General features: G+C 62.1%; 39 protein-coding genes and 1 pseudogene. 24 read left to right on the forward strand and 16 right to left on the reverse strand.

Annotated features, from left to right (window positions below; all coding sequences use genetic code 11):
• Positions 1 to 250: 250 nt before the first annotated feature.
• Positions 251 to 1,927, forward strand: coding sequence for an MFS transporter (locus AC3WN7_RS24335; RefSeq protein ID WP_102675344.1), 1,677 nt, complete (start codon positions 251 to 253; stop codon positions 1,925 to 1,927).
• A gap of 112 nt (positions 1,928 to 2,039) precedes the next feature.
• Here the strand turns inward: AC3WN7_RS24335 and AC3WN7_RS24340 are convergent, their stop codons facing one another.
• From AC3WN7_RS24340 to AC3WN7_RS24355, 4 genes are read right to left on the reverse strand one after another with little or no spacing between them, the layout of a single operon-like run.
• Positions 2,040 to 3,353, reverse strand: coding sequence for a sensor histidine kinase (locus AC3WN7_RS24340; RefSeq protein WP_102675345.1), 1,314 nt, complete (start codon positions 3,351 to 3,353; stop codon positions 2,040 to 2,042).
• A complete protein-coding gene (locus tag AC3WN7_RS24345) occupies positions 3,350 to 4,018 on the reverse strand; it encodes a response regulator transcription factor (protein WP_095968066.1) in 669 nt (222 codons plus the stop codon). Before AC3WN7_RS24345 ends, AC3WN7_RS24340 begins: the two co-directional genes overlap by 4 nt.
• A gap of 3 nt (positions 4,019 to 4,021) precedes the next feature.
• Complete coding sequence (locus tag AC3WN7_RS24350; RefSeq protein WP_095968065.1) at positions 4,022 to 4,342, reverse strand: PepSY domain-containing protein; 321 nt, start codon at positions 4,340 to 4,342, stop codon at positions 4,022 to 4,024.
• Positions 4,342 to 4,650: a PepSY domain-containing protein gene (locus AC3WN7_RS24355; RefSeq protein ID WP_102675346.1), complete on the reverse strand. Its 309-nt coding sequence runs from the start codon at positions 4,648 to 4,650 to the stop codon at positions 4,342 to 4,344. The genes AC3WN7_RS24350 and AC3WN7_RS24355 overlap by 1 nt, the downstream gene beginning before the upstream one ends.
• Before the next feature lie 234 nt (positions 4,651 to 4,884).
• Here AC3WN7_RS24355 and AC3WN7_RS24360 point away from each other — a divergent pair, with 234 nt between their 5' ends.
• The 4 genes from AC3WN7_RS24360 (at position 4,885) to codA (ending at position 8,867) form a co-directional block, all read left to right on the forward strand.
• Positions 4,885 to 5,964: a patatin-like phospholipase family protein gene (locus AC3WN7_RS24360; RefSeq protein WP_102675347.1), complete on the forward strand. Its 1,080-nt coding sequence runs from the start codon at positions 4,885 to 4,887 to the stop codon at positions 5,962 to 5,964.
• A gap of 75 nt (positions 5,965 to 6,039) precedes the next feature.
• Positions 6,040 to 6,396 carry a 6-carboxytetrahydropterin synthase QueD gene (gene queD, locus AC3WN7_RS24365; protein WP_003223505.1) on the forward strand — a complete coding sequence of 119 codons (357 nt, stop codon included), beginning with the start codon at positions 6,040 to 6,042 and terminating at the stop codon, positions 6,394 to 6,396.
• A gap of 213 nt (positions 6,397 to 6,609) precedes the next feature.
• Positions 6,610 to 7,440 carry an alpha/beta fold hydrolase gene (locus AC3WN7_RS24370; protein ID WP_102675348.1) on the forward strand — a complete coding sequence of 277 codons (831 nt, stop codon included), beginning with the start codon at positions 6,610 to 6,612 and terminating at the stop codon, positions 7,438 to 7,440.
• A 182-nt stretch (positions 7,441 to 7,622) separates the two neighbouring features.
• The gene (gene codA / locus AC3WN7_RS24375) at positions 7,623 to 8,867 is read left to right on the forward strand and encodes a cytosine deaminase (RefSeq protein ID WP_095968061.1); all 1,245 of its coding nucleotides are present in this window, start codon (positions 7,623 to 7,625) and stop codon (positions 8,865 to 8,867) included.
• A 112-nt stretch (positions 8,868 to 8,979) separates the two neighbouring features.
• On the opposite strand, the gene AC3WN7_RS24380 is transcribed toward codA, so the two are convergent.
• Positions 8,980 to 9,972, reverse strand: a complete 993-nt coding sequence (locus tag AC3WN7_RS24380; RefSeq protein ID WP_102675349.1) for a diaminopimelate epimerase — start codon at positions 9,970 to 9,972, stop codon at positions 8,980 to 8,982.
• 164 nt (positions 9,973 to 10,136) lie between these two features.
• On the opposite strand from AC3WN7_RS24380, the gene AC3WN7_RS24385 reads away from it, so the two are divergent.
• Positions 10,137 to 11,288: an MFS transporter gene (locus AC3WN7_RS24385; protein ID WP_102675350.1), complete on the forward strand. Its 1,152-nt coding sequence runs from the start codon at positions 10,137 to 10,139 to the stop codon at positions 11,286 to 11,288.
• 111 nt (positions 11,289 to 11,399) lie between these two features.
• Here AC3WN7_RS24385 and AC3WN7_RS24390 read toward each other — a convergent pair whose 3' ends face one another.
• The 4 genes from AC3WN7_RS24390 to AC3WN7_RS24405 form a co-directional block, all read right to left on the reverse strand.
• Positions 11,400 to 13,823, reverse strand: a complete 2,424-nt coding sequence (locus AC3WN7_RS24390) for a TonB-dependent siderophore receptor (RefSeq protein ID WP_102675351.1) — start codon at positions 13,821 to 13,823, stop codon at positions 11,400 to 11,402.
• A 98-nt stretch (positions 13,824 to 13,921) separates the two neighbouring features.
• The gene (locus tag AC3WN7_RS24395) at positions 13,922 to 14,905 is read right to left on the reverse strand and encodes a FecR family protein (RefSeq protein WP_102675352.1); all 984 of its coding nucleotides are present in this window, start codon (positions 14,903 to 14,905) and stop codon (positions 13,922 to 13,924) included.
• 40 nt (positions 14,906 to 14,945) lie between these two features.
• Positions 14,946 to 15,446: a sigma-70 family RNA polymerase sigma factor gene (locus tag AC3WN7_RS24400; protein WP_102675353.1), complete on the reverse strand. Its 501-nt coding sequence runs from the start codon at positions 15,444 to 15,446 to the stop codon at positions 14,946 to 14,948.
• Positions 15,447 to 15,623: 177 nt separating this feature from the next.
• Positions 15,624 to 17,018 carry an MFS transporter gene (locus AC3WN7_RS24405; protein WP_095968056.1) on the reverse strand — a complete coding sequence of 465 codons (1,395 nt, stop codon included), beginning with the start codon at positions 17,016 to 17,018 and terminating at the stop codon, positions 15,624 to 15,626.
• A 720-nt stretch (positions 17,019 to 17,738) separates the two neighbouring features.
• Here AC3WN7_RS24405 and tynA point away from each other — a divergent pair.
• Positions 17,739 to 20,027, forward strand: coding sequence for a primary-amine oxidase (gene tynA / locus AC3WN7_RS24410; RefSeq protein WP_102675354.1), 2,289 nt, complete (start codon positions 17,739 to 17,741; stop codon positions 20,025 to 20,027).
• 168 nt (positions 20,028 to 20,195) lie between these two features.
• On the opposite strand, the gene AC3WN7_RS24415 is transcribed toward tynA, so the two are convergent.
• The 4 genes from AC3WN7_RS24415 to paaY form a co-directional block, all read right to left on the reverse strand.
• On the reverse strand, positions 20,196 to 20,543 hold the full coding sequence (locus AC3WN7_RS24415; RefSeq protein WP_102675355.1) for a DUF6124 family protein: 348 nt from the start codon (positions 20,541 to 20,543) through the stop codon (positions 20,196 to 20,198).
• A gap of 663 nt (positions 20,544 to 21,206) precedes the next feature.
• The gene (gene feaR, locus AC3WN7_RS24420; RefSeq protein ID WP_102675356.1) at positions 21,207 to 22,121 is read right to left on the reverse strand and encodes a transcriptional regulator FeaR; all 915 of its coding nucleotides are present in this window, start codon (positions 22,119 to 22,121) and stop codon (positions 21,207 to 21,209) included.
• A 101-nt stretch (positions 22,122 to 22,222) separates the two neighbouring features.
• Positions 22,223 to 23,146, reverse strand: coding sequence for a phenylacetic acid degradation operon negative regulatory protein PaaX (gene paaX / locus AC3WN7_RS24425; RefSeq protein WP_007972019.1), 924 nt, complete (start codon positions 23,144 to 23,146; stop codon positions 22,223 to 22,225).
• Positions 23,147 to 23,306: 160 nt separating this feature from the next.
• Positions 23,307 to 23,903, reverse strand: a complete 597-nt coding sequence (gene paaY / locus AC3WN7_RS24430; RefSeq protein ID WP_102675357.1) for a phenylacetic acid degradation protein PaaY — start codon at positions 23,901 to 23,903, stop codon at positions 23,307 to 23,309.
• A gap of 348 nt (positions 23,904 to 24,251) precedes the next feature.
• Here paaY and paaF point away from each other — a divergent pair, with 348 nt between their 5' ends.
• From paaF to paaZ, 15 genes and pseudogenes are all read left to right on the forward strand, one after another.
• Positions 24,252 to 25,025, forward strand: a complete 774-nt coding sequence (paaF, locus tag AC3WN7_RS24435; protein WP_095968052.1) for a 2,3-dehydroadipyl-CoA hydratase PaaF — start codon at positions 24,252 to 24,254, stop codon at positions 25,023 to 25,025.
• Positions 25,026 to 25,065: 40 nt separating this feature from the next.
• Positions 25,066 to 25,857 carry a 2-(1,2-epoxy-1,2-dihydrophenyl)acetyl-CoA isomerase PaaG gene (paaG, locus tag AC3WN7_RS24440; RefSeq protein ID WP_007972022.1) on the forward strand — a complete coding sequence of 264 codons (792 nt, stop codon included), beginning with the start codon at positions 25,066 to 25,068 and terminating at the stop codon, positions 25,855 to 25,857.
• Between the two features lie 3 nt (positions 25,858 to 25,860).
• A pseudogene (gene paaH / locus AC3WN7_RS24445) lies at positions 25,861 to 27,377 on the forward strand (3-hydroxyacyl-CoA dehydrogenase PaaH).
• On the forward strand, positions 27,370 to 27,819 hold the full coding sequence (paaI, locus tag AC3WN7_RS24450; RefSeq protein WP_007972024.1) for a hydroxyphenylacetyl-CoA thioesterase PaaI: 450 nt from the start codon (positions 27,370 to 27,372) through the stop codon (positions 27,817 to 27,819). The pseudogene paaH and the gene paaI overlap by 8 nt, the downstream one beginning before the upstream one ends.
• On the forward strand, positions 27,812 to 29,023 hold the full coding sequence (pcaF, locus tag AC3WN7_RS24455; RefSeq protein WP_095968050.1) for a 3-oxoadipyl-CoA thiolase: 1,212 nt from the start codon (positions 27,812 to 27,814) through the stop codon (positions 29,021 to 29,023). Before paaI ends, pcaF begins: the two co-directional genes overlap by 8 nt.
• Positions 29,024 to 29,122: 99 nt before the next feature.
• Positions 29,123 to 30,448: a phenylacetate--CoA ligase PaaK gene (gene paaK / locus AC3WN7_RS24460; RefSeq protein ID WP_095968049.1), complete on the forward strand. Its 1,326-nt coding sequence runs from the start codon at positions 29,123 to 29,125 to the stop codon at positions 30,446 to 30,448.
• A 1,312-nt stretch (positions 30,449 to 31,760) separates the two neighbouring features.
• On the forward strand, positions 31,761 to 32,750 hold the full coding sequence (paaA, locus tag AC3WN7_RS24465; RefSeq protein ID WP_102675359.1) for a 1,2-phenylacetyl-CoA epoxidase subunit PaaA: 990 nt from the start codon (positions 31,761 to 31,763) through the stop codon (positions 32,748 to 32,750).
• A gap of 139 nt (positions 32,751 to 32,889) precedes the next feature.
• Positions 32,890 to 33,171: a 1,2-phenylacetyl-CoA epoxidase subunit PaaB gene (gene paaB, locus AC3WN7_RS24470; RefSeq protein ID WP_007943393.1), complete on the forward strand. Its 282-nt coding sequence runs from the start codon at positions 32,890 to 32,892 to the stop codon at positions 33,169 to 33,171.
• 8 nt (positions 33,172 to 33,179) lie between these two features.
• Positions 33,180 to 33,941 (forward strand): 1,2-phenylacetyl-CoA epoxidase subunit PaaC, encoded by a 762-nt coding sequence (gene paaC, locus AC3WN7_RS24475; RefSeq protein WP_102675360.1) that lies wholly within the window; start codon positions 33,180 to 33,182, stop codon positions 33,939 to 33,941.
• On the forward strand, positions 33,928 to 34,461 hold the full coding sequence (gene paaD / locus AC3WN7_RS24480) for a 1,2-phenylacetyl-CoA epoxidase subunit PaaD (RefSeq protein ID WP_095968045.1): 534 nt from the start codon (positions 33,928 to 33,930) through the stop codon (positions 34,459 to 34,461). The genes paaC and paaD overlap by 14 nt, the downstream gene beginning before the upstream one ends.
• A 34-nt stretch (positions 34,462 to 34,495) precedes the next feature.
• The gene (paaE, locus tag AC3WN7_RS24485; protein WP_095968044.1) at positions 34,496 to 35,572 is read left to right on the forward strand and encodes a 1,2-phenylacetyl-CoA epoxidase subunit PaaE; all 1,077 of its coding nucleotides are present in this window, start codon (positions 34,496 to 34,498) and stop codon (positions 35,570 to 35,572) included.
• Between the two features lie 173 nt (positions 35,573 to 35,745).
• Entirely contained in the window at positions 35,746 to 36,054 is a 309-nt protein-coding gene (locus tag AC3WN7_RS24490; protein ID WP_095968043.1) for a DUF485 domain-containing protein, read from the forward strand.
• Positions 36,051 to 37,697, forward strand: coding sequence for a cation acetate symporter (locus AC3WN7_RS24495; protein WP_007978004.1), 1,647 nt, complete (start codon positions 36,051 to 36,053; stop codon positions 37,695 to 37,697). The genes AC3WN7_RS24490 and AC3WN7_RS24495 overlap by 4 nt, the downstream gene beginning before the upstream one ends.
• A 22-nt stretch (positions 37,698 to 37,719) precedes the next feature.
• Positions 37,720 to 38,973, forward strand: a complete 1,254-nt coding sequence (locus AC3WN7_RS24500) for an OprD family porin (RefSeq protein ID WP_102675361.1) — start codon at positions 37,720 to 37,722, stop codon at positions 38,971 to 38,973.
• 58 nt (positions 38,974 to 39,031) lie between these two features.
• Positions 39,032 to 41,089 (forward strand): phenylacetic acid degradation bifunctional protein PaaZ, encoded by a 2,058-nt coding sequence (gene paaZ, locus AC3WN7_RS24505; RefSeq protein ID WP_102675362.1) that lies wholly within the window; start codon positions 39,032 to 39,034, stop codon positions 41,087 to 41,089.
• A 137-nt stretch (positions 41,090 to 41,226) separates the two neighbouring features.
• On the opposite strand, the gene AC3WN7_RS24510 is transcribed toward paaZ, so the two are convergent.
• Genes AC3WN7_RS24510 through AC3WN7_RS24520 form a run of 3 tightly spaced genes read right to left on the reverse strand, consistent with a single transcriptional unit; the run spans position 41,227 to position 44,687 of the window.
• A complete protein-coding gene (locus AC3WN7_RS24510) occupies positions 41,227 to 42,135 on the reverse strand; it encodes a helix-turn-helix transcriptional regulator (protein WP_102675363.1) in 909 nt (302 codons plus the stop codon).
• On the reverse strand, positions 42,132 to 43,550 hold the full coding sequence (locus tag AC3WN7_RS24515) for an aminotransferase (RefSeq protein ID WP_102675364.1): 1,419 nt from the start codon (positions 43,548 to 43,550) through the stop codon (positions 42,132 to 42,134). Before AC3WN7_RS24515 ends, AC3WN7_RS24510 begins: the two co-directional genes overlap by 4 nt.
• A gap of 39 nt (positions 43,551 to 43,589) precedes the next feature.
• Entirely contained in the window at positions 43,590 to 44,687 is a 1,098-nt protein-coding gene (locus AC3WN7_RS24520) for a polyamine ABC transporter substrate-binding protein (protein ID WP_102675365.1), read from the reverse strand.
• Between the two features lie 214 nt (positions 44,688 to 44,901).
• Between AC3WN7_RS24520 and AC3WN7_RS24525 the strand changes: the two genes are divergently transcribed.
• Both AC3WN7_RS24525 and AC3WN7_RS24530 read left to right on the forward strand, forming a co-directional pair.
• On the forward strand, positions 44,902 to 45,684 hold the full coding sequence (locus tag AC3WN7_RS24525; RefSeq protein WP_102675366.1) for an enoyl-CoA hydratase-related protein: 783 nt from the start codon (positions 44,902 to 44,904) through the stop codon (positions 45,682 to 45,684).
• Positions 45,681 to 46,862 (forward strand): acetyl-CoA C-acyltransferase family protein, encoded by a 1,182-nt coding sequence (locus tag AC3WN7_RS24530; protein ID WP_095968036.1) that lies wholly within the window; start codon positions 45,681 to 45,683, stop codon positions 46,860 to 46,862. The genes AC3WN7_RS24525 and AC3WN7_RS24530 overlap by 4 nt, the downstream gene beginning before the upstream one ends.
• Positions 46,863 to 46,990: the final 128 nt, after the last annotated feature.

Genomic DNA, 46,990 nt, shown 5'->3' on the forward strand with positions numbered 1-46,990 from the left:
AAATTTACGTCGACTGACACACCGCCTTCGCGAGCAAGCCCGCTCCCACATTTTTTTGCGCGCGACTCAATCAAATGATGGCAAGTGGATATCTGCCGCAAGCCGATTATTCTTCATGGAACCTTGCAGCTTTTTCTGGCGTCAACTTGAATGCAAGCCACGTAATCCGATGACTTCAGCCCCAGGGCCTGGGTACGGCAAGTGTTGGTGGGAACTCCGGCCTACAACAAGAGCAAGACGGAGAAGACTCATGGCAGCAATCGACAATGCAACCGCGGGCAGCGCGCCCAACCACGGGCTCACCAAGGAGGAACGCAAGGTCATCTTCGCGTCGTCCCTGGGCACCGTGTTCGAATGGTATGACTTCTACCTGTACGGCTCCCTCGCGGCGATTATCGCCAAGCACTTCTTCGCCGGCGTCAACGAAACGACTTCCTTCATCTTCGCCCTGCTCGCCTTCGCCGCCGGCTTCGCCGTCCGGCCGTTCGGCGCCATTGTGTTCGGCCGCTTGGGCGACATGATCGGACGCAAGCACACCTTCCTCATCACCATCGTGATCATGGGTGTCTCGACAGCCGTGGTGGGCTTGCTGCCCGGCTACGCGACCATTGGCGTGGCCGCGCCGATCATCCTGATCAGCCTGCGTTTGCTGCAGGGCCTGGCGCTGGGCGGTGAGTATGGCGGCGCAGCGACCTATGTGGCCGAACATGCGCCCAAGGGCAAGCGCGGCTATTTCACCTCGTGGATTCAGACGACAGCCACCCTTGGCCTGTTTCTTTCACTGCTGGTGATCCTGGCCTGCCGTACCGCGCTGGGCACGGAAGCCTTCGAAGCCTGGGGCTGGCGGATTCCGTTCCTGCTTTCGATCCTGTTGTTGATTATCTCGGTGTACATCCGCCTGCAACTGAGCGAATCACCGGTGTTCATGAAAATGAAGGCTGAAGGCAAGTCCTCCAAGGCACCGCTGACCGAATCCTTCGCCCGTTGGGAAAACCTCAAGATCGTGATCATGGCCCTGCTCGGTGGCACCGCCGGCCAGGCCGTGGTCTGGTACACCGGGCAATTCTATGCGCTGTTTTTCCTGCTGCAGACGCTGAAGATCGACGCGCAGACCGCCAACCTGCTGATTGCCGGTTCGTTGCTGATCGGCACACCGTTCTTCGTGATATTCGGCAGCCTGTCCGACCGCATCGGCCGCAAGGGCATCATCATGGCCGGCTGCATCATCGCGGCACTGACCTACTTCCCGATCTTCCACGCGTTGACCCAATACGGTAACCCCGACGTGTTCGTTGCCCAAGAGAAGAACCCGGTCACGGTCATCGCCAATCCCGACCAGTGCTCGTTCCAGTTCGACCCGGTAGGCAAGGCCAAATTCACCAGCTCCTGTGACCTGGCCAAGACTGTGCTGGCCAAACGGGCTATCCCCTACAAGAACGTCAACGCCGAGCCGGGTGCCGTTGCGCAGGTGCGCATCGGCGAGAAAGTGATCGAGAGCTTCGAGGGCACCGGCATGTCGGCCGCTGACTTCAAGGCCAAAAACGATGCCTTTACCGCCAATCTCGCCACCGCCCTCAAGGACGCCGGCTACCCCGAGAAGGCCGACCCGGCCAAGACCAACTACCCGATGGTGCTGTTGCTCCTGACGATCCTGGTGATCTACGTGACCATGGTCTACGGGCCGATCGCCGCCTGGCTGGTGGAACTGTTCCCGGCGCGCATCCGCTACACCTCGATGTCGCTGCCCTATCACATCGGCAATGGCTGGTTCGGTGGCTTCCTGCCGACGGTGGCGTTCGCCATGGTGGCGGCCACGGGGGATATCTATTACGGGCTGTGGTATCCGATCGTCATCGCGGTGATGACGGCCGTGCTGGGTATTTTCTTCATGCCGGAAACCAAGGATCGGGAGATTCATCACACCTGACCCGGGGAGGTTCTATGTGGGAGCGGGCTTGCTCGCGAAGGCGGTGTATCAGTCAATGACATTATCGGCTGACACTCCGCCTTCGCGAGCAAGCCCGCTCCCACAATGGATCTCAGTGTTTGGGTAATTCGATGACGACCTTCAGCCCGCCCCACTCGCTTTCCAGCAACGACAGTTTCCCGCCCAAGCTGTCGACGATGTCGCGCACGATGCCTAGTCCCAGGCCATGCCCATGGGTCTGTTCATCCAGCCGCGTTCCCCGGCCGAACACCTGATCGCGACGCTCTTGGGGAATGCCCGGGCCGTCATCTTCCACACTGAGTTCAAACCCGTTCGCCAACTCGGCGACAGTCACGCGAACCTCGGCATCCGCCCATTTGCAGGCGTTATCCAGCAGGTTGCCCAACAGTTCCAGCAGGTCTTCACGATCCCAGGGCAATTGCAGGCCGGCCGGAGCGCGGTAGCTCAGCGCCAGGTGTTCGCCATGGATCATGTTCAGGGTTGCCAGCAACCCGGGGAGTTCGGCATCGCAATCAAACAGCGCGCCCGGCAGCGCATCACCGGATAGCCGCGCACGATTGAGTTCCCGATTGAGTCGTTGCTCGACCTGTTGCAGTTGTTCCTTGAGGGTCTTGCGCAGTTGCGGGTGCGCCTCAAGCTGCTCGCTCGAGGCCAGGCTCAACAGCACCGCCAGCGGTGTTTTCAACGCGTGGCCGAGGTTGCCCAGGGCATTGCGTGAGCGCTTGAGGCTGTCCTCGGTGTGGGCCAGCAAGTGGTTGATCTGCGCCACCAGTGGCTCCAGTTCCAGCGGTACCTGATCATCGAGTTGCGAGCGCTGGCCCTGTTGCAACTGCGCGATCTGCTCACAGGCCTGTTCCAGCGGACGCAAGGCGCGGCGCACGGTAATCCGTTGCAGCAACAGAATCAGCAGCAACCCGGTCAAACCCAGGCCCAACCCGAGCTGTTGCACACGCCGGAAGCTTTCGCGTATCGGCGTGTAATCCTCGGCGACGCTGATGGAGATCGGCAACCCCAGGCGTCGATAGTCCGTACGCAGCACCAGCAACTGTTGCCCTTCCGGCCCCAGTTGCAGATCGTCGTGCAGGCCGGGGTGATCGAGCGCCGGCAGCTCCTGATCCCATAACGAACGGGAACGCCAATGGCCATCGGTGAAATCGATGCGGAAATAATGACCGGAAAACGGCCGCTGATAGGCCGGCGACAGACGTCGTTCATCCAGTTGCAAGCCTTGCGGCCCACGCACCAGCGCCGCCAGCAGGCTCTCGCTGTCATTGCGCAACCCGGCTTCTAGGTAGCGCTGCAAACCCATTTCGAACAGCCACAGGCTGGTTTGCGCCAGCACCAGGCCAACGACCACCATCACGCTGATCAGGCCCAGGCTCAAGCGACGCTGGATCGATCTCACCGGGCTTGCCCGCCGAACAGGTAGCCCTGGCCACGTCGGGTTTCGATCACGCTTTTGCCGAGCTTGCGGCGCAAATGGTTGACATGGACCTCCAGCACATTGGAATCGCGCTCGGTTTCACCATCGTAGAGGTGTTCGGCGAGGTGGCTTTTGGAGAGGATCTGCTCGGGGTGCAGCATGAAATAACGCAACAGGCGAAACTCCGCGGCGGTCAGCTGAATGTCCGCACCGTCACGGACAACGCACTGGCGACCTTCGTCCAGGTGCAGCCCGGCGGCCTGGAGCGTCGGCTGGTTGAACTGGCCATGGGAGCGGCGCAGCAACGCCTGGATGCGCAGAAACAGCTCTTCGGGATGAAAGGGTTTGGTCAGGTAATCGTCGGCGCCGGCCTTGAGGCCTTCGATGCGTTCGGCCCAGGAATCCCGGGCCGTGAGGATCAGCACCGGCGTGGCCAGCCCCGCCGCGCGCCATTGCGCCAGCACCTCAAGCCCCGGCACGCCCGGCAAGCCGAGGTCGAGGATGATCAGGTCGTAAGGTTCAGTGCTGCCCTGATGCACCGCGTCGCGACCGTCGGCCAGCCAGTCCACCGCATAACCCTGGCGGTTGAGACCGGCCAGCAGTTCGTCGGCCAGGGGCACATGGTCTTCCACCAGAAGCAAACGCATGGATCAGTCTTCCTTGTCTTTGAGTAAACGGCCGGTGGTGGCATCGATGTCCAGTTCGCGGACCACGCCTTCAGGGGTCAGCAGCTCGACTTCATAAATGTAGACGTCGTGTTTTTCTTCGAGCTCGGCCTCCAGCAGTTTCGCGCCGGGGTAGCGCCCCATTGCCTGCTGCAGCAGTTGCTCCAGCGGCAGGATCACGCCCTGTTGACGCAGGTGCAGGGCTTCGTCCTGGTCCAGGTCGCGAGCCATCACTGCCGAGCAAAATGCCAGAAGCACCAGCGCCATCCGGCTGCCGGTGCATCGATTGGATAAAAACACCTTCATTACCAATCCTGATGATCCTTGAGAACCTGCCCGCTGACAGCGTCTAATTCCAGATCCCAGTCGATACCCTGGGGATCGCGCAGCTCTACCTTGTACAAGTACCTGCCGTAATGCTGCTCCAGCTCGGATTCATTGACGGTGGAGCCTGGATGCCTGGCCACTGCATTGGCATTGAGTGTCTCGAACGAGACAATGGTACCAGCGTCGCGCAATCTCAGCGCTTCATCCGGGCCCAGTTCCCGGGCGTGGGCGATGCTCGCGGTCATGCCGATGATGCACGCGGTGAACAGGGCTGTCGGGGTTTTCATGGGTGTCTCCGTATTGCTTCAGGTGCTGCCTGTGGACGACACCTTAACCGGATGAACTTAATTGAAACTGAATGGCCATCATTGCTGACACCCCAGTCCCTGTGGGAGCGGGCTTGCTCGCGAAGAGGCCGTGTCAGTCGCCATCCATGTTGCTGGCCACACCGCTTTCGCGAGCAAGCCCGCTCCCACAGGGGCTGCGTATAATCCTTCCGCTTGCCACACGTCGAGACTGCAATGACCGCCATTCACATCAAGTTCCCTTCCCTGACCCTCAAGGCCGGTCCGCGGGCTTTTGCGCGCATCCGTGAGTGCGGCTTGAATGCCGCCGAGGTCGGCACCCTGCCCGGTGCGGCGGGCGGTCCGAAGGCGCTGGGGATTCAAGGGCTGGACCTGGCGCTGTTCGGCGAGTGGCTGCCGGCGGCACCGCGGGAGCGCTCGCTGATTGGTGCATCGGTGGGTTCCTGGCGCTTCGCCAGCGCCTGCCTGCCGGACGCCGCCGAGGGCATCCGGCGTCTCGGGCAGCTGTACACCGAGCAAAACTTTGCCAAGGGCGTGACCATGGCGCAGATCAGCCAGAGCTCGCGGCGCATGCTCGATGACCTGCTCGACGGTCGTGATGCCTCGATCCTCGGCAACAGCGCTTACCGCCTGAACATCATGGTGGTCAAAAGCCACGGCCTGCTCGCCGACGACCATCGCGCTCGCCTGGGGCTGGGCCTGTCCTCGGTCATCGCCGACAACCTGCGCGGCCGGGCGCGGCTGGCCCGGCACTTCGAGCGCCTGATCATCCACGACCCGCGCCTGGCGCCGCCGGTTGACGCCTTGAACGACTTCCCGTCGCGCTTCGTCGCCCTCAATGCCGGCAATTTGCGCCAGGCCCTGCTGGCTTCGGGCTCGATCCCGATGGTCATGGAAGGCGTGCGCGACCTGCCGGGCGCCGGCACCGGCACCTTCCGCGACGGCGGTCTGCTGGACTATCACCTGGACCTGCCCTACAGCGGCAATGACATCGTGCTCTACCCGCATTTCACCGACCGGGTGATTCCCGGCTGGTTCGACAAGCCCCTGCCGTGGCGCCGCGCCTGCCCGGCCCGCTTGCAAAACGTGCTGCTGCTGGCACCGTCGAAGGAATACCTGGCGCGCCTGCCCTACGGCAAACTGCCGGACCGTAACGACTTCAAACGCTTCATGGGCGACGCCCCGAGCCGGCAGAAATACTGGCGCACCACCATGGACGAAAGCCGCCGCCTGGGCGATGAATTCCTCGAACTGGCCGCCAACGGTCGCCTCGGCGAGCGCTTGCTGACCCTTTAGTCAGGACAAACTGGTAAACTCGCCGCCTGCCCGAATCGCTGCGGCGAACGCCACCTGAACAGAGCTGAAAACACTGTGGAAATTTTCAAGGAATTTACTTTCGAATCCGCCCACCGCCTGCCCCACGTACCGGACGGCCACAAGTGCGGGCGCCTGCACGGTCACTCGTTCAAAGTGGCGATCCATTTGAGCGGCGATCTTGATCCGCACACCGGCTGGATCCGTGACTTCTCCGAGATCAAGGCGATCTTCAAGCCGCTGTACGAGCGTCTGGACCATAACTACCTGAACGACATTCCCGGCCTGGAAAACCCGACCAGCGAAGTGTTGGCCAAGTTTATCTGGAATGAGATGAAGCCGTTGCTGCCGGAACTCAGTGCGATTCGTATCCACGAAACCTGCACCAGCGGCTGCATCTATCGCGGCGAATAAAGACACCGCCCCCTTGTAGGAGCGAGCTTGCTCGCGATGGACGCCAGAGCACCGCGGGCTGCCAGATACCACGCGTAATCGTTGACGTTCTTCGCGAGCAAGCTCGCTCCTACAGGGGAACAGCGTTTTGTCAGAGAAATAAAGAACAGCCTTCATCGGCTGTTTTTTTATGCCTATGCTTTTTGCCTCTTCCCCCGCCAAGAGGACAAGCCCATGACTGACTGGCCACTGCCCCAGACCTATCGCTTCAAAGGGCACTCCGTGCGCTACGCCGTGCGCGGCGATGGCCCGCCACTGGTGTTCGTGCATGGCACACCCTTCTCCTCCTGTGTCTGGCACCGGATTGCCCCGCACTTCATCACCACGCACCGGGTGCACTATTTCGATCTGCTGGGCTACGGGCAATCCGAGAAAGTCGATGGCGACGTATCCCTGGGTGTGCAGAACGAATTGCTGACGCAGTTGCTGGAGCATTGGGGCCTGGATCGCCCCGACGTGGTGGCCCACGACTTCGGCGGCGCCACCGCCCTGCGCACGCATCTGCTCAACGGCAAGGATTACCGCAGCCTGACGCTGATCGATCCGGTGGCGCTGACGCCCTGGGGTTCGCCGTTCGTGCAGCATGTGCGCCAGCATGAAGCGGCGTTCAGCGGACTGCCCGACTACATCCAGCGGGCCATCGTGCCGACCTATATTCGCGGGGCCATCCAGCGCGAAATCCCCGACGCCGAACTCGCCCCCTACGTTCTGCCGTGGCTGGGGGAGCGGGGGCAAGCGGCGTTCTACCGGCAGATCGCGCAGATGGACGAGCGCTATACCCGTGAGGCCGAAGGTCTGTACCCGACGATTCGCTGCCCGGTGCAGATTCTCTGGGGTGAAGACGATCAGTGGATTCCCGTCGAACGCGGGTGGGCCTTGCAGCAGATGATTCCCGGTGCGCAGTTCCATCCGATACCCAACGCCGGTCATCTGGTTCAGGAAGATGCGCCCGAAGCCATAGTCGCCGCGCTGATGCGATTTTTGCCCCTGCAACAATCCTCCTGAGCAAACCCAATCCCCTGTGGGAGCGGGCTTGCTCGCGAAAGCGGCAGCACATCCAGCACCTATGTGGCAGACACACCGCCTTCGCGAGCAAGCCCGCTCCCACATTTGGAACTGGCGGGGATCGCCACCACCGAGCTAACGTAAAGGTATTGCCAATACGACTCGCTAAAAGGACTCGCCCGATGCACATCATCAACGCCCGTCTGCGCAACCAGGAAGGCCTGCATGAGTTGAACCTGGAAAACGGCCTGATCAGCAGCATCGCCCGCCAGATCGAGGCCCCGACCCTGGGCCCTGGCGACCTGGATGCCGGCGGCAACCTGGTGGTGCCGCCTTTTGTCGAGCCGCACATCCACCTCGACGCCACCCTGACCGCCGGCGAGCCGCGCTGGAACATGAGCGGTACGCTGTTCGAAGGCATCGAGTGCTGGGGCGAACGCAAGGCGACCATCACCCAGGAAGACACCAAGACCCGCGCCAAGAAAACCATCCAGGCCCTCGCCGCCCACGGCATCCAGCATGTACGCACCCACGTCGATGTCACCGACCCGCAACTGACCGCGCTCAAGGCGATGCTCGAAGTGCGCGAGGAAAGCCGGCACCTGGTCGACCTGCAAATCGTCGCCTTCCCTCAGGAAGGCATCGAGTCGTACCGCAATGGTCGCGAGTTGATGGAAGAGGCGATCCGCATGGGCGCGGACGTGGTCGGTGGCATTCCGCATTTCGAGTACACCCGCGACCAGGGTGTAAGCTCGGTGAAGTTCCTCATGGACCTGGCCGAACGCAGCGGTTGCCTGGTCGACGTGCATTGCGACGAAACCGACGACCCGCATTCGCGCTTTCTCGAAGTGCTCGCCGAAGAGGCCCGCAGCCGCGACATGGGTTCGCGGGTCACGGCCAGCCACACCACGGCCATGGGCTCCTACGACAACGCCTACTGCGCCAAACTGTTTCGCTTGCTCGGGCATTCGGGGATCAGCTTCGTCTCCTGCCCCACCGAAAGCATCCACCTGCAAGGTCGCTTCGACAGCTTCCCGAAACGCCGGGGCGTGACCCGGGTCAACGAGTTGCTCGAAGCGGGCATGAACGTGTGCTTCGGCCAGGACTCCATCGTCGATCCGTGGTACCCGCTGGGCAATGGCAACATTTTGCGGGTGCTCGAGGCCGGGCTGCACATCTGCCACATGCTCGGTTATCGCAACCTGCAAAGCGCGCTGGACCTGGTGACGGACAACAGCGCCAGGGCCATGAACCTCGGCGAGCGCTATGGCCTGGAGCGCGGGCGGCCGGCGAACCTGCTGATTCTGTCGGCGGAGAGTGATTACGAAGTGATCCGCAGCCAGGGGTTGCCGCTGTACTCGGTGCGCGAGGGCAAGGTGTTGATGAAGCGGACGATGCCGGTGGTGGAGTTCGCTGGGCTGAATTGAGTTTGGTGCTGACTGAACTGGCCTCTTCGCGGGCAAGCCCGCTCCCACAGTAGATTTGTGTCGTTCACAAAACCCTGTGGGAGCGGGCTTGCTCGCGAAGGCTATTTTGAAGTCAATCGATTAACCGAGCCGTACCAAACAGACTGACCCGACTCAACTCCCCCTGCTCCTCTTCCAGCAAGATCGGCGCCGTGCCACCCGGCATCGTCACCTTCACTTCCCCGGCGCTGACCCAACCCACGCGCCAGGCCGCACAGGCCACCGCACTGGCGCTGGTCCCCGAAGACGCTGTCGGCCCCTCGCCACGCTCGAACACCCGCGCGGCGATATGTCCTTCGGACAAGCGCATCGCCCATTGCAGATTGATCCCCGCCGGACAGGGTTTGCCTGCACCGACCGGCATGGCGTAGGCAATTCGCATCAACCCGTCACCCAGCGCCGGTTCTCGCATCTGCTCGTTGCTCGGCAAGTCATCGGCGTTTTCGACCAGCGTCACGCAATGCGGATTGCCGACCCGCGCGAACTGGCTGCGCGACCATGCGCCATTGAGGGCCGACAGCGGTTTGACGTGGCTGAGTTCGCGGCCATCCAACAGCGCCGTTTCAACGCCCTCGGCACTGACCGCCGACGGCCCGAAACCAGGCTGGCCAAGGTCGAGCCAGAAACCCTGCACGTCCTCGACTTCAGCGGCTTTCACCGAAGTCTGCCCCGGTGAAGGCGTGTCGGACTTGTCGTGGTGAACCCTGAGCAGACAGGCTTCGTCGCGGGATAAAAGCCCTTGGTCGCTCAACGCCTGGGAAAAAATCGTCAGCCCGTTGCCACTGCGTTCGGCCAGGGTACCGTCGGTGTTGACGATCAACAGGTCGAAGGGTGGCGAGGACTGGAACGGTCCGACCAGCAATCCGTCGCTGCGATGATCCTTGCTGCCGGCCGGTTGCGTGCCGGGTGCCCAGTTGCAGCAGGCTTCGATGGCCGCCACAGCCCATGCCTGACGAGTGTGTGCCGCGTGGCTGGCCTGATCGGGCAAGTCGATGCCCTGGTGGCGCAATTCTTCGGGCGCTACCACGATGTAAATATTGCCCCGTGCATCGTACCTCTGCGCCATGGCGCCCTCCGTGTGTCATTGGAATGGCTCAACATATCGCGAAAAACAGTGGCGCTGTGCAACGATGTCGCCCTGTTTGACCGTAAAACTTTCCGGGCACTGATCGAACCCTCCTCGATCGATCACTGTCCGTTGAGGACGTAACATTTTTGCCAGGGATTGATATGACCAGCCTCAACAGCCAGACCACCTTCGTTCCCGGCCGCCTGGAACAGATGTCCACGCGCATCGCCTTTTTCATCGCCGGGTTCGGCATCGCCGCGTGGGCGCCGCTGGTGCCCTATGCCAAGGCCCGGGCCGGGCTGGATGAAGGCACCCTGGGTCTGTTGCTGCTGTGTCTGGGGGTAGGTTCGATCCTGGCGATGCCGATGGCCGGGATCCTGGCCACGCGTTTCGGCTGCCGGCGGGTGACGACCGGTGGGACCTTGCTGATCTGTGCCGCCCTGCCGCTGCTGGCGACGGTGTCATCGATTCCGGCCTTGATCGCGGCGCTGTACATGTTCGGCGCGGGCCTCGGCACGGTGGATTCGACGGTCAACCTGCAAGCGGTGATCGTCGAGCGCGCCAGCGGCAAAAACATGATGTCGGGTTTCCATGGCCTGTTCAGCCTGGGCGGGATAGTCGGCGCGGCAGGCGTCAGCGGCTTGCTGGGCCTGGGAATTTCACCGCTGGGGGCCACGCTGGTGGTGATCGTGATGCTGCTGATCGCCTTGGCCAGGGCCGTGCCGCACCTGTTGCCCTACGGCAGTGAGAGCTCAGGGCCGGCGTTCGCGGTGCCCCATGGCATCGTCCTGTTTATCGGTGGCATGTGCTTCATCGTGTTCCTCGCCGAAGGCGCGGCGCTGGACTGGAGCGCGGTATTCCTGGCACAGGAACGTGGCATCGACACGGCGTACGCGGGCCTCGGCTATGCGGCGTTTGCCTTGACCATGACGGCCGGGCGTTTGACCGGCGACAAAATCGTGCGCCGGCTGGGCGCGACACGGGTAATTGTGTTCGGCGGGCTGACGGCTGCCGCGGGCTTGTTTCTAGCGACATTCGCCTCGAGTTGGGAGGCGGCGCTGGTGGGTTACACGCTGCTGGGCGCCGGTTGCTCGAACATCGTGCCGGTGCTGTACACCGCTGTAGGCAAGCAGACGGTCATGCCCGAGAGCATCGCCGTGCCGGCCATTACCACCCTGGGTTATGCGGGAATACTCGCAGGGCCTGCGTTGATCGGCTTTGTCGCCCATGGCGCCAGCTTGAGTTTTGCCTTCGGGTTGATGGCGGTGCTGCTGGTGGCAGTGGCCATTGGCGGGAGGGTGTTGAAAGTCTGAAAAGCCTCGCGAGCAGGCTCGCTCCCACAGGATTTGTGTCGTACACATAATTTGTGAACGATGCGGTCATTGTGGGAGCGAGCTTGCTCGCGATGAATTCACCTCGGTCTATCAGAACCCAACACTGGCCTGCACAAAGAACGTACGCGGCGCGCCGACGTACATGCCCGAGTTGTTGTCGCTGGAGCGGGTGAAGTACTGCTTGTCGAAGATGTTTTTCACCCCGGCACCCAGTTTCAGGTTCGACACCTGCGGGCCGAAGTCATAGCCGCTACGCACGTTCCAGGTCACGTAACCCGGAATATCACCGAACTGACCGTCGGCGGAGCCTTCGGTGATGTAGTTGCCGTTGAAACTGCCATCGGCGTTCACACCGGTGCCCGGCGAGCGCTGTTTCGACTGGGCGAACGCATCAAGGTTCCAGGTCCAGCGGTTGATGTCGTAACGCAGGCCGGCGGTGGCCACCTGACGGGAGTAGAACGGCAGGTCACGGCCCTTGAAACCCGGGATTTCACCTTCATAAGTGGCACGGGTGTAGGTGAAACCGGCGTTGGCGGTCAGGCCATCGAGGCGTGGATCCAGCGCCGCCAGATCGTAGTGCACCGAGGTTTCGATGCCCTGGTGCTTGGTCGCGCCGAGGTTGGTCCAGCCCACGTCATTGCTGATGTATTGCAGTTCGTCGTCGAAGTCGATGTAGAACAGCGTCACCTCACCGCCCCACACGTCATCGTTGTAGCGCGTACCGATTTCGTAGGTCTTGGCCTTTTCCGGCTGCAGGCCGTTGGCAGGCTCATCACCGATACCGCCCTGCCCCAGCTGGAAATACTGCAGCGCGCCGAACGAGGTTTCGTAGTTGGCGAACAGCTTCCAGGCCTCGGACATGTGGTACATCACGCTCAGGGCCGGCAGCGGTTCATTGCTCTCGATGCTGCGTTTTTTCTCCGGCACCGGTTTACCGGCATTATCGAGCACCGGGCGGTCATGCCAATCGGTGCTGATGTGCTCGAAGCGAATACCCGGGGTGACGGTCCAGTGGCCCACGTCGATCTTGTTGTCGATGTAGACCGAATTGGCCTCGGTTCCACCGGTGCGGTCCTGATAGACATGACCGTCCGCCCCCGGACGCACGACTGGCTCGTTGTTGACCAGCGCCACACGGCTGGCCTCTTCGTGCATGGCTTCCTTCAGGTAGCGATAACCGACGCTGACTTCCTGGGTGGTCGGGCCCACATCAAACACATGGGAGACCCGTGGTTCGATACCGAAGGTGTAGTAGCTGCGCGGATAGGAGTTGAGTGTCTTCAGGTCACGGGAGGCGATGGTGCTGCCACGAAAACTGTCGGTGTAGTAGGTCAGCACTTCGGCCTGGGTGCGATCGTCAATCTGTCGCGCCCACTTGAACGACACATCCTTGCGACGGCCGCTGAAGTTGTCGTAATCGCGCACCGACTGGAACGGGTCGGCGTCGTACTGCGCCTGGGTCAGGCCGCCGGGCATGTCGGCCTTGGCGTCGTAGTAGTGGAAGTTGAGGCTGAAATCGTCGACATCGGTCGGCGCCCAATGGGTCTTGAGGATGACGTCGTCGATGTCGTTGCCGTTGTTGCTTTCACGGTAACCGTTGCCATTGACGCCGGAGTACAACAGCGCCACGCCCATGCCGTTGTCGGCGGTGCCGCCCATGAACGCCGTATCGATGTGTTTCCAGCCACCGTGCTGCGACGTTTCCAGGGTGGTGCCGATTTCCGCGGAGGCCTGTTCCGGGATCGCGCGGGTCACGAAATTGATCACACCGCCGACGTTTTGCGGTCCGTAGCGCACGGAGCCGGCACCGCGTACCACGTCGATGCTGTCGAGGTTTCCGGAGGAAATCGGCGCCATGGACAGTTGTGGCTGACCATAAGGCGCGAACGCCGCCGGAATACCGTCGATCAGCACGGTGGAGCGAGGCGACAGGCGCGACGTCAGGCCACGCACGCCGACGTTGAGGGAAATGTCGCTGCCACCGGTGCCGTTGGCGTCCTGCACTTGCACGCCGGGAACCCGTTTCAACACGTCGCCGACGTTCATCGCGCCCTGCTCGATCATGGCTTCGCGGCGCACCACCGTTCGTGCGCCAGGGTGGTTCTGCACCAAGGCGGCATCGGCGTCATCGAGCCAGTCGCCTACCACATTGATGTCCGTCACGCCAAGCTCCAGTGGGCCGTTGGCCGCCGAAGTCGGCGCCGGCATCAGGGTCACCGAACCTTCATCGATCTGGTATTGCAGGCCGCTGCCTTGCAGCAACTGGCGCAGTGCGTCTTCCGGGGACATATTGCCGTCCACCGCCGGAGCCTGTTTGCCGGCGACCAGCTCAGGGCTGAAGAACACCTGAAGCGAGGTTTGCTGGCCCAATTGGCTCAAGGCTTGTCCCAAGGGTTGCGCCGGGATGCGGATGCCGTCGGCGGCAAAGGCCTGGGGCAGCGCAACGTTGACCGCCAGGGCGAGCGCCAGTGGCAACCAAGGGAATTTGTTGTTTTTAGCGGTGGAGTTTTTCACGTCGAACGTAATCCTGTGGATCGCAAAAGTGTGCGCTTGTTAATGCAAACCAGTTGCAGTTGAACAGGAAGACGATGAACTCGAAAAAAACCTGAATTTTATTTTGAAATTATTTCCTGGCTGCCATCGCCAAGGGTGCGCACGGCCACCGGCAGAATGCTCGGCAAGGCCTTGAGCAGTGCGTCGGTGTTGTCGGACTTGAACACGCTGGTCAGGCGCAGATCGCCGACCGCTGCGCCGGCGACCTTGAGCGGTTTCTCCCGATAACGTGAAACCTGCTCGGCGACATCGGCCAGGCGGGCGTTGTTGAACACCAGTTTGCCGCTGCGCCAGGCAGTCATTTCCGCCGGGTTGACGGCGTAGGCGGCCGCGACCTTGCCCTGGGCATCGACGTGGGTGCCCAGGCCCGCTGTCAGATGGATGAAATCGTGATCGGCAGCCTCGCGCCCCTGGACCTTGACCGTGCCCTGCTCCACCACCACCCGGGTTTCGCTGGCGCCACGGCGTACGTCGAACCGGGTGCCGGTGACCGTGACCTTGCCGCTGCCCGACTCGACCACAAAGGGACGGCGGGTGTCGTGCGCGACGCTGAACATCGCTTCGCCTTCGCTCAGTTCAACGTGGCGTTGACCCTGTTCAAAACGCACCTGAATCCGGCTGCGGCTGTCCAGATCAACCGCCGAACCGTCCGGCAAGGCCACATGGCGCCGCTCATTCAGGGCCGTTGAAAACTCGGCCGTGTAAGGCGCCGGATGATTCAGGCTGCTGAACAGACCCAGGCCGAGCGCCACCGCGAGCACGCTGGCGGCTACCGCGTAACGCAGCACCGGACGAGGTTTTTTCAGGGCTGGCGGGGTTTCACACAAGGCACGCAAACGCGTCGCTGGCAGCAAATCGGCGGCGCGCCACACGCCCTGAAGCACTTCGAATTCGTTTCGGTGTTGGGGGTGTTCGTCCAGCCAGGCCTGAAACCGGCGACGCACTTCGACATCGACGACAGGTTCCTGCAAACGTACAAACCATAGCGCCGCGTCATCGCGAACCGTTGTTTGCCCGCACGCACAATCACGAGTATCCATCATGGAAGTTCCTGTCTGGCTGGGGAGGAGATGGCGCGACAGATCATGACTGCAACCCGTCCAGGCGATCACGCAGGTGCCGAAGCGTGCGGATCATATACTTTTCCACCATGTTCTTGGACAGCCCCAGGCGTTCGGCGATTTCGGCCTGGGTCAGGCCCTCGATTTTCTGCCAGACAAACACCTTGCGGCAGTTGACCGGCAACTCGCAGAGCGCCCGTTCGATGGAATCGGCCAGCTGGATCGCGTGCATGAAATGCTCCGGGTCGCCGCTCGGCGACTCACTGAGATCGATCGCCTCTGACTCCATGGCGCCCCGCCGGTCCTCACGCCGATAACCATCCACGGCAATGTTGCGCGCGGTCTGGTGCAAATACGCCCGGGGCTGTTCAACCCGCGCCGAATCGGACTCAAGCACCCGCACAAAGGTATCGTGGGCCAGGTCCTCGGCCTGCTGACGATTCCTCAGGCGACGGGTCCAGGTACCAACCAACTCTTCGTAATGCTCGAAAAAGCCGTGTCTGCGGGGCAGCTTGAGGGTCATTGCGGTGTGCTGTGAAAACGGGCGTGAATAATAATGCTTCTTATTAAACCAAAGCAATCGCTTGCCGCCTCAAACGCGCTCCCTGTAGCCCGAATCGCAAAAAGGCCGCTGATTGCTCAGCGGCCTTGTTCAATCCGACGGGTTAGTCCGCCTGGCAGATGCCCTCGAAGCCGTCATTCACAGGTCGGTAATTTCCTTGTGGCGAGGCACCAGCATCTTCATCACACTCCACGCCACCAGATAGGCCAGCGCGCAGACGGCGAACATGATCATGTAGCCGGTACGGATTTCACCCACCGATTTGTAGTAGTCGAACACCCAGCCACCGATCTTGGTCAGCAAGACGCCGCCCAACCCACCCGCCATACCGCCAATGCCGACCACGGATGCGACGGTCTTTTGCGGAAACATGTCGGACACCGTGGTGAAGATGTTGGCCGACCAGGCCTGATGCGCCGACGCGCCCACACCAATCAGCAACACCGGTACCCAGACACTGATGTGACCCAATGGCTGCGCCAACAGCACGACCAACGGGAAAACGGCAATCACCAGCATGGCTTTCATGCGGCCGTCATACGGCTTGTCGCCACGTGCCATGAAATAGCTGGGGAACCAGCCGCCGCCAATACTGCCCACCATGGTCATGCTGTACAGCACGGCCAGTGGCACCACGATTGCTGCGCCTTTGAGGCCGTACTGCTCCGACAGGTAGGTCGGAAGCCAGAACAGAAAGAACCACCACACACCGTCGGTCATGAACTTGCCGAAGGCGAACGCCCAGGTCTGGCGGTATTTCAGCAATTGGAACCACGAAACCTTTTTGCCGACGCCCGTCTGCACAGCGGCGCTGGCGGGGGAATCACTGCGGATGTGCGCCAGTTCCTGCGCCGACAGGCGCTTCTGCTGCTCCGGCTTGTCGTACAGCACCAGCCATACGCCCATCCAGATAAAGCCCAGCATGCCGATCACGATGAACGCTGCCTGCCAGCCCCACAGGGCAGCAATCAGCGGCACCGAAATGGGTGCCAGGATCGCGCCGACGTTGGCCCCGGAGTTGAAGATCCCGGTGGCGAAGGAGCGTTCTTTCTTCGGGAAATACTCAGCGGTGACCTTGATTGCGGCCGGAAAGTTGGCCGATTCACCGACCGCCAGCACGGCGCGCGACAGCATGAAGCCGGCGATCGAGACAGGGATGACCGCAATACCCAGCGCGGCACAGATGGCGGCGATACCCTCGCCCATGGGTTCTGCAAAGGCGTGCATGACGGCGCCGGTCGACCAGACACAAATCGCCACCACAAAAGCAGCCTTGGTGCCGATCTTGTCGACCACACGGCCCGCGAACAGCATGGAAATCGCGTAGGTGAACTGGAAGACGGCGGCAATGTTGGCGTAATCGGTGTTGCTCCAGCCAAATTGCCTCGACAGCTCCGGCGCCAGCAGGCTGAGCACCTGGCGGTCGAGGTAATTGACGGTGGTTGCAAAAAACAACAATGCACAAATGGTCCATCGGTATTTACCGACAGACTGGCTGACGCGTTGCGCAGTAATGGGCTCGTTGAGGTTCATGGCATCACTTTATTGTAGATTTTTGGTGATGATCTCTCGGTGTAAAACGAGATCGATTGGGCCGCCGGGCTTCACTTCAATGCATCGGTCCACGACGAAACGGGCCATTTTCCGCCGAGGGATTGGGCCAACTGATTTCGGACAACTCATCAGACAACTCACTGGGAAACAGCGACTGATTGCTCAGCCTGCGTTTCTCCCGCGAGTCAGTGACGGGTTGTCACGGGTAACGGGCGCAAGGGTGTGTGGACATAGAAGCCGGTGGCTGAACACGAGAACTTCGGGGGCGAGAGGGAGGCGATTGGATTCATGTTGGGGTCGACACTCTTTTTATTTTTAGTTTGGACGTGCATGTCATATGTCGTCGTATGACTTAAGCGATTTATAGCCAGTCCCATGGGCCACTGTCAACAAGAAAACTCCTTAGACCTGAACGGCCTGACCGCCCTGAAAATGCGACATATAATCGAATAAACCCGTAAAACAGGCTCCTGGACACAGGTACCGCGACGCGTCGCTTGCTCCCTTGTCAGTTTTGAAAGGGGGTCATCGACCCTTCATTGTTGTACGACGACCTATAGCAAAACAGTCAGAATCCGCCCGACTACGCTCAATCAGGCACAGATCCAAAGGTTTTTGGCAGGAATCCCAATGCAGCCATTCACCGGCTGTAGCAAAGTGCAGGCATGGCTGTTATCGGCTTTTCCGAAGGAACCCAGAATGTTCACCTCCCTTGCATTGCGAAACAGAAAACCGCTGGCCCGTCTCGCCCTGGCTATCACGCTGGGCACGCTCGGCCTGCCTTACTGGGCGGGCAATGCCCAGGCCCATGGCGGTCATGCCGACATGGTGCCGCTGCAAGAGGGTCTGGAGGCCTTTGGTGCCACGGTGAAATGGGACGACTACGCCAACCTGTTCACCATTGCCAAGGACGGGGTCTATCTCAAGGTCAAGCCCGACAGCAAAGTGGCCATGCTCAACGGCAAGCGCATCGAGCTGACGGTGCCGGTGGTGTTCAAGGACCATAAGGCGTTCATGTCCACCGACTTCATCAACCAGGTGTTCCAGTCCGGGCTGGACAAGACCTTCGTCGTCGAGACCCGCCCCAACCCGCTCAATCCCCTGAGCGCCGCCGAAATCACCACGGCCGTGGACATCGTCAAGAAATCGGACAACTACAAGCCCGGTTTCCGTTTCACCGAAGTCTCGGTCAAGGCGCCGCCCAAGGATCAGGTATGGAACTTCGCCCTCACCGGGCAGAACGTCGCCCAGCCACGCGAGGCCTCGATCGTGGTGCTCGACGGCAAACACGTGATCGAAGCGCTGGTGGATCTCGACACTAAGACTCTCAAGTCCTGGAAGCCGATCGAAGGCGCCCACGGCATGGTCTTGCTGGACGACTTCGCAACGGTGCAATCGGCCGTCGAGAGCAGCCCGGAATACGCCCAGGCCCTGGCCAAGCGCGGTATCAACGACGTGAAGAAGGTCGTGGCGACGCCCCTGACCGTCGGTTACTTCGACGGCAAGGACGGCCTGGCGCAGGACAAGCGCCTGCTGAAAATCGTCAGCTACCTCAACACCGGTGACGGCAACTACTGGGCGCACCCGATCGAGGGCCTGGTGGCGATTGTCGACCTGGAACAGAAGAAGCTGATCAAGATCGAAGACGACGCGCTCATTCCGGTGCCGATGAAACCGACGCCGTATGACGGGCGCGGACGCCAGGGTGTCGCAGTCAAGCCGCTGGAAATCATCGAACCCGAGGGCAAGAACTACACCATCAGCGGCAACAGCATTCACTGGCAGAACTGGGACTTCCACGTTCGCCTCGATTCGCGGGTCGGCCCGATCCTGTCCACCGTCACCTACGACGACAAGGGCAAGAAACGCAAGATCATGTACGAAGGCTCGCTGGGCGGCATGATCGTGCCTTACGGCGACCCGGACATCGGCTGGTACTTCAAGGCCTACCTCGACTCCGGCGACTACGGCATGGGCACCCTGACCTCGCCGATCGCCCGCGGCAAGGACGCCCCGCAAAACGCCGTGCTGCTGGACGCCACCATCGCCGACTACACCGGTGCACCGACCGCGATCCCCCGCGCCATGGCGGTGTTCGAGCGCTACGCCGGGCCCGAGTACAAACACCAGGAAATGGGCCAGCCCAACCTCAGCACCGAGCGTCGTGAACTGGTGGTGCGCTGGATCAGCACCGTGGGCAACTACGACTACATCTTCGACTGGGTCTTCCAGCAGAACGGCACCATCGGCATCGACGCCGGCGCCACCGGCATCGAAGCGGTCAAGGGCGTGAAGTCCAAAACCATGCACGAAGACACCGCCAGGGAAGACACGCGCTACGGCACCCTGCTCGATCACAACATCGTCGGCACCACGCACCAGCACATCTACAACTTCCGCCTCGACATGGACGTGGACGGTGAGCAGAACTCACTGGTGGAAGTGAACCCGGTGGTGCTGCCCAACGACCGTGGCGGCCCGCGCACCAGCACCATGCAGACCGAAACCAAAGTGGTCGGTACCGAGCAACAGGCGGCGCAGAAATTCGACCCGTCGACCGTGCGCCTGCTGACCAACTTCAGCAAGGAGAATAAGGTCGGCAACCCGGTTTCCTATCAACTGATTCCGTACGCCGGCGGCACCCACCCGGTGGCCAAGGGCGCCAACTTCGGCAAGGACGAATGGCTCTACCACCGCCTGAGCTTCATGGACAAGCAGCTGTGGGTGACCCAATACAATCCCGAGGAAAAGTACCCGGAAGGCAAGTACCCGAACCGCTCGGACAAGGACTCGGGCCTGGGGCAGTTCACCCAGGACAACCACTCCATCGAAAACACCGACGACGTGGTCTGGCTGACCACCGGCACCACCCACATCGCCCGCGCCGAGGAATGGCCGATCATGCCGACCGAGTGGGTGCATGTGCTGCTCAAGCCATGGAACTTCTTCGATGAAACGCCGACCTTGAACCTCAGCACCCCGAAGTAAACGGTAAACGCAATACCTGTGGGAGCGGGCTTGCTCGCGAAGGCGTCGTTTCAGTCGACATCAATGTCAATGACATACCGCCTTCGCGAGCAAGCCCGCTCCCACAGGGTTAATCAGTGTTCAGGCAAGTCCATCAGTGTGTCAGGCGTCATCCCGATCGTTGATCCTCTACCCAAGCGCATCAATCCGGTCCAGCGCCTGGTTCACCGCCAGCTCCCCCAACAGAATCACTTGCGCGATGCCCAGCAGGGTATTGCGACTCGTCCCCTCCGTACGATCCGCCAGATCCATGGTCATGACGTTGGCCGACGCCAGTGACTCGCAGGCATGGGCCAGCAGGGTTGCGGCATGGAGGTCCTTGTTGACGATAAACATGGTGCAAAGCTTGCGTGGGGTGGCGCGGATGTCGGCGGCTGAGGGGATACGTTCAGACGGCTCGTGAAGTGTATTTGAATCCAGGGTTTCTGAAGGCGTTTCCGGATCGGTTTCCGGTGGGTTAGGTGTCGGTTTGAACATAGATGAAACTCCATATGGGATTGATGGAGTCATCACCCTCGCTACCAAACGAATGGTGGTGACCATACGAAGGTTGGTAGACCCGCCCATATGGCAAACCCGGCGCACCCGAGGGTGCCCTGCGCATGGTCACCATTGATACAAGTGCCGTAGAAATGCACCTGTAAATGATGACGCTATACGCCATATGAGAACGGGCTACCAAACCCGATCGCTGTTTTTACAGCGACCGGCAAACGATAAAACCCAGCCTCAAGGCGCACAAGCCGGCGGATTCTGGGGTATGTGTAGGCAACGACGCAAGGCGCTGTGGCTTTCACGAAGTAACCTTGAGAGCTTTTAAACAAGCATGTTTTACGTTCTGCAGTAGCGCACGACCCGAACGATTTAACCCTGCCAAAAAGCAGCCGCGGCACTGGGCGCCGACAAGATAACGAACGGTCCTACAGGTTAGATGCGTCAACACCCGGAAGCATCCTACGCACCCCGCAGAAGCATCCGTGGAACCTCTTCGATGAAACGCCGACGCTCAAGCGCACAAATCCCTGTGAGAGCGGGCTTGCCCGCGATGACGGAGTGTCAGTCGATAGCATTGTTATCTGACACACCGCTATCGCGGGCAAGCCCGCTCCCACAGGGATTTCCTAATCTTTGAGCCGAGCATCAGGCATACCGCTTGCGATACTCCCCCGGCGCAATGCCGAAACGCGATTTGAACGCGGTGGAGAAGTAGCTCGAATCGGAAAACCCCCACGAATACCCCAGCACCGACAACTTCTGCTCCGTGCCCGATTGGCGCAGGGATTCGGCGCACAGGTCCAGGCGACGGTTCTTGATGTAGCGCGCCACCACCAATCCCTTCTTGGCAAACATCCGGTACAGGCCGCGAGTGGACATGCCGACTTCCCGCGCCAGCCATTCCGGGCACAGGTCTTCGGAGCGAATGTTTTCGTCGATACAGGTGAGCGTCTTGCGGAAGATCCGCTCATGGGCATCGGTGCAATCGTCAACCTGGCTGATCGCCGGGCGCAGCAGGCTGACGATCGCCTCCAGGGTCGCTTCGCTTTCCTGGCGGGTCAGGTGCTGCTGGCGGGTGGCGTCGAGGATCAACCGGTGCGAGAGCATGGCGATGGGCGAGGTCGCGGCAATCCGGTGGCCGCACTTGACCGGGTTGAAGCGCAGGGTTTGCTCGACCAGTTGATACGGCAGGATCAGCGACAACTGCCGAGAGTTTTCGCCGTAGGTGAAATCGCTGGGGCGCGAGGCATCGATCAGCGTGATATCGCCGGGGGACAGCATGACCTTGTCGTCGCCCTGGGCCATGCCCGCCGTGCCCTCGAGCTGGAACACCGCGAAATACTTGCCGCCCTCGCCCGCCGCGACTTCCTGGGGCGTACGGTACAACCGCGCCTGGCACACGTCGACGAAACTGAGTTTGAGCGCATCGCTCTGGTATTCGCGGATGCGCCCGGCAAACTCGCTGCCCAGGGGTTGTGCGTTGAAGGCGCCACAGATCTGGTTGATCTGATGGATCCACTGGTCGAACCCATCCTGGCGTTGTGCTGTTGTAGAAATCATGTCAGGCCTCACGCAGGCTTATTTTTATTGTCTACGTCAATCCACACGACACCGGATGCTTCGAGTCTCCTGAACCGCACCACTCCCTGAACAGTGACGTGCTACTTCAGTCCGCCAAACCGCCGATAGAAGCTTTCACCGACATCCGGCAACGGGCCGTCGGCCGTTTCCAGTGCAGCGTTCAGCCATTCTTCGGCCTTGGCGTAGATCAAACGGTAAATGTTGCGGCACAACTGGCGGGCGGCGCGGCCTTCCCAATCGCCGGGCAGCAACTCGTCCGGCAGTTGCGGGTCGCGCAGCAGCAGCTTGCGGTACTCGTGAATCAACAGCACCCGCGCCAGGAAGCAGTCGGCCGGTTGCAGGTTTTCCTGCTCGCGCAGGGCTTGCCACAGCGGCCGGAACAACTGGATGAACTCGCTGTAGTGCGCGGCCAGCTCCTCGATGTTCCAGCTCTCGCGTACCTGCAGGCGCAGGGCCTTGGAGGCCAGGACGTCCTGGGCGGTGGTTTCGAAGACGATGGTGTCCTCCTGGGCGCCGAGGTCGAGCAGGGTCGCGTTGACGTCGGACCGGTCGCTGCGCGGACAGGCCAGCACCACCGGCGAAATCGCGCCGAAGCCTTGCCATTCCAGTTCCTCGCGCACCTGTTTGCGTTTGTCCTGGGTCAGTTGCGAGAGCATCACCAGGCACCAGGAACCATCCCAGGCCGGCATCGTGGTGCTGTAGACCCGTTTGAAGGCCTTGTCGAAACGGCGACGGCCGGTGCCGGTCAGGCTGTAGTAACTGCGGCGACCGACTTTCTCGGCGGTCAGCCAGCCTTCCTTGGTCAGGCGAAAAATCGAAGTGCGGATCAGCCGTTCGTTGATGCCGATGGGTTCGAGCAACTGAATCAGGCTGCCCAGCCACACGGTGCCGCCATGGGGTTCGATGGCATCCCCGTACAACGTGATGATCAAGGAACTGGCGCGGATCGGCGTCTGCTCCTGGAAGCGGGTAATCAGGTGGTTCAAGGGAGTCAGGGACGACATGGGCGTTCCGTGCAAAAAAAGAAAAGGAATATACCGAAAGCTAAGGGGTTAATCCCAATCCCTTGTAGGAGCGAGCCTGCTCGCGATGGTGTGTCAGTCGACACCAAGGTAGCTGACCCACCATCGCGAGCAGGCTCGCTCCTACAGTAGGGGACGGTGTTCACAAAGTGCTGCCTTTTGGCCGCAACCCACTGTCACTGATACGCGGGCGATCCGGTTCCGGTTCGCTCAGCGGTTCGCACACCTGCATCTGCTCGAGGCAACGCTGGGCCAGTTGCTGATACTCCCGGGTGCCGGCCTGTTTCCACGCCACTTCCTGATCGCTGAGGCTGCGCTTGATGCTGGCCGGTGCGCCCATGACCAGCGACTGTTCCGGGCATTCGAAACCGGCCTTGACGAACGCCGCCGCCGACACGAATGAACGCGGGCCGATCCGGGCGTTGTCCATCACCACCGCATTCATGCCCACCAGCGCATCGGCGCCGATCCGGCACCCGTGCAGCACCGCGCCGTGGCCGATGTGGCCGTTGCGCTCCACCACCGTGTCGCTGTCGGGGAAACCGTGCATCACGCAGGTGTCCTGCAGGTTGGCGCCCTCCTCCAGCACGATCCGCCCGAAGTCCCCGCGCAGGCTGGCCAACGGCCCTACATAGCAATGCGGGCCGATGATCACATCGCCGATCAATACGGCAGAAGGGTGCACATAAGCACTGGGGTCAACCACCGGAGTCAGGCCATCAAGGCAGTAGCAGGTCATGGCAGGTTCCTTCACAAAGCGATGCAAATAATGGCTTACTTTGTATCACATCATTTTTACCAGCACAAAGGCTAAAAACCGTATCACTTGACGCCCACCTTTCCGACGCAGGCTAACGCGCCTCTAGAAACCCTAATAAACCCAATAAATTCAGGGCAAAACCCGTTATCAGCGCCCCATGAACAGAAAGGAATAAAATCGAAAACCTCACAATTAAGACACATTAAATCCATTTAAGTATTGCATTTGCGTATCACGTTGCAGTTATACTTGGGCAAAACCGGCCCCTGAGGCCGATCCAATAACGAGCCGGCACCACGCCGAGCGTGCACCCTGAGGGCATCCGCCATGCCTCTGACCCTTGCCGTCGAATTGATCGAGCCTGGCGTCCGCCTGATTACCCTGCAGCGCCCGCAAGCCCTGAATGCCTTGACCACCGAGTTGCTGGGCGAACTGGCCGCTGAACTGAACGCAGCACAAGCCGACCCCGACACCCGCGCCGTGGTCCTCACCGGCGGCCGCAAGGCCTTCGCCGCCGGCGCCGACATCAAGGAAATGGCCGAACGCAACCTGGTCGGCATCCTCGACGACCCGCGCCAGGCCTCGTGGCAAACCATCACCCGTTTCAACAAACCGCTGATCGCCGCGGTCAACGGCTTCGCCCTCGGCGGTGGCTGCGAACTGGCGATGCACGCCGACATCATCATTGCCGGGGAAGACGCGCGCTTCGGCCAGCCGGAAATCAACCTCGGGATCATGCCCGGCGCTGGCGGCACCCAGCGATTGCTGCACGCCGTTGGCAAATCCATGGCCATGCAGATGGTCCTCACCGGCGAGCCGATCGACGCCCGCCAGGCCCAACGCGCCGGCCTGGTCAGCGAAATCACCCAACCGGAGTTCACCGTCGATCGCGCCCTGCACATCGCCCGCAGCATTGCGACCAAGGCGCCACTGGCCGTACGCCTGGCCAAGGAAGCGCTGCTCAAGGCCATGGACACCGACCTGGCCAGCGGCCTGCGCTTCGAGCGCCACGCCTTCACCGTGCTGGCCGGCACCCGCGACCGCGACGAAGGCATTGCGGCCTTCCAGGAAAAACGCGCGCCGACCTTCACCGGCCAGTAATTAAACGAATTCGAACGACTGCCAAGAGAACGCCCAGACCATGAACTTCGAACACATCCTGTTTTCCATCGACGCCGGCGTCGCCCTGCTCAGCCTCAACCGGCCAGACCAGCTCAACAGCTTCAACACCCAGATGCACGGCGAAGTGAAAGAAGCACTCAAGCAAGTGCGGCAGAACCCGGACGTGCGCGTTCTACTGCTGACCGGTGAAGGTCGCGGCTTCTGCGCCGGGCAGGACCTGAGCGACCGCAATGTCGCGCCGGGCAGCGCCGTGCCGGATCTTGGCGAGTCCATCGAGAAGTTCTACAACCCGCTGATCCGCCAGTTGCGCGACCTGCCGCTGCCGGTGATCTGCGCGGTCAACGGCGTCGCCGCCGGTGCCGGCGCCAACATTCCGCTGGCCTGCGACCTGGTGCTGGCGGCGCGTTCGGCCAGTTTCATCCAGGCGTTCTGCAAGATCGGCCTGATTCCCGATTCCGGTGGCACCTGGACCTTGCCGCGCCTGGTCGGCATGGCCCGAGCCAAGGCTTTGGCCTTGCTTGGCAATCGCCTGAGCGCCGAACAGGCCGAACAATGGGGCTTGATCTACCAGTGCGTGGACGACGCCGACCTGCGCGACGAAGCGCTGAAACTGGCGCGCCACCTCGCCACTCAACCCACCTACGGCCTGGCGCTGATCAAACGCAGCCTCAACGCCAGCCTGAGCAACAGCTTCGACGAACAGCTGGAACTGGAGCGCGACCTGCAACGTCTGGCCGGGCGTAGCGAGGACTATCGCGAAGGCGTCGGCGCCTTCATGGAAAAACGCACCCCAAGCTTCAAGGGGCGCTGAGTCATGACCGCATTGAACACCTCTGCACGCATCGCCGTGATCGGCGCCGGGGCCATGGGCGCCGGCATCGCCCAGGTCGCCGCGCAAGCCGGCCATCCGGTGTTGCTGCTGGACAACCGTCCCGGTGCCGCCGCCCAGGCCATCGAAGGCATCGATCGACAACTGGGCAAACGAGTCGAAAGCGGCAAGCTGTCCGCCGAGTCACGCAGCGCAACCATTGCCCGCCTGCAAGCGGTGGAAGCCATCGAAGTCCTGGCCGATTGCGAGCTGATCATCGAGGCCATCGTCGAGAACCTCGAGGTCAAGCGGGCACTGTTCCGTCAGCTCGAAGGCATCTGCGGCGAGCACTGCATTCTCGCCAGCAACACCTCGTCGCTGTCGATCACCAGCATCGCCGCGCAGCTTGAACATCCAGAACGCTTGCTCGGCCTGCACTTCTTCAACCCGGCGCCGGTCATGGCGTTGGTGGAAATCGTTTCCGGCCTGGCCAGCAATCCCGTCCTGGCTGAGTGCCTGTACGACACCGCCAAGGCCTGGGGCAAAAAACCGGTGCATACCCGCTCCACGCCGGGCTTCATCGTCAACCGCGTGGCCCGGCCGTTCTATGCCGAAAGCCTGCGGATGCTGCAGGAAGGCGCGGCCGACTGCCCGACCCTGGATGTGCTGATGCGCGAAGCCGGCGGCTTTGCCATGGGCGCGTTCGAGTTGACCGATCTGATCGGCCACGACGTCAACTACGCCGTGACTTGTTCGGTGTTCGACGCTTATTACCAGGACACGCGTTTCCTGCCTCGCTGATCCAGAAAGAACTGGTGGACGGCGGCCGCCTGGGACGCAAGAGCGGCCAGGGCTTTTACAGCTACGCCCAAGGCGCGGAACGCCCGCAAGCGGCTGAAATCAGCAGCGATGCGAAAGTCGAGGTCTGTGCCGTGGAAGGCGACCTCGGTATTGCTCAAGGTTTGCTCGCACGCTTGCATGAACAAGGCGTCGAGATCGTCCAGCGTGATGGTCAAGGCTTGCTGCGGGTCGGTGACGCCGTGCTGGCCTTGAGCGATGGGCGCATGGCCTGCCAGCGGGCTCGCGAAGACGGGCTGCGCAACCTGATCCTGCTGGATCTGGCGTTCGATTACGCCAATGCCAAACGCATCGCCATCAGCCATGCGGCAGGCATCGATCCGCAGGCCCTCGAACAAGGCGTGGCCCTGCTGCAACGGGCCGGCCTCAAGGTCAGCCTGCTCAGCGACAGCCCGGCCCTCGCCGTCCTGCGCACCGTGGCGATGCTCGCCAACGAAGCCGCCGATGCCCTGCTACAGGGCGTCGCGTCGGCCGCCGATATCGATCTGGCCATGCGCGCCGGGGTCAATTATCCGCAAGGGCCGCTGGCCTGGGCCGATGCCATTGGCCTGTCGCACATTCTTCAAACGCTGGAAAACCTGCAAGCCAGTTACGGCGAAGAACGCTACCGGCCGTCGCTGCTGCTGCGCCGTCGCGTCGCCGAAGGGAGAAACTTCCATGACTAACCACGAAGCCATGACCCTGGCCAGTGAATGCGCGCAGTCGCTGTTCCAGCGCGACGCCGCCAGCCAGGCCATGGGCATGCGTCTGCTCTCGGCCGGCCCCGGTTGCGCCCGGGTCGGCATGACCGTGCGCGCCGACATGGTCCAGGGCCACGGCACCTGCCACGGCGGCTACCTGTTCGCCCTCGCCGATTCGGCGTTCGCCTTTGCCTGCAACAGCTACAACGAAGCCACCGTGGCCATCGGTTGCAGCATCGACTACATCGCCCCGGCCCGTCTGGGTGACACGCTGAACGCCGACTGCATCGAGCAGAGCCGCTCCGGGCGCACCGGCAACTACGACGTACGCATCGAAAACCAGCAGGGCCAGTTGATCGCCCTGTTCCATGGCAAATCCTACAAAGTGCGCGGCCCGGTGCTGACGCAGGAGACCCCTAATGAATGACGCCCTGATCATCGATGCCGTCCGCACCCCGATAGGCCGCTACGCCGGAGTCCTGAGCAGCGTGCGCGCCGACGACCTCGGTGCGGTGCCGCTGCGCGAACTGCTGCGCCGCCACCCGCAAGTCGACTGGAGCACAGTCGACGACGTGATCTACGGCTGCGCCAACCAGGCCGGCGAAGACAACCGCAACGTCGCGCGCATGTCGGCCCTGCTGGCCGGATTGCCGGTCAGCGTACCCGGCACCACGCTCAATAGGCTGTGTGGCTCCGGGCTGGATGCCATCGGCACCGCCGCCCGGGCGATTCGCAGCGGCGAAACCGGGTTGATGCTGGTCGGCGGCGTCGAATCGATGTCCCGCGCGCCGCTGGTAATGGGCAAGGCCGAGCAGGCATTTTCCCGTTCGGCGGAAATCTTCGACACCACCATCGGCTGGCGCTTCGTCAATCCGCTGATGAAAAAGGCCTACGGCATCGACTCCATGCCGGAAACCGCGGAGAACGTCGCCGAACAGTTCAACATCTCCCGGGCCGACCAGGACGCCTTCGCCCTGCGCAGCCAGCAGCGTGCAGCGGCCGCCCAGGCCAATGGGCGCCTGGCGAAGGAAATCGTCGCCGTGGAAATCCCGCAGCGCAAAGGCCCGGCCAAAGTGGTCGAGCACGACGAACATCCACGCGGCGACACCACGCTCGAACAGCTGGCCAAACTCGGCACGCCGTTCCGCGAAGGCGGCAGCATCACCGCCGGCAACGCCTCCGGGGTCAACGACGGCGCCTGCGCGCTGCTGCTGGCCAGCCCGCAAGTCGCCAAGCGCCACGGCCTGACCGCCCGTGGCCGGGTCGTGGCCATGGCCACCGCCGGCGTCGAACCACGGATCATGGGCATCGGCCCGGTCCCGGCTACGCGCAAGGTGCTGGAAGTGGCCAATCTGGGCCTGGCCGACATGGACGTGATCGAGCTCAACGAAGCGTTTGCCGCACAGAGTCTGGCGGTGCTGCGCGAGCTTGGCTTGAGCGACACCGATCCGAGGGTCAACCCCAACGGCGGCGCCATCGCCCTCGGCCACCCGTTGGGCATGAGCGGCGCGCGACTGGTGACCACCGCCCTGCATGAGCTTGAGGAACGTAACGGCCGCTACGCCCTGTGCACCATGTGCATCGGCGTCGGCCAGGGGATCGCGCTGATCATCGAGCGTCTACCCCACTAAAGAATCGCGATTCCCGAGGAGCCGAGAGGTATCCTTGGGGCATGCACTCAAAGCCCTTGTGCAAAAGGGCTGGAACACAAAAACAATTCGAGTGAACACATGAACATGCCAATTGCCCAAGCCGTGCTGAACCCTGTGCTGGACCCGCTGGAAACCGCCAGCATCGACGAACTGCGCCAGCATCAGCTCGAGCGCCTGCGCTGGAGCCTGAACCACGCCTACAACAACGTGCCGCTGTACCGTCAGCGTTTCGATGCGCTGGGCGTGCACCCGGACGACATCAAGTCCCTCGACGACCTGGCGAAATTTCCCTTCACCACCAAGTCCGACCTGCGCGACAACTACCCCTACGGCATGTTTGCCGTGCCGATGAACGACATCGTGCGCCTGCACGCGTCCAGCGGCACCACCGGCAAACCGACCGTGGTCGGCTACACCCAGAACGACATCGACACCTGGGCCAACGTGGTGGCCCGCTCGATCCGCGCCGCCGGTGGCCGCCGTGGCGACAAGGTGCACATCTCCTATGGCTACGGCCTGTTCACCGGCGGCCTCGGCGCCCACTACGGCGCCGAACGCCTCGGCTGCACGGTGATCCCGATGTCCGGCGGCCAGACCGAAAAACAAGTGCAACTGATCAAGGATTTCCAGCCGGACATCATCATGGTCACGCCGTCGTACATGCTCAACATCGCCGACGAAATCGAGCGCCAGGGCATCGACCCGCACAAACTGGCCCTGCGCCTGGGCATCTTCGGCGCCGAACCCTGGACCGCCGAACTGCGCAGCGCCATCGAAGCGCGCCTGGGCATCACCGCCCTGGACATCTACGGCCTGTCGGAAATCATGGGGCCAGGTGTCGCCATGGAATGTGCCGAAACCAAAGACGGCCCGACCATCTGGGAGGACCACTTCTACCCGGAAATCATCGACCCGGTCACTGGCGAGGTTTTGCCGGACGGCCAGATGGGCGAACTGGTGTTCACCTCCCTGAGCAAAGAAGCCCTGCCGATGATCCGCTACCGCACCCGCGACCTGACGCGCCTGCTGCCGGGTACGGCACGACCGATGCGCCGCATCGACAAGATCACCGGACGCAGCGACGACATGCTGATCATCCGCGGGGTCAACGTGTTTCCGACACAGATCGAGGAACAGGTACTCAAAGTCAAACAACTCGCCGAGTGCTATGAGATCCATCTGTATCGCAATGGCAACCTGGACAGCGTTGATGTGCATGTCGAGTTGAAGGCCGAGCACCAGCACCTGAGCGATGAACAGCAGAAGGCTGTTTGTGGGGAATTGAGCAAACACATCAAGACGTATATCGGGATCAGTTCACGGATTGTCTTGCAGCCTTTCCATTCGATCAAACGCTCGGAAGGCAAGGCTTGCCACGTGTTGGATAAACGTCCTAAAGCATGACTGCTGCACCTTTTATGGCCCCGCTTATTGCGGGGCTTTTTTTTTGGCCGGGCTTTACCGACTCTGGAGTCGAGCCCTATTCCTGTAGGAGCGAGCCTGCTCGCGAAGGCTTTGTGTCAGACGGCATGGATTTTTGAGGGTGTACATATCCGTTTCTGCGGTAACGGCCTCCTATGGTTCCGCTCTTACAGCGGGTCACTTTGAAAAGCCTGTAGGAGCGAGCTTGCTCGCGATGGAGGTCAACGATGATGCGGGGAGCCTGGCACCCCGCGGTGCCCTCAGGTTTTTCGCGAGCAAGCTCGCTCCTACAGAGCCCGCCGCCATCGGCCATCCATGGCCGGGGGCGGCTAACCCGGCATCCATGCCGGGTTGCCCACTGCGCAGAACCTGCGCTCGGCCTCACGAGGGGGCGTACACCGCAACAGCGTCCGAGGCGGCCTACCGGCCGGCCTGGTTGCTGGGTGCGTTCGTCTGTGATGTTCCTGGTCGACTGGCAGGTCGCTATCGCGAGCAAGCTCGCTCCCACAGGTACTCAGTACATCAGCAAGATTTCGGTCAGCTGGCAGGCCGTCTTCGCGAGCAGGCTCGCTCCCACAGTTGATCCGGGTATGCCTGCGAGAGATTGGTCGGCTGGCAGGCCGCCTTCGCGGGCAAGCCCGCTCCCACAATTTGAACGGTGGGCATCAGCAAGATCTTGGTCAGCTGGCAGGCCGTCTTCGCGAGCAGGCTCGCTCCCACAGAAGAGCAAAAGCAGAGCAGCCCACACCGCGCCGCTTCTCACCACTCATCAGGCCGAGCGTTAGCTCGCCTGCAGCTCTTGATCTTGATCCACCCGCCCCCTCGGCAGGCTGAGCGCAGGTGTTCATCCGGGGACGGGCGCGCAGCGCCGTTCGACGCAGTCGAACTCATTGCATGTAGGTCGAAGCGAAGCCGACCGGAGGGCAATGCCCCCGGATGGACACCGGAGCGAAGGAACCCCGAGCCTCAGCGAGGGGCCGTACGTTCGGGGCGAGCGTTTTTTTGGTTACTTTTTTTAGGCGCTTGTAAAAAAAGTGACTCGCCGTAAGGGCGAAACCGCCAGCCGCCATTACCGCAGGAATGGATATGTACGCGGCCAACAAAAGACAGGTCGGCTGTCAGGCCGCCTTCGCGAGCAGGCTCGCTCCCACAGGTGGCCCGCCCCAAAAAGCGACCATCCACCCAAAGCGATACAAAAAACAAATACGACACGTCATTTTGTGTTTGATATTAAATTCTGTATCGCTTATAAAGTCCCCATGCCCCAGAACAGATTCAAGGCGGGAACTCAAAAATGTACGCACAGCTCGTAGAAACAGGCGTAAAGCGCATCAAGAACCTCTCGGAAATGTCCGAACAGGAACGCGCCTTCCAGGAAAAAATCGATTCAGAAATCAAGATCGAAGCCAAGAACTGGATGCCAGATGCCTACCGCCAGACCCTGATCCGGCAGATCTCCCAGCACGCCCACTCCGAAATCGTCGGCATGCTGCCCGAAGGCAACTGGGTCACCCGCGCGCCATCGCTCAAACGCAAACTGCAACTGATGGCCAAGATCCAGGACGAAGCCGGCCACGGCCTGTACCTGTACAGCGCCATGGAAACCCTCGGCGCCGACCGCGATGAGGAAATCGCCAGGCTGCACAGCGGCAAAGCCAAGTACTCGAGCATCTTCAATTACCCGACACTTAACTGGGCCGACATGGGCGCGGTGGGCTGGCTGGTGGATGGCGCGGCGATCGTCAACCAGGTGGTGCTGCAGCGCACCTCCTACGGCCCGTACTCCCGGGCGATGATCCGCATCTGCAAGGAAGAGAGCTTCCACCAGCGCCAGGGCTACGAAATCCTCCTGACCATGATGCGCCACGGTAACCAGGCGCAAAAAGACATGGTCCAGGACGCGATCAACCGCCTGTGGTGGCCGTCGCTGATGATGTTTGGCCCAAGCGACGAACACTCGCCGAACAGCGCCCAGTCCATGGCCTGGAAAATCAAGCGCCAGAGCAACGACGAACTGCGCCAGCGCTTCATCGACCAGACCATCCCGCAGCTGGAATTGCTGGGTTGCACCTGCCCTGACCCGGACCTGAAGTGGAACGCCGAGCGCGGCCACTACGACTTCGGCGACATCCAGTGGAGCGAATTCTACGAAGTGCTCAAGGGCAACGGCCCGTGCAACCAGGAACGCGTCGCCACCCGCCGCAAGGCGATCGAAGACGGTGCCTGGGTTCGCGAAGCCGCCGTCGCCCACGCCCGCAAAAAACAAAACAAGAACGCCGCCTAAGACAACCGTACCCCCTGTAGGAGCGAGCTCGCTCGCGATGGTCGTCAACGTTAACGTTGGTTGCCTGACACCCCGCGGTGCTCACGGGTACATCGCGAGCAAGCTCGCTCCTGCAGAGCCTCTATGTGGAGTAACTGAAATGTCCGAGTGGACCCTCTTCGAAGTCTTCGTGCGCAGCAAGCACGGCCTGAACCACAAGCACGTCGGCAGCGTGCATGCCGCCGACACCACCATGGCCATCGAAAACGCGCGCGAGCTCTACACCCGTCGCAGCGAAGGCGTGAGCCTGTGGGTAGTGCCTTCGGCGTTGATCACCGCTTCATCGCCGGATGAAAAAGACCCGCTGTTCGACCCGTCGGACGACAAGGTCTACCGCCACGCCAGCTTCTACGAGCTGCCGGCCGAAGTCGGGCACATGTGAGGTCGACCATGGACAACAAGACTGATCTGATCGAATACCTGCTGCGCCTCGGCGACAGCGCCCTGATCCAGGGCCAGCGCCTGTGCCAGTGGTGCGGCAAGGCCCCGGCACTGGAAGAAGAGCTGGCGCTCATGAACGTCGGCCTCGACCTGGTGGGCCAGGCGCGCAACTGGCTGGAATACGCCGCCGAACTGCTGGACGACGGCCGCGACGCCGATCACCTGGCGTTCCGTCGCGACGAGCGCGCGTATCGCAACCTGCTGCTGGTGGAACAACCCAACGGCGACTTCGCGGTGACCATGCTCAAGCAGTTCCTCTACGACGCCTGGCACTTGTCGGTGTTGCAGGGCCTGAGCCAGTCCAGCGACGAGCGCATCGCCGGGATCGCCGCCAAGGCGGTGAAGGAAGTGACCTATCACCTGCGCCGCTCCGGCGAGTGGATCGAGCGTCTGGGCGACGGCACCGAGGAAAGCCACAAACGCATGCTCGCGGCGATTCCCGAGGTCTGGCGCTTCACCGTCGAACTGATCGCCGCCGACGACAGCGAACAACAGCTGTGCGACGCCGGCATCACCCCGGACATCGCCAGCGTGGCCGCCCAGTGGCAAGCCAAGGTCGAGCAAATTTTCGCCAGCGCCACCCTGCCCGTGCCCGCCGCGCCTAGCTATTTCTACCTGAATGCACGCAAGGGCCTGCACAGCGAACACCTGGGCATCCTGCTGGCCGAAATGCAGTGCCTGCCACGAGCGTACCCCGATGCAACCTGGTGAGCTGATCGCCAGCGACCTCGGCGCCCGGCCGGCGGAGCCGACCGACCTGGCTGCCGCCTGGGCGATCCTTTCAGAGGTCATGGACCCGGAAGTGCCGGTGGTCAGCGTGGTTGACCTGGGCATCGTCCGCGACCTGGACTGGCAGGCTGGCCACCTTCACGTAGTGGTCACGCCGACCTACTCCGGCTGCCCGGCCACCGAAGTGATCGAGAGCGATATCCGTGAAGCCCTGGAACTCGCCGGGTTCAAGGCGCCGCAGCTTGAGCGCAAGTTGACCCCGGCCTGGACCACCGACTGGATCAGCGCCAGCGGCCGTGAACGCCTGCGCGCCTACGGCATCGCGCCGCCCGAGGGCAGCACCAGCAAGCGCAGCCTGCTCGGCGAAAGCCCGCTGGTTGTGTGCCCGCAATGCGGCAGCGCCCACACCGAGGTGCTCAGCGAGTTCGGCTCCACCGCCTGCAAGGCGCTGTACCGCTGCATCGATTGCCGGGAACCGTTCGACTATTTCAAGTGCATCTGAGCGGCGAATCGGCCGTCCCAGCTGGAGAACAACAATGAGCAAATTTCACAGCCTGACCATCAAGGACGTGCGCGCCGAGACCCGTGACGCGGTGTCCATCGCCTTCGAGATTCCGCAGCACCTGCAAGACAGCTTTCATTTCACCCAGGGCCAGCACCTGGTGATGCGCACCCGACTGGACGGCGAAGAAGTACGCCGCTCCTATTCGATCTGCACCGGGGTCAACGACGGTGAATTGCGTATCGCGGTCAAGCGTGTGGTCGGTGGACGCTTTTCGGCGTTTGCCAACGAACAGCTCAAGGCCGGGCACACCCTGGAAGTGATGCCACCGGCCGGGCATTTCTGCGTCGAACTCGACCCGGCTCGCCACGGCAACTACCTGGCCGTGGCCGCGGGCAGCGGGATCACGCCGATCCTGTCGATCATCAAGACCACCCTGGAAACCGAACCCCACAGCCGCGTCACCCTGCTGTACGGCAACCGCTCCAGCTCCGGCGCGCTGTTCCGCGAGCAGCTGGAAGACCTGAAGAACCGCTACCTGCAACGCCTGAACCTGATCTTCGTGTTCAGCCGCGAGCAGCAGGACGTCGACCTGTACAACGGCCGGATCAACGCCGACAAGTGCGAGCAACTGTTCACCCGCTGGCTCGACGTCAAAGCGCTCGATGCCGCGTTCATCTGCGGCCCGCAGGAAATGACCGAGACCGTGCGCGACAGCCTCAAGGCCAAGGGCATGCCAGCCGAACGCATCCATTTCGAACTGTTCGCCGCCGCCGGCAGTGAGCAAAAACGTGCAGCCCGTGAAGCCGCCCGTCAAGTGGACGCGGCGGTCAGCCAGATCACCGTGATCAGCGACGGCCGCGCCTTGGCCTTCGACCTGCCACGCAACAGCCAGAGCATTCTCGACGCCGGTAACGAGCAAGGTGCGGAACTGCCCTACTCGTGCAAGGCCGGCGTGTGCTCGACCTGCAAGTGCAAGGTCATCGAAGGCGAAGTGGAAATGGACAGCAACCACGCCCTGGAAGACTACGAAGTGGCCGCCGGCTACGTGCTGTCGTGCCAGGCGTTCCCGATCAGCGACAAGGTGGTGCTGGATTTCGATCAGCTCTGATATCCGATTCACACCCAATCCTGTGGGAGCGGGCTTGCTCGCGAAGACGCAGTATCAGGCGCCATCCATGTTGGATGTGATGGCCCCTTCGCGAGCAAGCCCGCTCCCACATTGATCCGGTTCCAACCCGAAACGGTTTCACCCAAAACAAAAACAACAAAGGAGCGCGCGTCATGACACCCCAGGAAATAGAACTCATCCGCCAGCACCCGGATTTCATCCAGCTGGTTCGTCGCAAACAGAACCTGTACTGGTCACTGAGCCTGGCCATGCTGGTGATCTATTACGGCTTCGTGCTGCTGGTGGCTTTCTCCCCCTCTACCCTCGGCCAATCCCTGAGCGGCGGCGTGACCACCGTGGGCATGCTGGTGGGTGTCGTGATCGTCGGGCTTGCCTTCGCGCTGACCGGCTTCTATGTCTATCGCGCCAACAACGTGATCGATCCTTTGAATGAAAAACTCAAGCAGGAGTGCGCCCGATGAGCCGCCTTCTCGCCTTGTTCCTGCTGCCGCTGGCGGTGGTCACTGATATCGCGGTGGCCGCCGACGGCGTCTCCCGGCCGCTGAACTGGAACGCCATCGGCATGTTCCTGGTGTTCGTCCTGTTCACCCTCGGCGTCACGCGCTGGGCGGCACTTCGCACCCGCTCCGCCGCCGACTTCTACACCGCCGGTGGCGGCATGACCGGCTTCCAGAACGGCCTGGCCATTGCCGGCGACATGATCTCGGCCGCCTCGTTCCTCGGCATTTCCGCGATGATGTTCCTCAATGGCTACGACGGACTGCTCTACGCATTGGGCGTGCTGGCCGGCTGGCCGATCATCCTGTTCCTGATTGCCGAACGCCTGCGCAACCTGGGCAAATACACCTTTGCCGACGTGGTGTCCTATCGCCTGGAACAGACCCCGGTACGCCTGACCTCGGCCTTCGGCACCCTGACCGTGGCGCTGATGTACCTGGTGGCGCAGATGGTCGGCGCCGGCAAGCTGATCGAGTTGCTGTTCGGTATCGACTACCTCTATGCGGTGATGCTGGTCGGCGTGCTGATGGTGTTCTACGTGACCTTCGGCGGCATGCTCGCCACCACCTGGGTGCAGATCATCAAGGCGGTGATGCTGTTGTTCGGCACCAGCTTCATGGCGTTCATGGTGCTCAAGCACTTCGGCTTCAGCACCGAGGCCATGTTTGCCGGCGCCACCGCCGTGCATGCCAAGGGCAACGCGATCATGGCCCCCGGCGGCTTGCTGTCCAACCCGGTCGATGCGATTTCCTTAGGGCTTGGCATGATGTTCGGCACCGCCGGCCTGCCGCATATCCTGATGCGCTTCTTCACCGTCAGCGATGCCAAGGAAGCGCGTAAAAGCGTGTTCTACGCCACCGGTTTCATCGGCTACTTCTACTTGCTGCTGATCATCGTCGGCTTCGGCGCCATCGTCATGGTCGGCACCGATCCGGCGTTCCGCGACGCCAGCGGTGCGATCATCGGCGGCGGCAACATGATCGCCGTGCACCTGGCCCAGGCGGTAGGCGGCAACCTGTTCCTCGGTTTCATCTCGGCGGTCGCCTTCGCCACCATTCTGGCGGTGGTTGCCGGGCTGGCCCTGTCCGGTGCCTCGGCGGTGTCCCATGACCTGTATGCCTGCGTGATGCGCAAGGGCCAGGCCACTGAACAGCAGGAAATGCGCGTATCTCGAATCGCCACCCTGTGCATCGGTGTGCTGGCGATCATCCTCGGTCTGCTGTTCGAGTCGCAGAACATTGCCTTCCTCTCGGGCCTGGTGCTGGCCATCGCCGCGTCGGTGAATTTCCCGGTGCTGTTCCTCTCGATGTACTGGAAAGGCCTGACCACCCGCGGCGCCGTCCTCGGCAGCCTGTCCGGCCTGGTCTCGGCGATTGTCCTGCTGGTGCTGAGCCCGGCGGTGTGGGTCAACGTGATGCATCACGACAAGGCGCTGTTCCCGTATTCCAACCCGGCGCTGTTTTCCATGAGCCTGGCGTTCTTCAGTGCATGGCTGTTTTCCGTCACCGACACCTCGCCCCGTGCAGCCCTCGAGCGCGGTCGTTATCTGGCGCAGTTCATCCGTTCGATGACCGGCATCGGTGCCACCGGCGCCAGCAAACACTGAATATTGGCAGGGAATAAAAATAATGAAACCCGCACGTAAGGCACCTCGTGAATCGCTGTTTTCGCTGGCCGCCGCATTAAGCCTGCCCATGTTCGCCCCCAGCGCCATGGCCGACTTCATCGGCGACAGCAAGGCCCGTATCGATATGCGCAACCACTACATCAACCGCGACTTCCGTCAGCACAACGCGCCGCAATCCAGGGCCGAGGAATGGGCCCAGGGTTTCACGGCGCGTGTCGAATCCGGATTCACCGACGGCACCTTCGGTTTCGGTCTCGACGCATTGGGGGAGCTGGGGCTCAAGCTCGACTCCAGCCCGGATCGCCGTGGCACCGGGCTGCTGCCGTTCGGCCCGCAGAGCCATGAGCCCGACGACGAGTACAGCGAGCTGGGCCTGACCGGCAAATTGAAAGTATCCAAAAGCGTGTTGAAGCTCGGCACCCTGCAACCCTTGTTGCCCGTGGCGACTTACAACGACACGCGCCTGCTGAGTTCGACCTTTGAAGGTGGCTTGCTGACCAGCCAGGAAATCGACGGCCTGACGGTGAATGCCGGACGCCTGACCAAGGCCAACCTGCGGGACTCCTCCAGCAACGATGACATCGGCTTCGGCGCCGCCACCAGCGACCACTTCGACTTCGGCGGCGGCAGCTACGCGTTCAGTCCACAACTGAACCTGAGCTACTACTACGGCAAGCTCGACCAGATCTATCGCCAGCAATTCGCCGGATTGCTGCATACGCAAGCGCTGGGCAGCGGCTTCAACCTGCGCAGCGATGTGCGCTACTTCGACAGCCGGGGCGACGGCGCCGAACGCGCCGGGCGTATCGACAACCGCAACTTCAACAGCATGTTCACGGTGTCCCACGGTGCCCACAAGGTCAGTGCCGCCTACCAGCAATTGTCCGGCGATAGCGCCTTTCCGTTCCTCAACGGCGGTGACCCCTATGTGGTCAACCTGGTGACGTTCAACACCTTTACCCGCGCCGAGGAGGATTCCTGGCAGCTGCGTTACGACTATGACTTCGCGGCGCAAGGCATTCCCGGCCTGACCTTCATGACCCGCTACACCGACGGCCGCCACGTCAAGGCGGGCAGCGTCGACAACGGTCGGGAATGGGAGCGCGACACCGATATCAGCTACGTCATCCAGAGCGGTGTGTTGAAGAACGTCAGCCTGCGCTGGCGCAACGTGACCTTCCGTTCCGGCAATGGCTTGACGACCGACCTTGATGAGAACCGCTTGATCGTCGGCTACACCCTGGCGCTTTGGTAATTCCGAAAGGGCGCGGTCGCGGCCGCGCCACAACCCCTCATCACCTGGAGCAACCGTGATGTCCTCTTCACCTGCAACTCTGCAAAGCTTCATCGCCGGCCGCTGGATCGGCCAACACGGCGCACAAATCCTGCGCAGCGCCATCGACGGCCATGAAATCTTCCGTACCCATGAAGAACGCCCGGACTTCGCCGAAGCCATCGAGCACGGCCGTCGCCAGGGCATCAGCGGCTTGATGGCGCTGGACTTCCAGCAGCGCGCCCAGCGTCTCAAGGCCCTGGCCCTGTACCTGAGCGAGCGCAAGGAACAGCTCTACGCGATCTCCCACCACAGCGGCGCGACCCGTGCCGACAGCTGGATCGACATCGAGGGCGGCAACAGCACGCTGTTCACCTACGCCAGCCTCGGTTCGCGGGAACTGCCGTCGGGCAACGTCGTCCACGAAGGCCCGGCGCTGCAACTGAGCAAAATGGGCACCTTCGCCGGTACCCACATCCTCGTGCCGCGCGGTGGCGTGGCCGTGCACATCAATGCCTTCAACTTCCCGATCTGGGGCATGCTGGAGAAGTTCGCGCCGAGCTTCCTCGCCGGCATGCCGTGCATCGTCAAACCGGCCAGCGCCACCAGCTACCTGACCGAAGCCGTGGTGCGCCTGATGGATCAGTCCGGCCTGCTCCCGGCGGGCAGCCTGCAACTGATCATCGGCGGCACCGGCGACCTGCTCGACCGCCTGCAGGGCCAGGACGTGGTGACCTTCACCGGTTCCGCCGACACAGCGGCCAAGCTGCGGGTCAACCCGAACCTGATCCGCAACTCGGTGCCGTTCACCGCCGAAGCCGACTCGCTGAACTGCGCGATCCTCGCCCCGGACGTGACCCCGGACGACGACGAATTCGAGCTGTTCATCAAGGAAGTCGCCCGGGAAATGACCACCAAGGCCGGGCAGAAATGCACCGCCATCCGCCGCGCCATCGTGCCGGCCAAACACATCGACGCCGTCGCTACCCGTCTGCGTGATCGCCTGGCCAAAGTGGTGGTCGGCGACCCGTCGGTGGAAGGCGTGCGCATGGGCGCACTGGCCTCCCACGACCAGCAGAAAGACGTGGCCGAGCGCCTGCAAGCCCTGCTGCAGAGCAGCGACATGCTGTTCGGCGCCCGCGACGGTTTCGAACCGCGTGGTGAACATGTCGACAAAGGCGCGTTCTTCGCCCCGACCCTGTTGCAGGCCCGTGACCCGCATGCCGAGGGCGGTGCCCATGACATCGAAGCGTTCGGCCCGGTCAGCACCCTGATGGCCTACGACGATCTCGACGAAGCCCTGGCCCTGGCCGCGCGCGGCAAAGGTAGCCTGGTGGCCAGCCTGGTGACCAAGGATCCGCAGATCGCTGCCAAGGCGATTCCGGTGGCGGCAGCCTGGCACGGGCGCCTGCTGGTGCTGGATCGCAACTGCGCCGGTGAATCCACCGGTCACGGCTCGCCGCTGCCACAACTCAAGCACGGCGGCCCGGGCCGAGCCGGCGGCGGTGAAGAACTCGGCGGCCTGCGCGCGGTGAAGCACTACCTGCAACGCGCGGCGGTGCAAGGTTCGCCGACCATACTGGCGGCGGTCACCGGCGAATACGTGCGCGGCGCCAAGGTCATCGAAACCGACGTGCATCCGTTCCGTCGCCATTTCCAGGACCTGCAGATCGGCGAGTCGCTGCTGACTCACCGCCGCACCGTCACCGAAGCGGACCTGGTGAACTTCGGCTGCCTGTCGGGCGACCACTTCTACATGCACTTCGACGACATCGCGGCCAAGGAATCGCAGTTCGGCAAGCGCATCGCCCACGGTTACTTCGTACTGTCGGCAGCAGCCGGGTTGTTCGTCTCCCCCGGCGTCGGCCCGGTGCTGGCCAACTACGGCCTGGACACCCTGCGCTTCATCAACCCGGTGGGCATCGGCGACACCATCCAGGCGCGCCTGACCTGCAAACGCAAGATCGACCAGGGCAAGAAGAGCCCGCAGGGCATCCCGCAAGGGGTGGTGGCGTGGGATGTGGAGGTCACCAATCAGCTGGGTGAGCTGGTGGCCAGTTATGACATTCTGACCTTGGTCGTAAAACGCGAAGACTGACGTGACAACCTGTAGGAGCAAGCTCGCTCGCGATGGACGTGAATGATGGCACGCGCTTTCCGGATGAACGCGTTGTTCTCAGGTTCTTCGCGAGCAAGCTCGCTCCTACAGGGGTATCGGTAGGCCAAAAAATTTGGTCAGTGCTTGCGCAACCACTCGATAAACAACGCAAACAACTCCGACTGCGAACCCACCTCCAGCTTCAGGTACAGGTTCTTGCGGTGCATGCGTACGGTTTCCGGCGAGATGTTCATCTGGCTGGCCGTGGACTTCACCGAATGCCCGCGCAACACCATGTGCGCCACTTCCCGCTCGCGTTCGGTGAGCAATTCACAACCGAAGTTCTCGAACGCCGCCTGCACCCGATGCTTGAGATCATCACGCAGGCCTTGCTCGTCATCACGCTCGATCCCGGCACTGCGCAGCAGTCCACGCTGGCTGAATTCGCTGATGAACTCACGCACCAGCGGTTCGACGGCTCGCAGCAGGTTCAACTGTTCGTCGCTCAGGCATTCACCGCCGAAACCCTGATAGAGGCTGACGGAAATCTTCGTGTCATTGCCGGTATCGACGATGTAGTAGCTGTCTTCGGAACAACCCGCCTTCAGGTAATAGGATTTGTAGTAGTCACTGTCGAAGAAGTTGTCCGGGGCGATTTCCTCCAGGTGATAGAAGCCTTGCGCCAACCCCTGCTCCACCGCCAGGCAGAACGGGTCGAGCAAATAGCCCCCGGAAAAATAGCGCTGAAGAATCGAGACCTGATACTCCTGAGCAATCCCGCGCTGATGCAGCAGCTGTGGTGCGCGGTCCTTGCGCTCCAGGCTGATCATCATCGACTCCACGGACACCAGCTGCGCCAACGCTGACGCCAGGTACTGCAGGGCGTCAGGCTCATCGACATGGGCGAATGCCTCGCGCATTCCCCCATGCCATTTGTGCAACGCCCCGAAGGGCATCGCGATCAGCGTATCGTCGTCTGGTTTGCTCATGCCCCGCAGTCTAGCGGGTGCGCAGGCCCTTGGTAAAAGCCTGTTTAGCGAGTTCATTGGCCGCCATACTGACCGCTGGCCTGAAGCTCAGCGGCCACTTCGACAATGCAATCGCGCAAGGTCTCAACGATTTCATCGACCTGGGCAAACGTCAGGATCAGCGGTGGCGACATCACGTTGAGGTGCATGATCGGCCGCACCAGCAAGCCCCGAGCCTGTGCCCGCACGTGGATCTTCTCGCCGATGTTGATCTCGTCGGGGAACAGCGCCTTGGTGCGTTTATCCGCCACGAACTCCACGCAGGCCATGAGTTTCTGGCAGCGCACATCCCCCACCAGCGGCAAGTCCCGCAGGGTTGCCAGGCGCTCTTCCAGATAAGCGCCCACCGTGTCGACATGGGCCAGCAGGTTTTCCCGCTCGATGATTTCGATGTTCTTCAGCGCCGCCGTGCAGCACACCGGGTGGCCGCTGTAGGTGAAACCGTGGGTGAAGCAGCGGCCCTTGCCCGGCTCGGCGATGACCTTCCAGATGCGCTCGGAAAAGATGCACGCGCCCAGCGGCAGGTAGGCCGAGGTCAGGCCCTTGGCGGTGGTGATGATGTCGGGCTGCACGTCGAACACATCCCGGGAAGCGAAGAACTTGCCCAGGCGCCCGAACGAGGTCACCACCTCGTCGGCGACGAACAGGATGTCGTAGCGCTGGCAGACGTCCCACATGCGCTTGAGATACCCCTGGGGCGGAATGATCACCCCGCCCGAGCCCATGATCGGTTCGGCAAAGAAAGCGGCGACCTTGTCCGCGCCAATCGACAGGATCTTGTCTTCGAACTCCTTGACCAGGAACTCGAGGAACTGCGCCTCGTCCATGCCGTCGGGCGCGCGGTACGGGTTGGGGTTGGAGACGTGGTGGATCAGCGGGTTGGCGTAATCGAACTCCGGCACCCGGTCAGCGGCCTTGTTGCCGATCGACATGGTCAGGGTGGTGGAGCCGTGATAGGCGTTGAACCGGGCGATGACGTGTTTCTTTTCCGGCTTGCCACGGCAGTTCTGGTAGTACTGGATCAGCCGGTACGCGGTGTCCACGGCGGTGGAGCCGCCGGTGGTCAGGAACACATGGTCGAGATCGCCGGGGGCCAGGCTGGCGAGTTTTTCGCAAAGCTGAATCGCCACGTTGTTCGACATGTCGGAAAACGGATTCGAATAGGCCAGCTGGCGCACCTGATCGGTGATGGCCTCGGCCATTTCCTCGCGGCCCAGGCCGATGTTGGTGCACCACATGCCGCCCACTGCATCGAGAAAGCGGTTGCCCTGGGTGTCGTAGATGTAGGCGCCATCGCCGGCAACGATGTTCAACGAGCCTTGTTCGGCGTGTTCGTCGAACATGTGGTAGCCGTGCATGTGATGGGCCTTGTCGGCCTTGACCAGCCGGGACTCGTCCGCTGGGGAAAAAACGCTGCGTGTTGGCGTCGCCATAAATGAACCTCTAACCGAAATGACTAACGTTCGAACCAATCAGATGCCGCTTTTCACAGTGCTCCAGACCCGGGTTATCGCCCGCATGTCCTTGGCGTCCTGGGTCTTCTGCGGGAACAGGCGCTTGCGGGTCTGTGCATCGGGGTAGATCGCCGGGTTGTCGCGCACTGCGGCGTTCAACAGGGGCGTGGCCGCCGCGTTACTGTTGGCGTAATTGATGTAGTCGCTCACATCCGCCATCACCTGCGGCTGCATCAGGTATTCCAGGAATTTGTGCGCATTGGCGACGTGCGTCGCATCGGCCGGGATGTACAGGTTGTCGAACCAGATCAGCGAGCCTTCCTTGGGAATGAAGTACGCCAGGTTGATCTGCTTCTTGGCTTCTGCGGCGCGGGCCATGGCCGTGGCGTAGTCGCCGGACCAGGTCATGGCCATGCACACATCGCCGTTGGGCAGGCTCGTCAGGTAATTGACCGAGTCGAACTTGCGGATGTACGGCCGCACGGACAACAGCAAGTCCTGGGCGGCCTTCAGATCTGCCGGGGCGGCACTGTTCGGGTCACGTCCCAGATACGTCAAGGCCAAGGGGATGACTTCGGTCGGCGCATCGAGCAGGGTCACGCCACAGTCGGCGAAGCGCGAGACGATCTTCGGATCGAAGATCATCGCCAGCGAACCGATCGGTGCGTCCGGCATGCGCTCCTTGATCTTGTCGACGTTGTAGGTCACGCCGTTGCTGCCCCAGGTGTAGGGCGCAGAGTACTGGGTGCCGGGGTCATAGCCTTGCAGATCCTCGAGGATTTGCGGGTCGAGGTTGGTCCAGCCCGGCAGCTGTTTTTTGTCCAGCGGCTGGAACACCTTGGCCTTGATCAGGGGTGGCGCGAGTGACGCGTTCAACACGATCAGGTCATAGCCGGAATGGCCGGTGAGCAACTTGGCCTGCACCGTTTCATAAGAATCGAAGGTGTCGTAGACCACCTTGATACCGGTGGCCTTTTCGAAGTCGGCGATGGTTTTTTCACCGATGTAATCCGCCCAGTTGTACAGCCGCAGCGTATTGCTGTCGTCCGCATAGGCATTCAATGTCAACGGTACAACAAACAGACTGGAAATCACCTTAAGCAGTGTCTTGCCCATAGCAAATGCACCTTATAGCGAGTTCGGCTCTGGATGAGCGGATGCCTCCACTATTGGTCGATTGGCCGGGCGGAACCATACCCCGAATGGGTGTGTGTCGTTTTTGGCACACCGGCATGGCAAAAAGCGGCAGCGCAGTTGACCCGTTTTGCCATAGATCGGGATTTGTCCGACGCTTAAAGTGGCAGCCTGAACCGACCCTGCGGAGCCTGCGATGACAGATTTGATCAAACACGAGCAACGCGACGGCGTGTTGACGCTGACCATCGACCGCCCGGACAAGCTCAACGCGCTGAACAACGCCATGTACACGCAACTGGCCGAGCTGTTGCTGGCCGCCGACGAAGACCCGCAGACCGGCGTGATCATCCTCACCGGCGGCCCGGCCTGCTTCACCAGTGGCAATGACCTGGTGGATTTCCTCCAGCATCCGCCCACTCATCTGGACGCCCCGGCGTTTCGCCTGATGAAAGTCGTCACGCGCCTGCAAAAGCCGCTGATCGCGGCCGTCTGCGGGGCGGCCATCGGTATTGGTACTACGTTGCTGCTGCATTGCGATCAGGTGCTGGTCACCCGCAACGCCAAGCTGCGCATGCCGTTCGTCAACATCGGCCTGTGCCCCGAGTTCGGTGCCAGCCTGTTGCTGCCCCGTCGACTCGGCCACGCCCGCGCCGCGAGCCTGCTCCTGCTGGGCAACGGCCTGGACGGCAACGACGCGGTGAACTGGGGCATCGCCAACGAAGCCTTCGACGACGGCGAGCAATGCCTGGCAGCGGCCAGAAAAATCGCCCAGCGCTTTTTGGCCCTGCCCCAGGAGGCCTTGCGCCAGTCCCGGCAACTGATGAAGCAGGCGACGTTGCCGGAACTGGAAGCCACCCTGCGCGAAGAAAACACGCTGTTCATCCAGCGCCTGAATACCGACGAGGCGAAAACCGCCTTGCACGCCCTGCTCAATCGCAGTACAGACAAGAATCCACCGAAAGGAAACCAGCCATGAACACTCCAGAAATCTACGTCGTCAGCGCCGCCCGTACCGCCATCGGTACGTTCGGCGGTTCGCTCAAGGACGTGCCCCTGGCCGACCTCGCGACCACGGCCGTGAAAGCCGCCCTGGAACGAGCCGCCGTGGACCCGGCGCTCGTTGGCCATCTGGTGATGGGCAACGTGATCCCGACCGAAACCCGCGACGCCTACATCTCCCGCGTCGCCGCGATGAACGCCGGCATCCCGAAGGAAACCCCGGCCTACAACGTCAACCGCCTGTGCGGCTCCGGCCTGCAAGCGATCATCAACGCCGCCCAGACCCTGATGCTCGGCGATGCCGACATCGTCGTCGGTGCCGGTGCCGAATCCATGAGCCGTGGCCCGTACCTGATGCCGTCCGCCCGTTGGGGTTCGCGCATGGGCAACGCCCAGGTCATCGACTACATGCTCGGCATCCTGCATGACCCCTTCCATGGCATCCACATGGGCATCACCGCCGAAAACGTCGCCGCGCGCAACGGCATCACCCGCGAAATGCAGGACGCCCTGGCCCTGGAAGACCAGAATCGCGCGGCCCATGCGATTGCCAACGGCTACTTCAGCGAGCAGATCGCGACCGTGGAAATCCAGGATCGCAAAGGCGTCAAACTGTTCAGCGTCGACGAACACCCGCGCGCCACGTCCCTGGAACAACTGGCAGCCATGAAGCCGGCGTTCAAGAAGGACGGTTCGGTCACCGCCGGCAACGCCTCGGGCCTCAACGACGGCGCCGCCGCGCTGGTCATGGCCAGCGGCAACGCGGTCCAGGCCAACAACCTGAAGCCGCTGGCCCGCCTGGTCAGCTACGCCCACGCCGGCGTCGAACCGGAATTCATGGGCCTGGGCCCGATCCCGGCCACCCGCCTGGCACTCAAGCGCGCCGGCCTGACCGTCGCCGACCTGGACGTGATCGAAGCCAACATCGCCTTCGCCGCCCAGGCCTGCGCCGTCAGCCAGGAACTGGACCTCGACCCGGCCAAGGTCAACCCGAACGGCTCGGGCATCGCCCTGGGCCACCCGGTGGGCGCGACCGGCGCGATCATCGCCACCAAGGCCATCCACGAACTGCACCGCACCGGCGGCCGTTACGCGCTGGTGACCATGTGCATCGGCGGCGGCCAGGGGATTGCGGCGATTTTCGAACGCGTCTAAGCCTGTACCATCCCCTGTAGATGCAACCTCTACAGGGATGCTGCGCTAATCAGCAGTACCTGTGGGAGCGGGCTTGCTCGCGAATGCGGAGTGTCAGTCGACATTTTCATTGCCTGACACTCCGCATT

The organism is Pseudomonas sp. FW305-70 (assembly GCF_058783925.1).

Excerpts from the sequence above, each read along its gene's own strand:
- paaA (WP_102675359.1), top strand. The coding sequence starts at position 31,761 with ATGTACGCACAGCTCGTAGAAACAGGCGTAAAGCGCATCAAGAACCTC.
- AC3WN7_RS24405 (WP_095968056.1), bottom strand. The coding sequence starts at position 17,018 with ATGAACCTCAACGAGCCCATTACTGCGCAACGCGTCAGCCAGTCTGTC.
- paaK (WP_095968049.1), top strand. The coding sequence starts at position 29,123 with ATGAACATGCCAATTGCCCAAGCCGTGCTGAACCCTGTGCTGGACCCG.
- AC3WN7_RS24525 (WP_102675366.1), top strand. The coding sequence starts at position 44,902 with ATGACAGATTTGATCAAACACGAGCAACGCGACGGCGTGTTGACGCTG.
- paaX (WP_007972019.1), bottom strand. The coding sequence starts at position 23,146 with ATGTCGTCCCTGACTCCCTTGAACCACCTGATTACCCGCTTCCAGGAG.
- AC3WN7_RS24500 (WP_102675361.1), top strand. The coding sequence starts at position 37,720 with ATGAAACCCGCACGTAAGGCACCTCGTGAATCGCTGTTTTCGCTGGCC.
- AC3WN7_RS24360 (WP_102675347.1), top strand. The coding sequence starts at position 4,885 with ATGACCGCCATTCACATCAAGTTCCCTTCCCTGACCCTCAAGGCCGGT.
- AC3WN7_RS24385 (WP_102675350.1), top strand. The coding sequence starts at position 10,137 with ATGACCAGCCTCAACAGCCAGACCACCTTCGTTCCCGGCCGCCTGGAA.
- AC3WN7_RS24530 (WP_095968036.1), top strand. The coding sequence starts at position 45,681 with ATGAACACTCCAGAAATCTACGTCGTCAGCGCCGCCCGTACCGCCATC.
- paaF (WP_095968052.1), top strand. The coding sequence starts at position 24,252 with ATGCCTCTGACCCTTGCCGTCGAATTGATCGAGCCTGGCGTCCGCCTG.
- AC3WN7_RS24350 (WP_095968065.1), bottom strand. The coding sequence starts at position 4,342 with ATGAAGGTGTTTTTATCCAATCGATGCACCGGCAGCCGGATGGCGCTG.
- AC3WN7_RS24370 (WP_102675348.1), top strand. The coding sequence starts at position 6,610 with ATGACTGACTGGCCACTGCCCCAGACCTATCGCTTCAAAGGGCACTCC.
- paaE (WP_095968044.1), top strand. The coding sequence starts at position 34,496 with ATGAGCAAATTTCACAGCCTGACCATCAAGGACGTGCGCGCCGAGACC.
- AC3WN7_RS24335 (WP_102675344.1), top strand. The coding sequence starts at position 251 with ATGGCAGCAATCGACAATGCAACCGCGGGCAGCGCGCCCAACCACGGG.
- AC3WN7_RS24495 (WP_007978004.1), top strand. The coding sequence starts at position 36,051 with ATGAGCCGCCTTCTCGCCTTGTTCCTGCTGCCGCTGGCGGTGGTCACT.
- paaD (WP_095968045.1), top strand. The coding sequence starts at position 33,928 with ATGCAACCTGGTGAGCTGATCGCCAGCGACCTCGGCGCCCGGCCGGCG.
- AC3WN7_RS24400 (WP_102675353.1), bottom strand. The coding sequence starts at position 15,446 with ATGACCCTCAAGCTGCCCCGCAGACACGGCTTTTTCGAGCATTACGAA.
- AC3WN7_RS24415 (WP_102675355.1), bottom strand. The coding sequence starts at position 20,543 with ATGTTCAAACCGACACCTAACCCACCGGAAACCGATCCGGAAACGCCT.
- feaR (WP_102675356.1), bottom strand. The coding sequence starts at position 22,121 with ATGATTTCTACAACAGCACAACGCCAGGATGGGTTCGACCAGTGGATC.
- AC3WN7_RS24510 (WP_102675363.1), bottom strand. The coding sequence starts at position 42,135 with ATGAACTCGCTAAACAGGCTTTTACCAAGGGCCTGCGCACCCGCTAGA.
- paaG (WP_007972022.1), top strand. The coding sequence starts at position 25,066 with ATGAACTTCGAACACATCCTGTTTTCCATCGACGCCGGCGTCGCCCTG.
- pcaF (WP_095968050.1), top strand. The coding sequence starts at position 27,812 with ATGAATGACGCCCTGATCATCGATGCCGTCCGCACCCCGATAGGCCGC.
- AC3WN7_RS24490 (WP_095968043.1), top strand. The coding sequence starts at position 35,746 with ATGACACCCCAGGAAATAGAACTCATCCGCCAGCACCCGGATTTCATC.
- AC3WN7_RS24345 (WP_095968066.1), bottom strand. The coding sequence starts at position 4,018 with ATGCGTTTGCTTCTGGTGGAAGACCATGTGCCCCTGGCCGACGAACTG.
- AC3WN7_RS24395 (WP_102675352.1), bottom strand. The coding sequence starts at position 14,905 with ATGATGGATACTCGTGATTGTGCGTGCGGGCAAACAACGGTTCGCGAT.
- paaB (WP_007943393.1), top strand. The coding sequence starts at position 32,890 with ATGTCCGAGTGGACCCTCTTCGAAGTCTTCGTGCGCAGCAAGCACGGC.
- AC3WN7_RS24355 (WP_102675346.1), bottom strand. The coding sequence starts at position 4,650 with ATGAAAACCCCGACAGCCCTGTTCACCGCGTGCATCATCGGCATGACC.
- codA (WP_095968061.1), top strand. The coding sequence starts at position 7,623 with ATGCACATCATCAACGCCCGTCTGCGCAACCAGGAAGGCCTGCATGAG.
- paaZ (WP_102675362.1), top strand. The coding sequence starts at position 39,032 with ATGTCCTCTTCACCTGCAACTCTGCAAAGCTTCATCGCCGGCCGCTGG.
- AC3WN7_RS24380 (WP_102675349.1), bottom strand. The coding sequence starts at position 9,972 with ATGGCGCAGAGGTACGATGCACGGGGCAATATTTACATCGTGGTAGCG.
- paaY (WP_102675357.1), bottom strand. The coding sequence starts at position 23,903 with ATGACCTGCTACTGCCTTGATGGCCTGACTCCGGTGGTTGACCCCAGT.
- tynA (WP_102675354.1), top strand. The coding sequence starts at position 17,739 with ATGTTCACCTCCCTTGCATTGCGAAACAGAAAACCGCTGGCCCGTCTC.
- AC3WN7_RS24515 (WP_102675364.1), bottom strand. The coding sequence starts at position 43,550 with ATGGCGACGCCAACACGCAGCGTTTTTTCCCCAGCGGACGAGTCCCGG.
- paaI (WP_007972024.1), top strand. The coding sequence starts at position 27,370 with ATGACTAACCACGAAGCCATGACCCTGGCCAGTGAATGCGCGCAGTCG.
- paaC (WP_102675360.1), top strand. The coding sequence starts at position 33,180 with ATGGACAACAAGACTGATCTGATCGAATACCTGCTGCGCCTCGGCGAC.
- AC3WN7_RS24520 (WP_102675365.1), bottom strand. The coding sequence starts at position 44,687 with ATGGGCAAGACACTGCTTAAGGTGATTTCCAGTCTGTTTGTTGTACCG.